Source organism: Achromobacter sp. ACM03, assembly GCF_014851665.1.
Taxonomy (GTDB): Bacteria; Pseudomonadota; Gammaproteobacteria; order Burkholderiales; family Burkholderiaceae_B; genus Achromobacter; species Achromobacter aegrifaciens.
The window spans coordinates 169,548-224,897 of sequence record NZ_JACVAD010000006.1 but is presented as its reverse complement, the minus strand read 5'-3'; the positions used below and the strand labels follow the sequence as shown (position 1 = coordinate 224,897).

At 65.2% G+C, this 55,350-nt stretch carries 56 protein-coding genes and 4 tRNA genes (2 of these 60 running past the window's edge); 22 read left to right on the top strand and 38 right to left on the bottom strand.

All coding sequences use genetic code 11. The features are described from left to right. Positions 1-660, top strand: partial view of an ornithine carbamoyltransferase gene (gene argF / locus IB257_RS24675; protein WP_054451338.1) — the 3' portion only. 282 nt of this gene lie to the left of the window's left edge; the window shows 660 of its 942 coding nt (coding positions 283-942); its start codon lies beyond the left edge, outside the window; the stop codon is at positions 658-660. 134 nt (positions 661-794) lie between these two features. Here the strand turns inward: argF and IB257_RS24670 are convergent, their stop codons facing one another. From IB257_RS24670 to IB257_RS24640, 7 genes are all read right to left on the bottom strand, one after another. Then, a complete protein-coding gene (locus IB257_RS24670; protein ID WP_192492927.1) occupies positions 795-1,517 on the bottom strand; it encodes an amino acid ABC transporter ATP-binding protein in 723 nt (240 codons plus the stop codon). Beyond that, positions 1,514-2,266 carry an amino acid ABC transporter permease gene (locus tag IB257_RS24665; RefSeq protein WP_125473605.1) on the bottom strand — a complete coding sequence of 251 codons (753 nt, stop codon included), beginning with the start codon at positions 2,264-2,266 and terminating at the stop codon, positions 1,514-1,516. Before IB257_RS24665 ends, IB257_RS24670 begins: the two co-directional genes overlap by 4 nt. A 72-nt stretch (positions 2,267-2,338) precedes the next feature. Beyond that, the gene (locus tag IB257_RS24660) at positions 2,339-3,115 is read right to left on the bottom strand and encodes a basic amino acid ABC transporter substrate-binding protein (RefSeq protein WP_125473604.1); all 777 of its coding nucleotides are present in this window, start codon (positions 3,113-3,115) and stop codon (positions 2,339-2,341) included. Between the two features lie 317 nt (positions 3,116-3,432). Beyond that, a complete protein-coding gene (locus IB257_RS24655; protein WP_054451136.1) occupies positions 3,433-3,996 on the bottom strand; it encodes a DUF4286 family protein in 564 nt (187 codons plus the stop codon). An 11-nt stretch (positions 3,997-4,007) separates the two neighbouring features. After that, positions 4,008-4,538: a carboxymuconolactone decarboxylase family protein gene (locus IB257_RS24650; RefSeq protein WP_054451135.1), complete on the bottom strand. Its 531-nt coding sequence runs from the start codon at positions 4,536-4,538 to the stop codon at positions 4,008-4,010. A gap of 2 nt (positions 4,539-4,540) precedes the next feature. After that, the gene (locus tag IB257_RS24645; protein WP_119450511.1) at positions 4,541-5,494 is read right to left on the bottom strand and encodes a tripartite tricarboxylate transporter substrate binding protein; all 954 of its coding nucleotides are present in this window, start codon (positions 5,492-5,494) and stop codon (positions 4,541-4,543) included. 70 nt (positions 5,495-5,564) lie between these two features. Then, entirely contained in the window at positions 5,565-6,431 is an 867-nt protein-coding gene (locus IB257_RS24640) for an amidohydrolase (protein WP_175162637.1), read from the bottom strand. A 97-nt stretch (positions 6,432-6,528) separates the two neighbouring features. Between IB257_RS24640 and IB257_RS24635 the strand changes: the two genes are divergently transcribed. Together IB257_RS24635 and argG are read left to right on the top strand one after the other, a co-directional pair. After that, positions 6,529-7,455: a LysR family transcriptional regulator gene (locus IB257_RS24635; protein WP_175181686.1), complete on the top strand. Its 927-nt coding sequence runs from the start codon at positions 6,529-6,531 to the stop codon at positions 7,453-7,455. Positions 7,456-7,537: 82 nt separating this feature from the next. Then, entirely contained in the window at positions 7,538-8,878 is a 1,341-nt protein-coding gene (gene argG / locus IB257_RS24630) for an argininosuccinate synthase (RefSeq protein ID WP_013392627.1), read from the top strand. 332 nt (positions 8,879-9,210) lie between these two features. On the opposite strand, the gene IB257_RS24625 is transcribed toward argG, so the two are convergent. The 12 genes from IB257_RS24625 to rnr all read right to left on the bottom strand — a co-directional run bounded on the left by IB257_RS24625 (position 9,211) and on the right by rnr (position 21,821). Continuing rightward, complete coding sequence (locus IB257_RS24625; protein ID WP_054451132.1) at positions 9,211-11,139, bottom strand: potassium transporter Kup; 1,929 nt, start codon at positions 11,137-11,139, stop codon at positions 9,211-9,213. Continuing rightward, positions 11,136-12,251, bottom strand: a complete 1,116-nt coding sequence (locus tag IB257_RS24620) for a HAMP domain-containing sensor histidine kinase (RefSeq protein ID WP_225589140.1) — start codon at positions 12,249-12,251, stop codon at positions 11,136-11,138. The genes IB257_RS24625 and IB257_RS24620 overlap by 4 nt, the downstream gene beginning before the upstream one ends. A 66-nt stretch (positions 12,252-12,317) precedes the next feature. Next, on the bottom strand, positions 12,318-12,989 hold the full coding sequence (locus tag IB257_RS24615; protein ID WP_006218435.1) for a response regulator transcription factor: 672 nt from the start codon (positions 12,987-12,989) through the stop codon (positions 12,318-12,320). A 65-nt stretch (positions 12,990-13,054) separates the two neighbouring features. Then, positions 13,055-13,537, bottom strand: a complete 483-nt coding sequence (locus IB257_RS24610) for a biopolymer transporter ExbD (protein WP_054451131.1) — start codon at positions 13,535-13,537, stop codon at positions 13,055-13,057. Beyond that, positions 13,537-14,532 (bottom strand): MotA/TolQ/ExbB proton channel family protein, encoded by a 996-nt coding sequence (locus tag IB257_RS24605; protein WP_054451130.1) that lies wholly within the window; start codon positions 14,530-14,532, stop codon positions 13,537-13,539. Before IB257_RS24605 ends, IB257_RS24610 begins: the two co-directional genes overlap by 1 nt. A gap of 1 nt (position 14,533) precedes the next feature. After that, entirely contained in the window at positions 14,534-15,340 is an 807-nt protein-coding gene (locus IB257_RS24600) for an energy transducer TonB (protein ID WP_054451129.1), read from the bottom strand. Positions 15,341-15,588: 248 nt separating this feature from the next. Next, positions 15,589-15,664, bottom strand: a tRNA-Val gene (locus tag IB257_RS24595). 155 nt (positions 15,665-15,819) lie between these two features. Next, a complete protein-coding gene (locus IB257_RS24590) occupies positions 15,820-16,092 on the bottom strand; it encodes an HU family DNA-binding protein (protein WP_003812968.1) in 273 nt (90 codons plus the stop codon). Positions 16,093-16,442: 350 nt separating this feature from the next. After that, complete coding sequence (locus tag IB257_RS24585) at positions 16,443-17,123, bottom strand: Fe2+-dependent dioxygenase (RefSeq protein ID WP_119450515.1); 681 nt, start codon at positions 17,121-17,123, stop codon at positions 16,443-16,445. Between the two features lie 58 nt (positions 17,124-17,181). After that, positions 17,182-18,426 (bottom strand): cystathionine gamma-synthase family protein, encoded by a 1,245-nt coding sequence (locus IB257_RS24580; protein ID WP_054451127.1) that lies wholly within the window; start codon positions 18,424-18,426, stop codon positions 17,182-17,184. Between the two features lie 52 nt (positions 18,427-18,478). Then, positions 18,479-19,216, bottom strand: coding sequence for a 23S rRNA (guanosine(2251)-2'-O)-methyltransferase RlmB (rlmB, locus tag IB257_RS24575; RefSeq protein WP_013392619.1), 738 nt, complete (start codon positions 19,214-19,216; stop codon positions 18,479-18,481). 130 nt (positions 19,217-19,346) lie between these two features. Then, the gene (gene rnr / locus IB257_RS24570) at positions 19,347-21,821 is read right to left on the bottom strand and encodes a ribonuclease R (RefSeq protein WP_192492926.1); all 2,475 of its coding nucleotides are present in this window, start codon (positions 21,819-21,821) and stop codon (positions 19,347-19,349) included. Positions 21,822-22,064: 243 nt separating this feature from the next. Here rnr and IB257_RS24565 point away from each other — a divergent pair. Further along, a tRNA-Leu gene (locus IB257_RS24565) sits at positions 22,065-22,149 on the top strand. A 109-nt stretch (positions 22,150-22,258) separates the two neighbouring features. Here the strand turns inward: IB257_RS24565 and IB257_RS24560 are convergent. Continuing rightward, on the bottom strand, positions 22,259-22,870 hold the full coding sequence (locus IB257_RS24560; RefSeq protein ID WP_054451125.1) for a tRNA-uridine aminocarboxypropyltransferase: 612 nt from the start codon (positions 22,868-22,870) through the stop codon (positions 22,259-22,261). A 160-nt stretch (positions 22,871-23,030) separates the two neighbouring features. Between IB257_RS24560 and IB257_RS24555 the strand changes: the two genes are divergently transcribed. Further along, positions 23,031-23,115, top strand: a tRNA-Leu gene (locus IB257_RS24555). Positions 23,116-23,280: 165 nt separating this feature from the next. Here the strand turns inward: IB257_RS24555 and IB257_RS24550 are convergent. Beyond that, positions 23,281-23,730 (bottom strand): GNAT family N-acetyltransferase, encoded by a 450-nt coding sequence (locus IB257_RS24550; RefSeq protein ID WP_370126826.1) that lies wholly within the window; start codon positions 23,728-23,730, stop codon positions 23,281-23,283. 113 nt (positions 23,731-23,843) lie between these two features. Between IB257_RS24550 and IB257_RS24545 the strand changes: the two genes are divergently transcribed. From IB257_RS24545 to IB257_RS24525, 5 genes are all read left to right on the top strand, one after another. Continuing rightward, positions 23,844-24,737: a DMT family transporter gene (locus tag IB257_RS24545; protein ID WP_175163411.1), complete on the top strand. Its 894-nt coding sequence runs from the start codon at positions 23,844-23,846 to the stop codon at positions 24,735-24,737. Positions 24,738-24,764: 27 nt separating this feature from the next. Further along, the gene (locus IB257_RS24540) at positions 24,765-25,709 is read left to right on the top strand and encodes an AEC family transporter (protein ID WP_054451124.1); all 945 of its coding nucleotides are present in this window, start codon (positions 24,765-24,767) and stop codon (positions 25,707-25,709) included. 12 nt (positions 25,710-25,721) lie between these two features. Then, positions 25,722-27,002, top strand: a complete 1,281-nt coding sequence (locus IB257_RS24535; protein ID WP_192354494.1) for an arsenic transporter — start codon at positions 25,722-25,724, stop codon at positions 27,000-27,002. Between the two features lie 145 nt (positions 27,003-27,147). After that, positions 27,148-28,374 (top strand): YeeE/YedE family protein, encoded by a 1,227-nt coding sequence (locus IB257_RS24530; protein ID WP_119450519.1) that lies wholly within the window; start codon positions 27,148-27,150, stop codon positions 28,372-28,374. A gap of 84 nt (positions 28,375-28,458) precedes the next feature. Continuing rightward, complete coding sequence (locus IB257_RS24525; protein ID WP_119450520.1) at positions 28,459-30,129, top strand: FMN-binding glutamate synthase family protein; 1,671 nt, start codon at positions 28,459-28,461, stop codon at positions 30,127-30,129. Between the two features lie 18 nt (positions 30,130-30,147). Here the strand turns inward: IB257_RS24525 and IB257_RS24520 are convergent, their stop codons facing one another. Beyond that, on the bottom strand, positions 30,148-31,575 hold the full coding sequence (locus tag IB257_RS24520; RefSeq protein WP_125473629.1) for a phospholipase D-like domain-containing protein: 1,428 nt from the start codon (positions 31,573-31,575) through the stop codon (positions 30,148-30,150). Positions 31,576-31,643: 68 nt separating this feature from the next. Continuing rightward, positions 31,644-31,979 (bottom strand): YqjD family protein, encoded by a 336-nt coding sequence (locus IB257_RS24515; protein WP_054451119.1) that lies wholly within the window; start codon positions 31,977-31,979, stop codon positions 31,644-31,646. A gap of 420 nt (positions 31,980-32,399) precedes the next feature. Between IB257_RS24515 and egtD the strand changes: the two genes are divergently transcribed. From egtD to IB257_RS24500, 3 genes are all read left to right on the top strand, one after another. Then, positions 32,400-33,377: an L-histidine N(alpha)-methyltransferase gene (gene egtD, locus IB257_RS24510; protein WP_054451118.1), complete on the top strand. Its 978-nt coding sequence runs from the start codon at positions 32,400-32,402 to the stop codon at positions 33,375-33,377. A 35-nt stretch (positions 33,378-33,412) separates the two neighbouring features. Next, positions 33,413-34,729, top strand: coding sequence for an ergothioneine biosynthesis protein EgtB (gene egtB, locus IB257_RS24505; RefSeq protein ID WP_192354495.1), 1,317 nt, complete (start codon positions 33,413-33,415; stop codon positions 34,727-34,729). Between the two features lie 125 nt (positions 34,730-34,854). Further along, positions 34,855-34,931: transfer RNA gene (locus IB257_RS24500), tRNA-Met, on the top strand. Positions 34,932-35,015: 84 nt separating this feature from the next. On the opposite strand, the gene IB257_RS24495 is transcribed toward IB257_RS24500, so the two are convergent. The 3 genes from IB257_RS24495 to IB257_RS24485 form a co-directional block, all read right to left on the bottom strand. Then, positions 35,016-35,924, bottom strand: coding sequence for a hypothetical protein (locus IB257_RS24495; RefSeq protein WP_192354496.1), 909 nt, complete (start codon positions 35,922-35,924; stop codon positions 35,016-35,018). 187 nt (positions 35,925-36,111) lie between these two features. Then, the gene (locus IB257_RS24490; RefSeq protein WP_054451115.1) at positions 36,112-36,303 is read right to left on the bottom strand and encodes a hypothetical protein; all 192 of its coding nucleotides are present in this window, start codon (positions 36,301-36,303) and stop codon (positions 36,112-36,114) included. A 129-nt stretch (positions 36,304-36,432) separates the two neighbouring features. Next, the gene (locus IB257_RS24485; protein ID WP_119450523.1) at positions 36,433-36,681 is read right to left on the bottom strand and encodes a hypothetical protein; all 249 of its coding nucleotides are present in this window, start codon (positions 36,679-36,681) and stop codon (positions 36,433-36,435) included. A gap of 277 nt (positions 36,682-36,958) precedes the next feature. On the opposite strand from IB257_RS24485, the gene IB257_RS24480 reads away from it, so the two are divergent. Then, entirely contained in the window at positions 36,959-37,150 is a 192-nt protein-coding gene (locus IB257_RS24480; RefSeq protein WP_054451113.1) for a hypothetical protein, read from the top strand. Positions 37,151-37,179: 29 nt separating this feature from the next. On the opposite strand, the gene yddG is transcribed toward IB257_RS24480, so the two are convergent. Then, positions 37,180-38,088, bottom strand: a complete 909-nt coding sequence (yddG, locus tag IB257_RS24475; RefSeq protein WP_054451112.1) for an aromatic amino acid DMT transporter YddG — start codon at positions 38,086-38,088, stop codon at positions 37,180-37,182. A gap of 154 nt (positions 38,089-38,242) precedes the next feature. On the opposite strand from yddG, the gene IB257_RS24470 reads away from it, so the two are divergent. Then, on the top strand, positions 38,243-38,515 hold the full coding sequence (locus IB257_RS24470) for a hypothetical protein (protein WP_054451111.1): 273 nt from the start codon (positions 38,243-38,245) through the stop codon (positions 38,513-38,515). 11 nt (positions 38,516-38,526) lie between these two features. Here IB257_RS24470 and IB257_RS24465 read toward each other — a convergent pair whose 3' ends face one another. The 5 genes from IB257_RS24465 to IB257_RS24445 all read right to left on the bottom strand — a co-directional run bounded on the left by IB257_RS24465 (position 38,527) and on the right by IB257_RS24445 (position 43,214). Next, entirely contained in the window at positions 38,527-40,101 is a 1,575-nt protein-coding gene (locus IB257_RS24465) for a diguanylate cyclase (RefSeq protein WP_054451110.1), read from the bottom strand. A 243-nt stretch (positions 40,102-40,344) separates the two neighbouring features. Further along, positions 40,345-40,566, bottom strand: coding sequence for a hypothetical protein (locus IB257_RS24460; protein WP_054451109.1), 222 nt, complete (start codon positions 40,564-40,566; stop codon positions 40,345-40,347). Between the two features lie 117 nt (positions 40,567-40,683). Then, positions 40,684-41,775, bottom strand: coding sequence for an AI-2E family transporter (locus IB257_RS24455; protein ID WP_054451108.1), 1,092 nt, complete (start codon positions 41,773-41,775; stop codon positions 40,684-40,686). Between the two features lie 54 nt (positions 41,776-41,829). After that, complete coding sequence (locus IB257_RS24450) at positions 41,830-42,543, bottom strand: DUF3053 family protein (RefSeq protein ID WP_119450575.1); 714 nt, start codon at positions 42,541-42,543, stop codon at positions 41,830-41,832. A gap of 155 nt (positions 42,544-42,698) precedes the next feature. After that, positions 42,699-43,214: a GNAT family N-acetyltransferase gene (locus IB257_RS24445; protein ID WP_125473678.1), complete on the bottom strand. Its 516-nt coding sequence runs from the start codon at positions 43,212-43,214 to the stop codon at positions 42,699-42,701. Positions 43,215-43,304: 90 nt separating this feature from the next. On the opposite strand from IB257_RS24445, the gene IB257_RS24440 reads away from it, so the two are divergent. The 3 genes from IB257_RS24440 to IB257_RS24430 all read left to right on the top strand — a co-directional run bounded on the left by IB257_RS24440 (position 43,305) and on the right by IB257_RS24430 (position 45,382). After that, positions 43,305-43,664, top strand: a complete 360-nt coding sequence (locus IB257_RS24440) for a hypothetical protein (RefSeq protein ID WP_119450525.1) — start codon at positions 43,305-43,307, stop codon at positions 43,662-43,664. 659 nt (positions 43,665-44,323) lie between these two features. Next, positions 44,324-44,605: a hypothetical protein gene (locus tag IB257_RS24435; protein ID WP_054451105.1), complete on the top strand. Its 282-nt coding sequence runs from the start codon at positions 44,324-44,326 to the stop codon at positions 44,603-44,605. 84 nt (positions 44,606-44,689) lie between these two features. Continuing rightward, positions 44,690-45,382: a cytochrome b/b6 domain-containing protein gene (locus IB257_RS24430; RefSeq protein ID WP_175163215.1), complete on the top strand. Its 693-nt coding sequence runs from the start codon at positions 44,690-44,692 to the stop codon at positions 45,380-45,382. A gap of 36 nt (positions 45,383-45,418) precedes the next feature. Here the strand turns inward: IB257_RS24430 and IB257_RS24425 are convergent, their stop codons facing one another. From IB257_RS24425 to purB, 3 genes are all read right to left on the bottom strand, one after another. Then, positions 45,419-46,168, bottom strand: a complete 750-nt coding sequence (locus tag IB257_RS24425) for a class I SAM-dependent methyltransferase (protein ID WP_192492925.1) — start codon at positions 46,166-46,168, stop codon at positions 45,419-45,421. A gap of 127 nt (positions 46,169-46,295) precedes the next feature. Continuing rightward, on the bottom strand, positions 46,296-46,754 hold the full coding sequence (locus tag IB257_RS24420) for a cytochrome c (RefSeq protein ID WP_054451102.1): 459 nt from the start codon (positions 46,752-46,754) through the stop codon (positions 46,296-46,298). A gap of 56 nt (positions 46,755-46,810) precedes the next feature. Next, on the bottom strand, positions 46,811-48,187 hold the full coding sequence (gene purB, locus IB257_RS24415; RefSeq protein WP_054451101.1) for an adenylosuccinate lyase: 1,377 nt from the start codon (positions 48,185-48,187) through the stop codon (positions 46,811-46,813). 161 nt (positions 48,188-48,348) lie between these two features. Between purB and IB257_RS24410 the strand changes: the two genes are divergently transcribed. After that, entirely contained in the window at positions 48,349-48,954 is a 606-nt protein-coding gene (locus IB257_RS24410) for a glutathione S-transferase (RefSeq protein WP_054451100.1), read from the top strand. A 206-nt stretch (positions 48,955-49,160) separates the two neighbouring features. On the opposite strand, the gene IB257_RS24405 is transcribed toward IB257_RS24410, so the two are convergent. From IB257_RS24405 to gcvA, 3 genes are all read right to left on the bottom strand, one after another. Next, entirely contained in the window at positions 49,161-49,979 is an 819-nt protein-coding gene (locus tag IB257_RS24405) for a sulfite exporter TauE/SafE family protein (protein WP_054451099.1), read from the bottom strand. 112 nt (positions 49,980-50,091) lie between these two features. Further along, the gene (gene mnmA / locus IB257_RS24400; protein ID WP_054451098.1) at positions 50,092-51,210 is read right to left on the bottom strand and encodes a tRNA 2-thiouridine(34) synthase MnmA; all 1,119 of its coding nucleotides are present in this window, start codon (positions 51,208-51,210) and stop codon (positions 50,092-50,094) included. A 7-nt stretch (positions 51,211-51,217) separates the two neighbouring features. Then, complete coding sequence (gene gcvA / locus IB257_RS24395; protein WP_054451097.1) at positions 51,218-52,144, bottom strand: transcriptional regulator GcvA; 927 nt, start codon at positions 52,142-52,144, stop codon at positions 51,218-51,220. Between the two features lie 192 nt (positions 52,145-52,336). Here gcvA and IB257_RS24390 point away from each other — a divergent pair, with 192 nt between their 5' ends. From IB257_RS24390 to IB257_RS24380, 3 genes are all read left to right on the top strand, one after another. Beyond that, the gene (locus tag IB257_RS24390; RefSeq protein ID WP_192330057.1) at positions 52,337-53,326 is read left to right on the top strand and encodes a tripartite tricarboxylate transporter substrate binding protein; all 990 of its coding nucleotides are present in this window, start codon (positions 52,337-52,339) and stop codon (positions 53,324-53,326) included. Between the two features lie 68 nt (positions 53,327-53,394). After that, on the top strand, positions 53,395-54,270 hold the full coding sequence (locus IB257_RS24385) for an N-formylglutamate amidohydrolase (RefSeq protein WP_054451095.1): 876 nt from the start codon (positions 53,395-53,397) through the stop codon (positions 54,268-54,270). A 230-nt stretch (positions 54,271-54,500) separates the two neighbouring features. After that, positions 54,501-55,350, top strand: partial view of a Re/Si-specific NAD(P)(+) transhydrogenase subunit alpha gene (locus IB257_RS24380; RefSeq protein ID WP_192492924.1) — the 5' portion only. 269 nt of this gene lie beyond the right edge of the window; the window shows 850 of its 1,119 coding nt (coding positions 1-850); its start codon is at positions 54,501-54,503; its stop codon lies off the right edge, out of view.

Genomic DNA, 55,350 nt, shown 5'->3' with positions numbered 1-55,350 from the left:
ATCGAAGACACCGCGCGCGTCATCTCGCGCATGGTCGACATCGTCATGATCCGCACGTTCGAGCAGACCCGCATCGAGCGCTTCGCCTCGCACTCGCGCGTGCCGGTGATCAACGGCCTGACCAACGAATTCCACCCCTGCCAGATCCTGGCGGACATCTTCACCTACATCGAGCACCGCGGCCCCATCGCCGGCAAGACGGTGGCCTGGGTGGGCGATGCCAACAACATGGCCTACACCTGGCTGCAAGCCGCGGAAATGCTGGGCTTCACGCTGCACGTGTCCACCCCGGCCGGGTACGAGCTCGAAGCCTCGCGCATCGGCACGCCGCCCGCCACGGTGCTGCGCCAGTTCAAGGATCCCATGGAAGCCTGCAAGGGCGCGCACCTGGTCACCACCGACGTCTGGACCAGCATGGGCTATGAAGCCGAAAACGAAGAGCGCCGCGCCGCTTTCGCCGACTGGTGCGTGGACGCCGAAATGATGGCCGCCGCCGATCCCCAGGCCGTGTTCATGCACTGCCTGCCCGCTCACCGCGGCGAGGAAGTCACCGGCGAAGTCATCGACGGCCCGCAAAGCGTGGTCTGGGACGAAGCCGAAAACCGCCTGCACGTGCAGAAGGCGCTGATGGAGTTCCTGCTGCTGGGCCAGATCAAGTAAAAGGCCACCGCATGCAAGAAAGGCCTGCGCACCGACGGATGCGCAGGCCTTTCTTGCGTTCAAGGCAGGCTGGCAGATGGGAAGAGCCCCCCCATCCACCATCGGGACAACGGCAACAATTGGCGCCTGGACAATTAAAGAACCTTGCGCAAGAAGTCCCGAGTACGTTCATGGCGCGGCTCACCCAGCACTTGCTGCGGCGGCCCCTCTTCCATGATTACGCCCTGATCGATGAACAACACTCGATCTGACACTTCCTGCGCAAAGCCCATCTCATGCGTCACCACAACCATGGTCATGCCCTCTTGCGCCAACGCCTTCATCACCGTCAGCACCTCACCGACGAGTTCGGGATCGAGCGCCGAGGTCGGCTCATCAAACAGCATGACTTTCGGCTCCATCGCCAACGCGCGCGCAATGGCCACACGCTGCTGCTGACCGCCCGACAACTGATTTGGAAAAGCGTCGATCTTTTCCAGCAGACCGACTTTCTGCAGCAGCCTTTCGGCCAACAGCACGGCTTCTCGACGGGATGCTCTCTTGACTTCAACCGGCGCCATGATCAGGTTTTCCAGCACTGACATGTGCGGGAACAGATTGAATCGCTGAAACACCATGCCCATGGTGGAACGCAGCGCGTTCAGATCGACCTTGGAGTCATTGACCTTGACGCCGTCGACGATAATCTCGCCATCGTTCGCTTCTTCCAGGCCGTTGAGGCACCGCAGAAACGTGCTCTTGCCGGAACCGGACGGACCGATCATACAGACCACTTCACCCTCTTTGATATCGCAGTCGATACCACGCAGGATATGAGCCTGGCCAAATTGCTTTTGCAGGTTTCTGACGTGTATCACCGTGCATCCCCTTTGCCATAGCGGGTTTCAAGATGCCGGACGAGCGCCGACAACAGCAGCGTAATACCCCAGTAGATCAGCGAAATCGTCAGATACGGTTCCCAGTAGCGGGCATAGGCGCCGGACACCGTGCGTGCCGCATACGCCAGTTCCGCCAGGCCGATCGCCGACGCCAACGAGGAATCCTTGACTATGGCAATGGCGTTATTGCCCAGCGGCGGCAACATGCGGCGGAAAGCCTGCGGCAGCACCACCTTGCGCAACGTCTTCATGTAGCTCATGCCGAGTGAGCGCGACGCTTCACTTTGGCCACGATCGATCGACTGGATGCCGGCGCGAAAAATCTCCGACACATAAGCGCCTGAATTGAGCGTGATCGCCAGCACCGCCGATGTGAACGCGCCGTATTGCGAGCGAACTTCACGCGCGATATCGCCGCTCAGGATCAAACCGTCGCTGGGATTGATAAGCAGCGGCATCAGCGCGAAGTGAATCAGCAGAATCTGCACGAACAGCGGCGTGCCACGCACGAAACTGACGTAGATGCGTACGGGCCACTGCACCATATGACGCAGGAAGTATTTCCAGAAACCGTGGCGCGCTTGCGCCAGGCGGCCTACGCCCAAAGCCAGGCCCCAGCACGTCCCCGTGATCACACAGATCAGCGCGACCTTGATGGTCATCCACGTGCCCTCGACAAACAAGGGCAGATACTCGCCGATGATTTCCCATTGAAAGAGAGAATTCATGAATGGAATCCGGATATGAATTCGCTCACGGTCCGCGGCGAGACCGTGGGCATGAAAAGGTCCGTACGTGGCTTACAGCGGCAGCGCCGGCACGTTGAGGTCGAACCATTCCTTGTAGATCTTGGCGTAGGTGCCGTCGGCAACTATCTTCTTCAAACCGGTATTGATCTTGCCTTGCAGTTCGCTGTTGCCCTTCTTGACGGCGATACCGAAGTACTGGCGCGTGAACTTGGCGTCGTTGACCACCTTGAATTGCTTTTCAGGATGGCTCTTGATGTAGAACTTGATCACGCCGACATCGCCGATCGCGGCATCGATACCGCCTCGATACAGCTCTTCCAGCATCAGCGGCGTATTGTCGAAACGGTGAATGGCCGTATTGGACTTGCCGATCTCTTCAGAGATGACGATGTCGCCTGCTGTTGAGTTGACCACGCCGACTTGCAAGGTCTTCAGGTCAGCCAGTGCGGCAACCTTATTGTCGGCGCCAGTGATGATGACTTGCTCCGCCGGGAAATAGGGCAGCGAAAAGTCGACCATCTTGGCGCGCTTTTCAGTGATGGTAATGCCGGAGATGATGATGTCGCGGTCGCCCTGGCCCAGGGTGGCGAAGATGCCTTCCCATGGCGTGCTGACCAGCTTGATCTTGAAGCCGGATGCGTAGGCGATGGCCTTGATGATATCGATGTCGAAGCCGACCAGTTCCTTGCTCGGCGTTTCGAACTCAAAGGGCCGGTAGGTGCCCCCTGCACCGACGACGTAAGTCTGATCGGCAGCAGTGACATTGGTAACGGACAACGTCACTGCTAGGGCACAGCTCGCGAGCGCGAAAAAATTCTTGAACGACATGGTTTTCTCCCTGGGATGAAGGCGGTGACGAACACCAACCTGCTCTTGACGGCCGACAAGCAAAGGACGCGCGGACTTCGCCGCGCTCAGACCCTGCTTCGTTGCGGGACTCGCATTTGCACGAACCGCCGGGATACTCCCGGCTGCGCGGAACTCGGCATGTTCCGGCGCTCGTTTCTATGCGTCAACTTATAAATTATTGATTTTTATAGAAAAAAAATAGATTTACCAAACAGATTTTGCACCGAATCGACAACCGGCTCGGCGCTCTCGTTACGCGGGCCGGGCAGTGCCTGCCCAGCCATTCTGCATCCGGCCTACAGAATCCGTTTGAACATGGTCCGGCGCGTATTGCGGAACGACGGACGCACACGGCCGCTCCAGTCGCTGGCGCGCACCGCCAGCCAGGGCGGGCTGCCAAAGGTTTCGCGCGTGTGCAGGTCGTAGCAGGCCAGATAGCGCGGCGACTCGTCGCGGCACTCATAGCGCATGGCGCGCACCGTGCCAGGCACCGATGCCAGGCCCGGCAGGTGCTCCTGGTCGTACCAGGCATTCAGGTCGGCGTCGGCCTCGGGCAGCACGTCGGTTTCGACGATGTAATGCCACGGCGCGTCCTGCCCCGCCGAAGCGCCTGCCAGGTCCAGCGTCAGGTGCAGCACGCGGCTGTGCGCGCCCGGGAAGCTCTCGGCCAGGCGCGCCTGCGCTTCGGGCAGAGCCGCCGCCGATCCGCGCAGATAGACGTAGGTTTCGTCCTCTTCCACGGCGGCGTACGCGGCGGCGCACAATCCTTCCAATCCCTGGGTCAAGGTCTGTTCAAGTTCGCGTGCGCGCGGCTCGTCGAAGCGCTCGCCCAGCGACACCAGCAATACGGTTTCCTGCACTCCAGTCTCCTTTAATGTCCTACGCGCAAGGCCACCAGGAAGCGCGACACCATGTTGTACGCGCCCACGGTCGCCGCCAGTTCCACCAACTGCGTGTCATCGTAGCGCGCGCGCAGCGGCGCGAACACGGCGTCCGGCACCTCGATGTCGCGCGTCATGGCGTCCGTCAACGCCAGCACTTCGGCCTCGCCGGCTTCCAGGCCTTGCAGTTCCGACGGCGCCGGACCGCCGCGCAACGCGTCCACCAGCGCCTGCGGCATGCCGGCAGCCAGCGCGTGCGGCACATGCGCCTCGAACTCGTACGGTGCGTTGTTCAAGGTCGCCACGCGCAGGATGATCAGCTCGCGCAGACGCGGCGGCACCGCCGTGTTCAGGCGGATCGCGGTCAGCATGGCTTCCCAGCCCTGGACCACGGCCGGACTGTTCAACAGCACCTGGTACAGCGGCGAGATGCGCCCCCGCGCAGCCGATATCCGCGCCTCGATCGCGGCCAGTTCCGGGCGGCTGCCCGGCGTCACCAGCCCTACTCTGCATGCGTTCATCTTCACTCCGGACGGATGTTCTTGCGCTGGATCAGCGAGGTCCACTTTTCGCGGTCGGACGCGATCAGGGCAGCCAGTTCCTGCGGGCTGCCGGGCGCGGCCTGGGCGCCGAACTTCTCCAGGCGGGCGCGCACGCTCTCCGTGTTCAGCGCGGCGCGCACGGCCTGGTTGAGCTTGTCGATCGTGGCCGGCGGCGTGGCGGCCGGCGCGACGATGCCGTACCAGTTGTTGGACTCCACGCCGGCGATGCCCTGCTCCGCCAGGGTCTTGACCTCGGGCAGCAGCGGATGGCGGGTCGGCGCGGCGATGCCCAGGGGCTTCAACTTGCCGCCCTGGATATGGCCGATCAGGCCCGGCACGTCGCCGAAGAAGCCGGACACCTGGTTGCCCATCACGTCATTGATGACCGGCGCCGCGCCCTTGTATGGCACGTGCATCACGTTCGCCTTGCTGGAATCGGCGAACATTTCCAGGGTCAGGTGGGGAATGCTGCCGATGCCCGACGAGCCGATCGCGACCGATTGCGAGGCGGCCTGCGACTTCTTGACGAAGTCCGCCGCGTCGACCGCCGGATTGGACGGATTGACCACGAACACCGTGGCGTTGTTGACCACCTTGGACACCGGCGCGAAATCGCGCACGGGGTCATACGGCAGATCCTTGTACAGCGCCGGGCTGATCGCGACCGCGCCCACGCTGGTCAGGAATAGCACCGAGCCGTCGGCGGGCGCCTTGGCCACGTAGGCCGCGGCGATGTTGCCGTTGGCGCCGGCCTTGTTCTCCACGATGACCTGCTGCTTGAGCTCCTTGCCCAATTGCTCGGCCAGCACCCGGCCGACCAGATCCACCGGCCCGCCAGGCGGGAAGGCAATGATGAGGCGCACCGGCCCATCGGCATGGGCGGATCCCAGGGCGGCCAGGCTCAGCAGGCCGGCGGACAGTATTTTCTTGAACATGGTGTCTCCTGATTGAATGGAATTTTCTTGTCGTTCGCGCGCCGCCTGATGGCGGTGGCGTTTGCCGCGCCTACTCGAATCCGTACAGCCGCGCCGGGTTGTCCACCAGGATGCGCTGGCGCAAGGCCGCATCGGGACAAGCTTCAAAAAACAGGTCGACCAGCTCGCCGTCGTCGGGCATATCGCCCGCCACGTTCGGATGCGGCCAGTCCGTGCCCCACAGGCAGCGATCGGGCAACGCCTCGGCCAGCGCGCGCACAAAGGGCAGGCCCTCCGCGAACGGCCGCTTGCCCGATGCGATGCGGTCGATGCCCGACACCTTGACCCAGGCCTGCGGCACCTGCGCCAATCCCAGCAGCGCCTGCATCGCAGGCGACGCCAAGCCATCGCCCGCCTTCAACCGCCCCATGTGGTCGACCACGAAGGGCAGCGGCAGCGCGGCCAGGCGCGGCAGCAGCTCCGGCAGCATCGCGCCGTCCAGATGCAGGCACAGATGCCAGCCCAACGGCGCGATCAGCGCCACGACCCGGTCGAAGACCGCCGGATCCGGCGCGCCGCCCAAATGCGGCACGAAGTTGAAACGGGCCGCGCGCACGCCGCCCTCATGCAATTGCCTGACGCCGGCCTCGGTCGCATCCGCTCCCAGCAGCGCCACGCCGCGATAGCGGCCGCCGCTTTGGGCCAGCGCGTCCAGCAAGGCGCGGTGATCCGAGCCATGGCAATTGGCCTGAACCACCACCGCGCGCTCCACACCCAGGCGACTGTGCAGCGCCGCCATGGCTTGGTAAGGCGCATCCGGCGGCGTGTACGAGCGCCCCTCGGCGTACGGAAACACGTCGGCCGGCCCGAACACGTGGCAATGCGCATCGCAGGCGCCCGGCGGCAAGGCGTGGCGGGGACGGGACGGCGCGGCTAGCGGAGGACGGCAATCGGGCACGGGCGGGTTCCTGCGTTGAAAACGCCATGGTCCCGGATTGCCCGCCGCCCAACAATGCTATATCTTTGATTTCAGATATAGATTTTCCAAATATCCGATGGACCTCAAGCAGATCGAATACTTCCTGCGCGTGGCCGAGAGGCGCAGCTTCTCGCGCGCGGCCGAAATGCTGGACGTGGCGCAACCCACGCTCAGCCGCCAGGTCCGCCTGCTGGAACTGGAACTCGGCCAGCATCTGCTCTACCGTAACGGCCGCGGCGCCGAACCCACCGAAGCCGGCCTGCGCTTCCTGGAGCATGCCCGCGCCCTGCTGACCCTGGCCGAACGCGCCAAGGAGGACCTGCAGACCCTGCGCGAGACGCCCACGGGCAAGGTCGTGGTGGGCCTGCCGCCCCGCATCGCGCGCGTGCTCACGCCCCCGCTGGTGCAGGCCTTCCGCCGCAGCTTCCCCGAGGCCTCCATCGCCGTTGCTGAAGGCCTCAGCGCCCAGGTGCGCGAATGGCTGCTGGCCGGCCGCGTCGACCTGGCCCTGCTCTACGACCCCGCGCCCTCGCCCCAGTTGGCCTACGAATCGCTGTTCCGCGAGGACCTGGTGCTGGTGGCCGCGGCCGGCCACCAGCCCGCGCTGCCCCCGCGCGTCACCGTGGCCCAACTGGGCGACTACCCGCTGGTGGTGCCCAGCCTGCCCAACGCCATCCGCACCCTGGTCGAAAGCGTGTGCCGCGCCCAGGGCGTACGTCTGACCATCGCCGTCGAGGTGGACGCCGTCCAGACCATCGTCGAACTGGCCGCCCAGGGCGACGCCTACGCCATCCTGCCGCGCTCGGCCGCACGCGGCCCGGCGGCGGAACATGAGCTGTCGTTGTGCGACATCGTCGACCCGACCATCACCAATGATCTGGTGCTGGCCAGCGCCCGCCACCGCCCCGCCACCCGGCTGGCCGCCGCCACCGCGCTCCTGATCCGCCAGCTGGAGCTGCCGGCCCTGTTCGCCCCGGCGGCCCGACCGCGGCAAAAGAGTTAAAATAGCGTCCGTTTCTCTTGTTTGGCGGCTAGCAGCTGTCAAAGTCTGCTGTCCAAGTCCTGTTGGCGTCTCACTTCAAACAATGACCACTATCCTCCCGAACCTTCCCACCGGCCAGAAGGTCGGCATCGCCTTCTCCGGCGGCCTCGACACCAGCGCAGCGCTCCTCTGGATGCGCAACAACGGCGCCATCCCCTACGCCTACACCGCGAACCTGGGCCAGCCCGACGAGTCCGACTACGACGAGATCCCGCGCAAGGCCATGGCCTACGGCGCTGAAAAGGCCCGCCTCATCGACTGCCGCGCGCAGATGGTGGCCGAAGGCATCGCCGCCCTGCAATCGGGCGCGTTCCACATCTCGACCGCCGGCATCACCTACTTCAACACCACCCCCATCGGCCGCGCAGTGACCGGCACGATGCTGGTGGCCGCCATGAAGGAAGACGACGTCAACATCTGGGGCGACGGCAGCACCTTCAAGGGCAACGACATCGAGCGCTTCTACCGCTACGGCCTGCTGACCAACCCGGACCTGAAGATCTACAAGCCCTGGCTGGACCAGCGCTTCATCGACGAGCTCGGCGGCCGTTCGGAAATGTCCGAGTACATGCGCCAGGCCGGCTTCGACTACAAGATGTCGGCTGAAAAGGCCTACTCCACCGACTCCAACCTGCTGGGTGCCACCCACGAAGCCAAGGACCTGGAGCACCTGAACTCCGGCATCCGCATCGTCAAGCCCATCATGGGCGTCGCCTTCTGGCGCGACGACGTCGCCGTCAAGGCCGAGGAAGTCACCGTCCGCTTCGAGGAAGGCCACCCGGTCGCCCTGAACGGTGTGGAATACAGCGACCCCGTCGAACTGATGCTCGAAGCCAACCGCATCGGCGGCCGCCACGGCCTGGGCATGAGCGACCAGATCGAAAACCGCATCATCGAAGCCAAGAGCCGCGGCATCTACGAAGCCCCGGGCCTGGCCCTGCTGTTCATCGCCTACGAGCGCCTGGTCACCGGCATCCACAACGAAGACACCATCGAGCAGTACCGCGAAAGCGGCCGCAAGCTCGGCCGCCTGCTGTACCAGGGCCGTTGGTTCGACCCGCAAGCCATCATGCTGCGCGAAGCCGCCCAACGCTGGGTCGCCCGCGCCGTCACCGGCGAAGTCACCATCGAACTGCGCCGCGGCAACGACTACTCGCTGCTGAACACGGAATCGCCCAACCTGACCTACGCCCCCGAGCGCCTGTCCATGGAAAAGGTCGAAAACGCCCCGTTCACGCCCGCGGACCGCATTGGCCAGCTCACCATGCGCAACCTCGACATCGTCGACACCCGCGGCAAGCTCTTCACCTACGTGAAGACCGGCCTGCTCGCCTCCTCCGGCAGCTCGCTGCCGCAGCTGAGCGACGAAGGCAAGAAGAAGTAATTCTTCAACGCCATAAACCAGAAAGCCCTTCGGCACGCCGAAGGGCTTTTTGTTTGGCGAAGAGCGATCGGGCGCCAACCTCGATGAGAGCGAGCCCACTAAAGACAGTCACGACCAGCGCGCAGCGTCATCACCTACCGCAAGACACCGCGTAAGCCCCCAAAGGCCGCCTGCGCGGCCGGCCGGGGGCGAGCCCCGCAAGATCGTCCACCACACCCCACCCTAGGCGAGAACGCCAAGCACACCGCCCTCCCCAGCAACGGGACACATTCAGCCCCCGCCGCCCCAGGCGTCAACAGAATGCAAATCACCACCAAGGAGCAAGCAAGAGCCTAAAGCTCCACCTGCATCCCCATCTCCACCACCCGATTAGCCGGAATCTTGAAGAACTTGGTACTCCGAGTAGAGTTCCGCGCCATGAACGAAAACACCGCCCGCCGCCAGCGCCACAGCGCCGGCTTCTTCGCCGCCACCACCGTCTGCCGCGACAGGAAGTAGGAAGTCCGCATCGGCTCCAGATCGATCTCCGGATACGCCTCAGCCACCAGCCGCAGCGCCTCCGGCACATCCGGATCTTCCTTGAAGCCGTAGTTGATCGTCGCCTGCCAACTGGACGCCGACAGCTTGGTCACGGAGAAGCGCTCCTCGGGCGAAACATAGGGCACGTCCGCCACCAGAATGGTCAGGAACAGCACATGGTCATGCAGCACCTTGTTGTGCTTCAGGTTGTGCAGCAGCGCCGGCGGCACATTGCCCGAGTTCATCGTCATGAAGATGGCCGTGCCCGGCACGCGCGACGGCGGGTACTCTTCGAGCTGCGCCATGAATTCCTTGAGCGGCTGGCGGTCCCGCTGCTGCATCTCCGACAGCAGCCGGCGGCCGCGGCGCCACGTCATCATCAGCGTGAACACCACTATCGCCACCAGCAGCGGCAGCCAGCCGCCCTCGTGGATCTTGAACACGTTGGCCGAGAACAGCAGCACATCGAACAACAGCAACAGGCCCAGCGCCACCATCCACAGCACACGCTTGATGCCGGTCGAACCGCGCGGCAACACCGCGAAAGCCAGCACCGACGTCGTGAACATCGTCCCCGTGACCGCGAAGCCATAAGCGGCAGCCAGGTTGTCCGAATTGCGGAACAGCAGGACCAGGATCAGCACCGCGCACAGCAGCAGCGCATTGACCTGCGGCAGATAGATCTGGCCCTTCTCGATGGCCGACGTATGCAGGATCTGCATGCGCGGCCAGAAGCCCAGCTGCACCGCCTGGCGCGTGACCGAATAAGCGCCCGAAATCACCGCCTGCGACGCCACGATGGTCGCAATGGTGGCCAAGGCCACCAGCGGGGCCAGCCCCCATTCCGGCGCCATCATGAAGAACGGATTGCGGATCGCGGTCGGATCGCGCAACAACAGCGCGCCCTGGCCGAAATAGCACAGCGTCAGGGCCGGCAGCACCATGCTGAACCAGGCGCGGCGGATCGCCGGACGGCCGAAGTGGCCCATGTCGGCATACAGCGCCTCGGCGCCGGTCAAGGCCAGCACCACCGCCCCCAGCAGCACGAAACTGATCCACGGAAACTCGACGATGAAACGCAAACCCCACATCGGATTCAAGGCTCGCAGCACTTCCGGCGTCTGCCAGATCTGCCAGCCGCCCAGCGCCGCCAGCGTGCCGAACCACAACAGCATCACCGGACCGAACAGCTTGCCCATGGCGCCCGTGCCGTGCGACTGGATCGCGAACAGCGCAATCAGCACCACCAGGGACAGCGGCACGACCCAGGCATCCAGCTGATGCGACACGATGCCTATCCCTTCGAGCGCCGACAGCACTGAAATGGCTGGCGTGATCATGCTGTCGCCGTAGAACAGCGCCGCGCCGAAAATTCCCAGCACGATCAGCACCCAGCGCAGCTTGCCTTCACGCCCGCGCACCGCCAGTTCCAGCAAGGCCAGCGTGCCGCCCTCGCCGCGGTTGTCGGCGCGCAGCACCAGCGTCACGTACTTGAACGACACCACCACCATCAGCATCCAGAACAGGATGGACAGCACGCCCAGCAGGTGGGCAGGCTCCAGGTCGGTGTGCACGCTCAGTCCCGTCAGACAGGCCCGCAGCGTATACAAGGGACTGGTGCCGATATCGCCGTACACCACGCCCAGCGCCCCCATGATGAGGGCGGCCCGCGACGATGGCGCGTGCCCGCCGAGTGTTTGCCCGTTGGACGACGAAGGAACGCTGGCCGAACCTTGGCTCATGATGTAGGTTCTTGACGAGTAAGTTGGGCGCCCTTGCGGGGGCCGGGAAACACGACGGACAGCCGTGTTCCTGAAAAGTCCGGACGGCTGGTGAGTTTCCACCAGGCACCATGCGCGTGCGCGATTTCCCGCACGATGGCAAGTCCCAGGCCCGACCCGCCCGCGGTCGCGGTGGGAGAACGGTAGAAGGCCTCGAACACCCGTTCGCGCTCATCGGGAGAAATGCCCGGCCCATCGTCCTCCACGGTCAGCGAAGGCGGATTGGCGCCGACGATCAGCGTGATGCGGCCGGTCTTGTTGCCATAGCGCAGCGCGTTGTCGATGAGATTGCCCAGCAGTTCGGCCAGCAGCAAGGGATCGGCGTCGATCCAGATGGGCGCGTCCGGCGCGACCAGATCCAGCTCGTAGTGCGCCTCGCGCACCCGCGGAAACCATTCCGCGCCGTTCGCCCGCACCCATTCGCAAAGGTCGATGCGCACGAAGCTGTCCTGCGGACGGGCGTTAGGATCGGCGCGCGCCAGAACCAGCAACTGCTGCCCCAGGCGGATCATGCGGTCGCTCACCGCCTTGATGCGTTCGGCCCGCGCGCGCACGTCGTCGGGCAAGGGGCGCGCCAGCATCAATTCCGACTCCAGGCGCAACCCCGACAAAGGCGTGCGCAGCTGGTGCGCCGCATGGCCGATGAAGCGGCGCTGCGCCGCCAGCGAGGCATCCAGGCGCAGCAGCAGATCATTGGTGTGCGTGACCAGTGGCTCGATTTCGACCGGCACGCCGGCCACTTCCAGCGGCTGCATGTCGTCGATGGAGCGTTGCCGGATCTCTTCGGACAGGTGGTTGACCGACCGCAGCCCCGAACGCACGCCCTGCATCACCACCCAGGTGAACAGCGCGATCAACGCGACCTGCCCCACCACCATCAGCCAGAAGAAATCTTCCAGCATCCAGAGCGACATGTCGATCTTGTGCGTGATGACCCAGGTGGCCGCCAGGTCCAACAGGACCAGCAGGAGGATCGGCGGCATCAGGCGGATGACCAGATGCCGCGCCAGCGAACGGGAGGGAAGCAAGGGGCGGGAAACCGGAGTAGCGGTAGGAGTGCGTTCCTGCATCATGACGCAATGCCCTCGCCTAGGCGTATGGATGCGCGCGGCCGGTGCGACGCGGCCGCAGCCGGCCCGTCAGGCCGTTTCCACATCCAGCATGTAGCCAAAGCCGCGCACCGTTTGAATGCTGGCACCAGTGCCTTCCAGGCGCTTGCGCAGGCGGTACACGTAGACTTCGACGGCGTTTTCGCTGAAATCGGCATCCCAGGCCGACAGCGAGTTCACGATCTGGCGCTTGGTCACGACGCGACCGACACGGGCCATCAGCATTTCCAGCACGGAAAGCTCGCGCACCGACAGCGACAGGCGCTGGCCATTGGCGCGGACTTCGCGGCCAACGGTGTCGAACACCAGCGGGCCGACTTCAATCAGGGGCTGCGCCTGGCCGGCGCGGCGCCGGCCGAAGGCGCGCACGCGCGCCGCCAGCTCGGGCAGTTCGAAAGGTTTGGTGACGTAGTCATCCGCCCCGGCGTCCAGGCCGGCGACGCGGTCCTCGATGCCATCGCGGGCGGTGAGGATCAACACGGGAACTTGGTTGCCGTCCTGGCGCAATTGCCGCAGCACGTCCAGCCCGCTCATGCCCGGAAGGTTGAGGTCGAGCAGCATGAGGTCGTAAGGCTGCCCCGCCAAGGCGCCCAGAACCCGGTCGCCCTCGGTCAGCCAGTCGACCGCATAGCCTTGGTCGGCCAGAAATTCCTGGAGCGCGTGGCCCAGGGTGGTGTCGTCTTCGATTACCAGAACTCGCATGCGGCGATTCTAGCGCGATCCCGGCCGGAACGGGGCGCGAAATGCGCCCCGGGGCCGGGAAGCGTTCAAGGTGCGGACGGAGCCGGGGCGGCCCCGGCCGCAGCGGGCGCTGCTGAGCCGGCGACGCCGCCGGACGGAGGCGTGGTCACGAACCCGATGCGCGTCATGCCCGAACGGCGGGCCGAAGCCATGACCTTGGCCAGGGTCTCGTAACGCGTGTTCTGGTCCGCGCGGATGCGGATCTCGGGTTGCGGCTTGGTGCCGGCGATCGACTTGAAGCGGTTGGGCAGGTCATCGATATTGACCGGCTTCTCGTCCCAGAACAGCGCCCCGCTGGCATCGATGGCCAGGTCGACGGTCTTGGGTTCTTCCTCGATCTGCTCGGCGGCCACCTGGGGCATGTTGATCTTGATCGAATGCGCCAGCAGCGGCGCGGTGATGATGAAGATCACCAGCAGCACCAGCATCACGTCGATCAGGGGCACCATATTGATCTCGGAAACCGTATGGCTTCCGGATCCCTTGCCCTCGAAGCTGCCAAAGGCCATTATTCGCTCCCGCGTTGAGCCGCAGCGCCGTTGCCGTTCTGGCGGCGCAGGGCGCGCACCTTGCCGTCGGACAGAGCGACCTGCTGGCCGGTGGTCAGGAACGCGAACAAGTCATGCGCAAAGGCATCCAGGCGCGACAGGAACACGCGGTTGTTGCGCACGAAGGTGTTGTAGGCCAGCACCGCGGGAATGGCGACCGCCAGGCCCAGGCCCGTCATGATCAGCGCTTCGCCCACCGGACCGGCGATGCGGTTGATGGTCACGCCGTCGGACAGGCCGATGCCGACCAGAGCATGGTACACGCCCCACACCGTGCCGAACAGGCCCACGAACGGCGCCGTCGAACCCACCGAAGCCAGCACGGTCAGGCCGTTTTCCAGCTTCGCGGTTTCTTCATCGATGACCTTGCGCATGGTGCGCGTGACGAAATCGGAGTTGCTGCCCGACTCTTCAAGCTTGGTCGCGCCGAACTTGTTGTGATGCGCCTGCGCATGCATGGCGTGACTGGCCAGGTGCGAGAACGGATCGCGCGCGCCATGCGTGACGATTTCGTTTTCGACCTGTTCGAGCGAGCTGGCGTTCCAGAACTTGTTCAGGAAGTCCGCGGAGCGCTTGCGCATGCTGACGTTGCTCGCGACCTTGACCAGGATCAGGTACCAGGTCACAAGCGACATCAGGATCAGGATGATGAACAGGCCTTTGCCGACGAAGTCGCTTTGCGCGATGAAGTGCATGAAGCCCATGTCGGGGACCGCGGCGGGGGCCGGCGCGGCAGGCAGCGCCGAGGGCAGCGCGGCGGCGGCGCCGTGCAGCGCGTCGGCCGATTGCTGGACAGCGCCGGCGGCTTGCTGAGCCGTGGCACCGACCGCCGAGGCGGCTTGTTGAGCTGCGGGCGCGGCCGCAGCCGCGGCAGGCGCAGCGGCGGCGGCAGCCGGCGCTGCCGGGCTGGTGGTCGCCTGCGCCACCAGGGTGGCGCTATGCAGTGCGTTGGACATCTCAGTTCCTCATTACGAAATCGAACGGAATTTTGGCTTTGGCGGGATAGGCCACGCCGTTACGGGTATACGGTTTGAAACGACCCTTGCGGGCGGCTGCCAGCGCCGATTCGTCCAGGCGCGGAAAGCCCGAGGACGCATCGATGGTTGCCCGCTCGACCAGCCCCTGGGTGTTGATCTCGACCAGCACCACCACGCGGCCCTCTTCCCGCATGCGGCGCGATGCCATCGGGTAATTGGGCATGGGGCGCGCCCCCTGGAATTCGATGCTGGATACCAGCACCGGCTGATCCGGCGGCGGCCCTTGCTGCGGCCCTTGCGGCGCCTGCGTGCCTTCGGGCGCGCCACTGGGCGGCGCCTTTGGCGCTTCCGGCTTGGGCTCGACCTTGACGTCCTGCTTGGGCTCGGGTTTGGGTTTAGGCTTGGGTGGCGGCTTGGGCTTGGGTTTGGGCGCCGGCATCGGCGGCTTTTCAACCACCGGTTCCGGTTCGGGTTCAGGTTCCGGCTCGGGCTTGAGTTCAGGCTCCGGTTCGGGCTCGACCTCGGGCTGCGGCGGCTCGGGCGGCGTTTCCGTCACCGGCTGCGGCTCCTCGGGAGTGGGCTCGGCCTTGGCGATCTGGGGAATGGGCGCATCCACCACGCTCACCATGATGGCTTCGGGTTCTTCGAGTTCAGGACGATTCTCGGGTGCCATGAAGATGGCGCCTACCACTGCCGCATGCAGCGCCAGGACCGTCAGGCCAGCGCCTGCGCGTATACCGAATGAAGAGCGCGAAGAAGAATTCCAACCGCGTTGAAAACTAGGCATGAATCAGCCAGGGTGCATTGACTTATCCGGCCAGCCAGGAAAGACGCACACGCGATGGCGACGCCGGCTGACCGGTACAAGCCCACAATAATATCTTAAATGCGAATGATTCGCACGTCCTATTTCATCTGATCCCGTCCTACATTTCTGAGCGAGATCAACTGGCACGAGCGATGCGGCGCGCGCAAAACAAAAAACCCGCCACCATGACGTGTGCGGGTTTTGTGTGGAGCGCATATCGGAGCTTTTGGTGGGTGCTACAGGGGTCGAACCTGTGACCTACGCCTTGTAAGGGCGCCGCTCTACCAACTGAGCTAAGCACCCATTTTGATGCAGCCTCAAGACGAAATTCGCGAAAAATCCGTACAAGCAACTGCCAACCGGGGCACTCAAAAGCAATACGCGGGCCGGAGTATACCGGACCGCGCAGTTGTGGGCAAATCGCCAGGCCTGAATGCCTGCGACCCGCCCGCCGTCCATTAGTTGACGGCGTCCTTCAGGGCCTTGCCCGGACGGAACTTCGGCACCTTGGCCTTCTTGATCTTGATGGTTTCGCCAGTGCGCGGATTACGGCCGGTGCGCGCGGCGCGAGCCGACACAGCGAACGTGCCAAAGCCAACCAACGTAACCGTACCGCCCTTCTTCAGGGTGGTCTTGACGGCACCGATCAGGGCGTCGAGCGAGCGACCAGCGGCGGCCTTGGAGATGTCGGCCTTGCTGGCGATGTGATCGATGAGTTCGGTTTTGTTCATTCAGGTGTACCCCTCACAAGGTATGGAGTCTGCCGGAGTGCAGTTCATGGCCGTCATGATGGACGCCGCAGAAGACGCAAAACCGACAAACGACGAACAGACAGTGGATAAACTTTTTTCTTGCGCTGCGAAGCACAACTTTTAAACTGCTGCGCCGCCTGGATTCAATGGCAAATTGCCTTCAAATCACCAGCGACGCAGACGTGTATTAGGCCTTGGCGTGGCGCGGCTGTCAAGCGAAAACCTCACCACAACCCGCGTCAATACTAGCTTTTAGACCGTTTCGCAATAAACAGAAACACGCATTTCGGGGTTTGCGCGACACCCTCGAACGCGATCGTTAACTTGCGTCAGACATCGGCCCATCGACGCAGCAAATTGTGATAAATGCCGGTGAGTTGCACGATGGAGGGATGCCCCGCGGCATCCTGATTCAAGCGCTGTATGGCCACATCCATGTCCAGCAGCAGTGCGCGCTGGCTGTCTTCGCGCACCAGGCTCTGCATCCAGAAAAACGACGATACGCGCGCGCCCCGCGTCACCGGATTGACCTTATGCAGGCTGGTGCCCGGGTACAGCACCATATGCCCTGCGGGCAGCTTCACTGCGCGCGGACCATAGGTGTCGTCGATGACCAGCTCGCCGCCATCGTAGGAATCGGGCTCGGAAAAGAACAGCGTGGCCGAGAGGTCCGTGCGCACGCGCTCAGCCGTGCCGGCGATGCCGCGCACCGCATTGTCCACGTGATAGCCGAACGCTTCCCCGCCCTCATAGCGATTGAACAAGGGCGGAAAGATCTTGCGCGGCAGCGCGGCCGACATGAACAGGTTGTTGGCCGCCAGGCGCTGCAGGATCAGGTTGCCCAGCTCCTGCGCCAGGGGATGCTGCTCCGGCAGCTGGCGGTTGCGCTTGACCTCGGCCGACTGATAGCCGGCGGTGACCTTGCCGTCGACCCAATCGGCGGCGTCCAGGCGGCGCCGGATCTCGGCCGCCTCTTCTGGCGTGAAGACTTCTGCGATCTGTATGAGCATGGGCGCTATCCCGATTGCGTTGCAGGCGCGCCCGGCCACCGGTCGCGCGCGTGCCGCATTATCCCTGCAGGCAGCCGTTGAGCGCCTGATCGAAATCAAACAGCAGATCGGCCTCGTCTTCGATGCCCACGGACACGCGGATGAGACTGTCCGCGATGCCCATCTGCTTGCGGCGCTCGGCGCCCATCTCGTAATAGATGGTGTGGGCGGCAGGCAGCGCCAGGCTGCGCGTATCGCCCAGGTGAGTCGCCATCAGCACGATGCGCAGGCGGTTCAGGAAATCAAAGCAGTCCACCCCGTCCGCCAGTTCGACGCCCAACAGGCCGCCGAAGCGCGAGCCGAACAACGCCGCCGCGCGCGCATGCTGCGGGTGGCTGGCCAGCCCGGGGTAATGCACCTTGGCCACGCCCGGATGATCCTCAAGGAAGCGCGCCAGCGCCAACGCGTTGGCGCAGTGCTTGGCCATGCGCAGGGCCAGGGTCTCGGCGCCTACCGCGATGCGGTGCGCAGGCTCGGCAGCCAGGGTGCCGCCCATGTCGCGCAGGCCCTTCTTCTTGACCTGCGTGAGCCCCCAACTGGTGGACGGTCCCTTGCGATAGGCCTCGTAGATGTTCGCGTAATTCGACCAGTCATACAGCCCCGTGTCCGTGACGGCGCCGCCCAACGCATTGCCATGGCCGCCGATGTACTTGGACAGCGAGTTCATCACCAGGGACGCCCCGACCGAGACAGGCCGGAACATCCAGGGCGAGGTCAGCGTATTGTCGACCACGTAGACCAGGCCCTTCTCGCGGCAGATTTCTCCAATCACGGCCAGGTCAGCAACCTGCGTGCCCGGATTGGCGATGGTCTCGGTGAAAACCATGCGGGTGTTGGGCTGGATCGCCGCACGCACCTGCGCCGAATCCGTCGCGTCCACGAAGGTGATTTCCACCCCCAGTTCCAGCAGCGTGCCCAGCAGGCTGTTGGTGTTGCCAAACACGAACTGGCTGGACACCAGATGGTCGCCTCGGCGCAGCAGCGTGGTGAAGATGGCGGCCAGCGCCGCCATGCCGGTCGCGAAGCTGACCGTGCCCTTGCCGCCTTCCATCTGGTTGACCTTGGCCTCCAGCGCGGTGGTGGTGGGCGTGCCTTGGCGGGCGTAGGTAAAGCCGGCCTTGCCCTGAAAGACCGCGGCCAGCTCACGGGCGTCTTCGTAGGCGAACTCCGAGGACGGATGCATGGGCTTGTGCACCGCTCCGTGCTCGACGGATTGCTTGCGGTCGGAATGGAGGATCGTGGTGGTAAAGCCGTTCTGGTGCATGATGGGCTGACGCGAAGAGGATATGGTCTACAAGATAGGTAAGACGGATGAATCAGGAACGGCGCTGGCGCACGGTTTCATAGAGGCAGACGGCGCTGGCCACGCTGACGTTCAGGCTTTCCACCGAACCCAGCATGGGGATGTTCACCAGTTGATCGCAGGTTTCCCGCGTCAGGCGGCGCATGCCCTCGCCTTCCGCCCCCATGACCCAGGCCATGGGCTGGCGCGCATCGATCTGATGCATGCTGTCGGTGGCCTGGTCGTCGGTGCCCACCAGCCACACGCCACGGTCCTTCAGGCTGCGCATGGTGCGCGCCAGGTTGGTCACCATCAGATAGGGCACGGTATCGGCCGCGCCGCAAGCCACGCGCTGCACGGTTGCGTTCAGGCCGACGGCCCGGTCGCGCGGCGCGATGACGGCGTGCACGCCGGCGGCATCCGCGGTACGCAGGCAGGCGCCCAGGTTGTGGGGATCGGTCACGCCATCCAGGATCAACAGCAGCGGCGGGCCTTCGATGACATCGAGTACCTCATCCACGTCCACCGCCAGTTGGCGCTCTTCGGCCAGCGCCACCACGCCCTGATGGCGGGTGCCGCGGGACAGGCCGTCCAGGCGCTCCATGGGGACCGGATGCAGGCGGCAGCCCGCTTTTTCGGCCTGCTCGATGAACGTCTGCATCCGCTTGTCGCGGCGCGACGCCTCTACATAGATTTCCTTGATCGAGTCGGGCGCGTGGCGCAGCCGCGCAACAACCGCGTGAAACCCGGCCAGGACTTGGGTCGACGCCATAAATGCAATACCTTTAGATAAACGAATACCCGCCCCAGAGCGGGGCGGGCCACCGGACCAAGCCGGCCATAGATGCAATGTTACCCCTTATGGCGCAGCCGCCATACGACGGCCTCGCCATAAGGAAGTGTCAGTGGCGCTTGTGCGCGGCCTTCTTGGCCGGCGCTGCGCGCTTGGATGCCTTGGGCGCCCGCGGCGGCTTGCTGGCCTTCTTGGCCTCGGCGCGGCGCTCCTTGGCGGTCTGGCCCTTCAGGGCGGCGGGCTTGGGCGACGCGGCCTTCTTGACACGGCGCGAGGGCTCGTCCGGGCTGCGGGCCGACGCCTTGCGCAAGGCGTCGAAGCTCGTGCCCTGCACCAGGCGGAACTCGATACGGCGGGCTTCGAGGTCCACGCGCGACACCTGCACCTGCACCTTGTCGGTCAGGCGGTAGCGCATGCCCGTGCGTTCGCCGCGCAACTCGTGCAGGGCGTCGTTGAACTGGAAATACTCGCCGCCCAGTTCGGAAACATGCACCAGCCCTTCGACGTGCAGGGTGTCCAGCGTGACGAAGATGCCGAAGCTGGCGACGCCGGTAACGGTGCCGCTGAAGTCCTCGCCCACGCGCTCCTTGACGAACCAGCACTTGAGCCAGGCTTCGACGTCGCGCGACGCCTCGTCGGCGCGGCGCTCGCTGGCGGACAGCACCAGGCCCATCTTTTCCCAGATGGCATGTTCGTGCTCGCGCTGCGTGCGGCCGATCACCACAGGCTGGTCTTCCAGGCTGGGCACATAGCGCTGACCGGCCAGCAACGCCTTGATGACACGATGCGTCAGCAGGTCGGGATAGCGGCGGATGGGCGAGGTGAAGTGGCTGTAGCCGGGATAGGACAAGCCAAAGTGGCCCATATTGTCGGGGCTGTAGACCGCCTGCTGCATGGAGCGCAGGCACATCGTCTGCAACAGCTGGTAGTCGGGGCGTCCGCGCACCGAATCCAGGAAGTCGCCGTAATCCTTGGCCGTGGGCGTCTCGCCGCCGCCCAGCGACAGGCCCATGGTGCGCAGGAATTCGCGCAGCGACTGCAGGCGTTCGGGCGTGGGGCCTTCGTGGATGCGGTACAGGCCGGGATGCTTGCTGCGGGTCATGAAGTCGGCCGCGCAGGTATTGGCGGCCAGCATGCACTCTTCAATCAGCTTGTGGGCATCGTTGCGCACCGACGGCACGATTTGCTCGATACGGCCGAGCTCATTGCAGACGATCTTGGTCTCGACCGTGTCGAAGTCGATGGCGCCGCGCTTCTTGCGCCCTTGCGCCAGCAGCTGAAAGAGTTCATACAGGTGCTGGACCTGGGGCATGACGCTGCGCATGGCGTGCGCGGCAGGACCGCCGGGCTGTTGCAGGGCGGCCCAGATGTTCGTATAGGTGGTGCGCGCATGCGAGTGCATGACCGCGTTATAGAACTGGTAGGCCGTGACCGTACCAGCCTTGGCGCCGCTGGCCGGAATGACCATGTCGCAAACCAGCACCAGGCGGTCGACGTCCGGGTTCAGCGAACACAAGCCGTTGGACAACGACTCCGGCAGCATCGGGATGACCCGGCGCGGAAAGTACACGCTGGTGCCGCGTTCGATCGCGTCGTCGTCCAGGGCGTCACCCGGACGCACATAGTGGCTGACGTCGGCGATGGCCACCAGCAGGCGCCAGCCCGGGCGCTTGCGCTGGCCCGCGCCCAGCTCCACGGGCTCACAGTACACCGCGTCGTCGAAGTCGCGCGCGTCCTCGCCGTCGATGGTGATGAGCGGCACGTCGCGCAGGTCGACGCGGTCCTTGAGATCGGTCTTCCTGACCACGTCCGGCAGGCGTGCGGCCTGCTTGAGCGCGGCTTCCGAGAAATCGACCGGCACGTCGAACTTGCGCACCGCGATCTCGATTTCCATGCCGGGATCGTCGATCTCGCCCAGCACCTCGGCCACACGGCCCAGCGGCTGCGTGTGGCGAGTGGGCTGCTCCATGATTTCAACCGCGACCACCTGCCCATGCTGGGCGCCGTTGGTGTCGCTGGGCGGAATCAGGATGTCATGCTTGATGCGCTGGTCCTCGGGCACGACGATGGACAGGCCATGCTCGTGCAGGAAGCGCCCCACCAGCTTGTTGGTGCGGCGCTCGATGACTTCGACGATGGTGCCTTCCGGCTTGCCGCGGTATTCGCCAGTGGGTTTGACCAGCACACGGTCGCCATGCAGCACCTTGAGCATTTCGCGCGGCGACAGAAACAGGTCCGGGCCACCGTCGTCACGCAACAGGAAGCCGAAGCCGTCGCGATGCCCCAGCACCTTGCCGGCGACGAAGTCCAGTTTGGTGGCCAGCAGCAACACGCCCTTGCGGTTGGGCATCAATTGGCCGTCGCGCTCCATGGCGCCCAGGCGGCGCTCAAATCCCACCATCGTCGCGGCGCGCTCGACGCCCATGCGTTCGGCCAGTTCCACCGGAGACAGCGGCGAGCCTGCGGCGCGCAGCGCTTTCAGGACGGCTTCACGGGACGGGACATCAGGATCGAAGTCCGGCGGCGCTTCGGGCAAGGGTGTTGATCTGTTGTTATTCGATTCGTTATTCGATCGTTTTGCCAAAGCTAAAATTTCCGTATATAATGCGCAGCTTCTGTGGTTCGCCCAAGGCTGAACACTGAAGCAGAAAATGGTCAGAAGGGCCGGGAAGTTTAAAACCCAGCCGGGGTTTGAAAAGCAAGTTGCTTAAAAACCTTATTGTAGAACCAACTGCACTTTGGACGCATGTTTTAGTTAATCTGTTTTAACTGAAGCGATGCGACTAGAGCGGCAGCGTATCACATACTTCTGACAGTATCTCTCAGTGCCCAGGTGGCGGAATTGGTAGACGCGCATGGTTCAGGTCCATGTGCCGCAAGGTGTGGAGGTTCGAGTCCTCTCCTGGGCACCACGGAATTTCAATCAAGACCATGCAAGGCGGTCTTGATGGCAACGGCTAAAAGGCCCCGGAAATCGCAAGATTCCCGGGGCTTTTGCTTTGCGCCCCGCCACTGCCTGTTTCAACGCCACGGCACCTTGCGATTCAAATGATGCCGCGCGTACAGATCCGCGCCCATGCCTTCGATCTGGCCATCGATCAACGCTTCGAAAGGCCGCAGCAGCGCATCGAAATTCGTCGGCGCTTCAATCGCATTCAAGGCATGCGCCACGGCCTCTATCGTGGACAGCGCGCCCGGCACGTCGGCGTGACGAACCCGGTAGCGCGTGGAAAGCCCCGCGGGCAACATCACGCGCGGCAAGGCGGCCAGCGCCGGGTTGATATGCAGCAATTTGCGCGCATGTCCCCAGGTGCCGTCAGGCACGATCAATCTGATGGGCGCGCCCAGGTCCTGCCCGTAGCCCGGCGCCAACACCTCGGCGCCCTCGCCCGGAAACAGCAGGCGAGGCAGATGGCCTGGCAGCGCCCAATCCTCTTCCGAAAAATATTCGCCCACCACGCGTTGCGCGCCCGCCAGCCCCAGCACCGCCAGCCTTGCGGTGTTCAAGGCATGGCGCGCCTCGCTCGGATGCTGCAACACCACGACGCGAGTGCGGCAGGAAAGCGAGGGAATCAGCGCGCACAGACAGTGCGACAGAGGACGCAGACAACGCGTGCAGAGGGTACGGGACATGGGGCGACACTATATCGAAAGTTCGAAAGCGCCCGGCAGCAAAAAAATATGAAAAAAAAGCCACACGACTTGCACACTTCAAAAAAAGTGTGCATAATCTCATTCCTCTGCTGCTGAACAAGAAACAACGCGAAAGCGAAGCGACAAGTAAAGCATCAGCGCCCAGGTGGCGGAATTGGTAGACGCGCATGGTTCAGGTCCATGTGCCGCAAGGTGTGGAGGTTCGAGTCCTCTCCTGGGCACCAATTATTACATCACGAGGTACCTGCGTGATGCGCCAAAAAAACCCCGAACGCGTAAGCGTCCGGGGTTTTTTCTTTGTGTGGCCCTTTTCTTGCGGCCCTTTTCTTTATCCCGCCTATTTGATTTGCCCGGCCCGCAGGCAGACGCTCTGAGCCGGGCGGCCCGCCCTACTTCAGCACGCGGGTCATGACCACGTGCGGAATACCGGCCTCGACGAATTCCTCGCCTTCCACATTGAAGCCATGGGCCTGGTAGAAACCTGCCGCATGCGTCTGCGCGTGCAGCACCAGCATGCGGTGGCCGTCGCCATGGCCCTGTTCGATCAGCGCGTCCAGCAACTGGCTGCCGACGCCCATGCCGCGGGCCTTCTTGTGGACCGCCATGCGGCCGATGTGGCCGTCGGGCAGAAGCCGGCCCGTGCCCATGGGCGTGCCGTCCGGGCCGTAGGCCACGGCGTGCACCGACACCGCGTCATCGTCGTCCAGCTCGACCTCGGGCGGCACTTTCTGTTCGACGACGAACACTTCATGGCGCACCGAATACGCGTCGTCGCGCAAGCGGTCCCAGGTGCCCAGGGCGATACGCACCGTAGATTGTTTGTTGGTCGACATGTCCATCCCTCGCGTGCAGCAAATGAATAAAAGAATCCTAAACCTCATTTTGGCAGGGATGAACAATGGCCAAAAGGGGGTACGATCGCGGCTTGCCCATGTCGTCCATGTTCCGCCACATGCCGCCTGCCGCTCCCCCCGCCTGGTTGAAAGCCGCGCCCGCGCTCTTCCTGCTTCTCTGGTCCAGCGGTTTCGTCGTGCTCAAAGTGGGCCTGGCCTATGCCGACCCCATGACCTTCCTGGCGCTGCGCTACGCCTGCGTGGTGCTGATACTTGCGCCCTTCATGCTGTTCCTGCGCCCGCCGCTGCCGCGCGGCGCCAGCGCCTGGGGCCATCTGGCGATGGTCGGACTGCTGTTGCAGGCAGGCTACTTCTGTTTCACCTACTTGTCTCTCAAGCAAGGCATGTCGGCGGGCGGCGTGGCGCTGATCACCTCGTTGCAACCTATCCTGATCGGCCTGCTGGCGCCGGCGATCGCGCACGAGAAAGTCGACGCCCGCCGCTGGGCAGGCCTGGGCCTGGGGGTGTCAGGCGCCGCGCTGGTGATCATCGCCAAGGCTTCGATCGATGTGCTCTCGCCGCTGGGCCTGGCGTTCGCCATCAGCGCCCTGCTCTGCATCACCGGCGGCACGCTGTATGAAAAACGCTATGGCGTGCAAACGCATCCCGTCACGTCCAACATGGTGCAGTACGCGGTCGGCCTGATCGCCACCGCGCCGCTGGCGTACTGGCTGGAGCCGATGCACATCGAATGGACCGGGCCCCTGCTGGCTTCGCTGGCTTATCTGGTCGTGGGCAATTCGCTGGTGGCGATCACCTTGCTGCTGACCATGATCCGCTATGGCGAGGCCTCCCGCGTGTCGGCGCTGTTCTTCCTGGTGCCGCCCTGCACCGCCGTCATTGCGCTGATCATCCTGGGCGAAGCCATTCCCGCGCTGGCCTGGCCGGGCATGGCCCTGGCGGCGCTCGGCATCCTGCTGGTGACGCGCACGGCGCATACCGCCGCCAAGTAGAATGAGCGCCCCTCCAGGTCCCTGTCCATGAACGCTGTCGTTACCTCCGCCCTGCCGGTCTTCGCGCTGATCCTGACTGGCTGGCTCGCCGCCCGCTGGCGCATCCTGGGTTCCGGCGCCACCGACGCGCTGAACCGCTACGTCGTGTATCTGTCGCTGCCCGCGCTGCTGTTCCGCGCCATGACGCAGGTCGATCTGACGCATATGGCGCACTGGGGTTTCGTGGGCGCCTTCGCGGGCGGCATCGCCGTCACGTTCCTCGCCTCGTTTATCGGCGCGCGCCGCTCGCAGCGCGCGCTGACCGACCGCGGCATCCAGGGGCTGGCCGCGTCATACGCCAACGCCGGCTACATGGGCATTCCGCTGTGCCTGGCGTTACTCGGCCCTGACAGCATGGCGCCGGCCACCTTCACCACCCTGCTCACCGCAAGCGTGCTGTTCGGCTTTGCCATCGCCTTGATCGAGTTCGACCGCCAACAGACGCCCAATCTGTCCTTGACCCTGCTCAAGGTCGGCCGCGCGCTGCTGCGCAACCCCCTGCTGGCGGCTCCGCTGCTGGGCCTGGCCTGGGCCTTCACCGGCCTGGCGCTGCCGGAAGGCGTGGACCGCTACGTGGCCTTGCTGGGCGCGTCCGCCAGTCCCTGCGCGCTGGTCACGATCGGCCTGTTCCTGGCGCAGACGGAAACGTCCAGTTCGGGACCCGGCGTCATGCGCCTGGTCGCCGGCAAGCTGCTGCTGCAGCCCGCCGTCACGGCGGTGCTGGCGTTCTACGTCTTCGCCATGCCGCCTGTATGGGCCTGGACCGCCGTGCTGATGAGCGCGCTGCCCATCGGCACCGGCCCCTTCATGCTGGCGCAGATGTACGGGCGCGACGCCCGCGTAACCTCGCGCGCCATCCTGGTTTCCACCGTCGCATCGGTGCTGACCGTCAGCCTGCTGGTCGCCTGGATCAGCGCGCACCCGATTTCCTGATCGTTCTTCATCATGCTGCTCGCCGTCGCCATCTTCGTACTCACCATCACGCTGGTCATCTGGCAGCCCAGGGGCCTGTCGATAGGCTGGAGCGCCGTGCTGGGCGCGGCGCTTGCCCTGGCCACGGGCGTGGTTCACCTGGCCGACATCGCGGACGTCTGGCGCATCGTCTGGAACGCCACCGCCACCTTCATCGCCATCATCGTCACCAGCCTGATCCTGGATGAGGCCGGCTTTTTCGAATGGTCGGCGCTGCACGTGGCGCGCTGGGGCGGCGGCCGCGGCCGGCTGCTTTTCGTGTTGATCGTGCTGCTGGGCGCCGCGGTTTCGGCGCTGTTCGCCAACGACGGCGCGGCGCTGATCCTTACGCCCATCGTCATGGAAATGCTGGTGGCGCTGGGCTTCGGCCCCGGCGCTTCGCTGGCCTTCGTGATGGCCGCGGGCTTCATCGCGGACACGGGCAGCATCGCATTGATCGTATCCAATCTGGTCAACATCGTGTCGGCCGACTTCTTCAATATCGGCTTCGGCGAGTACGCATCGGTGATGCTGCCGGTAAACCTGATGGCCGTGGCGTCCACGCTGGCGGTACTGCTGCTGTTCTTCCATCGCAGCATTCCGCCGCGCTACGACGTGAGCCAACTGCCCGCGCCCGCTTCCGCGATCCGCGACCTGACCACGTTCCGCGCCGGCTGGGTCGTGCTGACCCTGCTGCTGGCGGGCTTTTTCATCCTGGAACCCATGGGCATCCCGGTCAGCGCCATCGCCGCCGTCGGCGCGCTGGGCCTGCTGCTGATCGCGGGACGACAGCACATCGTCGGCACGCGCCGCATCATGCGCGAGGCGCCCTGGCACATCGTGGTGTTCTCGCTGGGCATGTACCTGGTGGTGTATGGCCTGCGCAACGCCGGGCTGACCTCGCACCTGGCGCAAGTGCTGGACCGGTGCGCCGAGTATGGCGTCTGGGGCGCGGCGATGGGTACGGGCCTGATCACCGCCTTCCTGTCGTCCATCATGAACAACCTGCCCACCGTGCTGGTGGGCGCGTTGTCGATTGCGGACACCAGCGCCACCGGCGCGGTGAAGGACGCGATGATCTACGCCAATATCATCGGCAGCGATCTGGGCCCCAAGATCACGCCGATCGGCAGCCTGGCCACGCTGCTGTGGCTGCACGTGCTGGCGCGCAAGGGCCTGCGCATCACCTGGGGCTACTACTTCAAGGTAGGCATCGTCCTGACCCTGCCGGTGCTGCTGCTGACGCTGGCCGCCTTGGCTTGGCGCCTGCAATAAGCGCCTATATAGCATTTAGTTATATAAAAGGCATTAATTGGTGGTTTGATCCAAGCGTCTACCGCTTTAGACTTTCAAACATCACACGGGTGCCTGCGCGCGCCCGTTTTTGCTTTCTTACGTATCAAGATCCCGGGACTCGCCCATGAGCACCAACGCCTCGACTCTCCCCCTGCCTACCTCGGCCCTGCCGCCCATCCAGATCAACCGCAAGCCGCTGTGGATCGCCGTGCTGCTGGTGCTGGCAGGCGCCCTGTACCTGCATGAGACCGTCAGTTGGCGCCAGGGCGCGCTGTGGGTCGTCGGCGCGCTGCTGGGCGTGACCCTGTACCACGCCTCCTTCGGCTTCACGCAGGCCTGGCGCGTGTTCGTGTCCGATCGCCGCGGCGCGGGGCTGCGCGCGCAGATGCTGATGCTGGCCGCAGGCGTGCTGCTGTTCTTCCCCTTCCTGGCAGCCGGCACGTTGTTCGGCCAACCCGTCAGCGGCTTCGTGTCGCCCCCGGGAGTCTCTGTCCTGCTGGGCGCCTTCCTGTTCGGCATCGGCATGCAGCTGGGCGGCGGTTGCGCCTCGGGCACGCTGTTCGCAGTCGGCGGCGGCAACACGCGCATGGTGGTCACGCTGCTGTTCTTCATCATCGGCTCGGTCATTGCGACCGCCAACTTCGGCTGGTGGTCGAACCTGCCGGCGCTGGCGCCGACCTCGCTGATCAAGACCTGGGGACTGGCGCCCGCGCTGGCCATCAACCTGGCCGTGTTCGCGCTGATCGCGTGGGCAGCCACGGCGTTGGAGAAGCGCCGCCACGGCCATGTGATTTCGTTCGCCTCGCGTACCGCGCGCCCGGCGTCCCTGCTGCAAGGCCCCTGGCCGCTGATCTGGGGCGGCGTGGCGCTGGTAGTGCTGAACTTCGCCACGCTGGCGCTGGCTGGCCGCCCCTGGGGCATCACCTCCGCCTTTGCGCTGTGGGGCGCCAAGACCCTGGACGCCTTCGGCGGCGACGTGGCCACCTGGGCCTACTGGGCCAAGCAGCCCTCGCTGGCCGCGCCGCTGCGCCAGGACGTCACCACCGTCATGGACATCGGCCTGATGCTGGGCGCGCTTGCCGCCGCCAGCGCCGCCGGCAAGTTCGCCCCCATCTGGAAGGTGCCGGCCCGCTCGCTGGCCGGCGCCGTCATCGGCGGCCTGCTGCTGGGCTATGGTTCGCGCCTGGCCTTCGGCTGCAATATCGGCGCCTATTTCAGCGGCATCCTGTCGGGCAGCCTGCACGCCTGGCTGTGGCTGCCGGCCGCCTTCGCCGGCAGCGCCCTGGGCGTGCGCCTGCGCCCGGCCTTCGGCCTCGCCGTCGAAAAGACCCCGGCGGCGTCCAGCTGCTGAGAAACAGTATTCCAGGACTGTCCGCCGGCACAGGGGGACAGCTCCTGGTGTATGGTTGCTCCATCCCGAAATACGGAGATGGACATGAGCTGGATTTTCGGCCGCTACACGGCTTTTTTACTGACCCTGATCGGCGCCGCAATCACCGCCGCCCTGGCCGCGACCAGCTCGCCTTGGTGGCTTTGGCTGGCCGTGCCGCTGACGCTGCTGGCCGCGCTGGGCGTCTATGACCTGGCACAGACACGCCACGCCATCCGCCGCAACTATCCGGTCCTGGGCAATCTGCGGTTCCTGTTCGAATTCATCCGGCCCGAGATCCGCCAGTACTTCCTGGAAGACGACACTCAGGCCGCGCCGTTCTCGCGCGCGCAGCGCTCCATCGTCTACCAGCGCGCCAAGCGCGAGATCGACAAGCGCCCCTTCGGCACCCAGGAAGACGTCTACGGCGATCGCTACGAATGGATCAACCATTCGATGTCGCCGTCGCAAATCCCCGACATCGACTTCCGCGTCACGGTGGGCGGCCCCGAATGCAAGCAGCCCTACTCCATGTCCGCGTTCAACGTGTCGGCCATGAGCTTCGGCGCCTTGTCGGCCAACGCCGTCCTGGCCCTGAACGAAGGTGCGCGCCAGGGCAACTTCGCGCACGACACCGGCGAAGGCGGCATCAGCCGTTATCACCGCCAGCCGGGCGGCGGCCTGGTCTGGAACATCGGCTCTGGCTACTTCGGCTGCCGCGACGAACACGGCGCTTTCTCCGAAGAGGCCTTCGTCAAGAATGCCTGTACGCCGCAGGTCAAGATGATCGAGATCAAGCTGTCGCAAGGCGCCAAACCGGGCCATGGCGGCATCCTGCCCGCGGGCAAGGTGACGCCGGAGATCGCCGAAGCGCGCGGCGTCGTGGCCTGGCAGGACTGTAATTCGCCGGCCACCCATTCCGCCTTCGATTCGCCCATCGGCCTGATGAAGTTCGTGGCGCGCCTGCGCGAACTGTCCGGCGGCAAGCCGGTGGGCTTCAAGTTCTGCGTGGGCCACCCTTGGGAGTGGTTCGCCATCGTCAAGGCCATGCTGGAAACCGGCATCACGCCGGATTTCATCGTGGTGGACGGGGCCGAGGGCGGCACCGGCGCCGCGCCCGTGGAGTTCGTCGACCACGTCGGCACGCCGCTGCGCGAGGCTCTGCGCCTGGTCCACAACACGCTGATCGGCGTGAACCTGCGCGACCGCATCAAGCTGGGCGCGTCCGGCAAGATCATCACCGCTTTCGACATGGCCCGCGTCATGGCCATGGGCGCGGACTGGTGCAACGCCGCGCGCGGCTTCATGTTCGCCATCGGCTGCATCCAGGCCCAGGCCTGCCACACCGGCAAATGCCCCACCGGCGTCACGACCCAAGACCCGCTGCGCCAGCGCGCGCTGGTGGTGCCGGACAAGGCGCAGCGCGTGGCGAACTTCCACCGCAACACGCTGCATGCACTGGCGGAACTGCTTGCCGCGGCCGGCCTGACCCACCCCGGCCAGCTGCGCCCGCACCATATCGCGCGCCGCATCTCCTCCAGCGAAATCCGGCTGCTGTCGGCCCTGTTCCCGGAACTCGCGCCCGGCGAACTGCTGCGCGGAGAATTCCGCCACCAGGTGTTCCGCGCGGGCTGGGCCATGGCCCAGGCCAGTTCGTTCCAGCCTACCCACGACATCACAACCGCATTGGCGCAAGAACATGCCGCCCATGCCACGCCGGCCGCCGCACAGGTCTGATCCGGCTGGCGCCGGGCGCTACAGCCAGCGCTCGAACATGCGCGAGAAGAACTCCATCGAACGGTCACCCACGCCCCTGGCCTGCCAGGCCTCGGGCGTGATCCGCACCGACTCGGCGAGATCGCGCTGGAACAGCGCCTCCATTTCGGCCGCGAATTCAGGCCCCAGCACTACGGCATTGATTTCGTAGTTCAGCGCAAAGCTGCGCCAATCCAGGTTGCTGGACCCCACCGTGGACCACACGCCGTCCACCACCGCAGTCTTGGCATGCAAGAGCGCATCGCGCCGCTCGTAGATTTTCACGCCGGCCCGCAGCAGGTCCGTATAGTGCGAACGTCCCGCATGGAACACCAGCGACGAGTCGCTGAAGCCAGGCAACACCAGCGCCACGTCGACGCCGCGCCGGGCCGCGTCCGTCAGGACTTCGATGAAGGCGGGATCCGGCACGAAGTACGCCATGGTGATATGGATGTATTCCTGCGCGCTTTCAAACGCCGACATCAGCGTCAGGTAGACGGTGTAGCCATCGCTGCGGTCCGGCTGATTGGCCAGTATCCGCACCGTCGTTGCACCCACGGGCGGCGCCACCTGTGAATCGCCCCCCTTGATCGGCTCCTTGGACTGGGATTCCCAACCCGCGCGGATGACCTGCTCCAGCTGGGCCACTGCGGGCCCTTCGATGCGCAGATGCGTGTCGCGCCAGGGCGCCGCCTTGGCATCTGTGGCTGCCGGTGAATCGGCTTTGCCGGCGCCCTTTCCCGACCCCGACCCCGAGCCCGAACCCGAACCTGATCCAGATCCTGGCGAGGACTCGTAGACGCTGCTCACGTTGATGCCGCCCAGATAGCCGACCTTGCCGTCCACGACCAGCACCTTGCGATGGTTGCGTTGGTTCGGCGACCAGCCCGCACGGCCGCTCGCCGGGTTTACCGGATTGAAGATCGCGACTTGTACGCCCGCATCGCGCAGGCGCTGGAACAAGGCATCGGGCGTCTTGATCGTGCCGACCGCGTCGACCATCAAGGACACTTCGGCGCCGCGGTTGCGCGCCGCAATCAGGGCTTCGGCAAAGCGCGAACCCTCGGCATCGTCATCGAAGATATAGGTTTCCATGTGCACGTACCGGCGGGCCTGCGCGATGGACTGCAGCATGGCGCGGTAGGTGCTGGGGCCGTCCGCCAGCAGCCGGACACGGTTGCCGGCCACCAATGGCGCGCCGCTGACTGCCTGCTCGACAGCAAGGTGACGCGCGAGAAAATCGCTCTTGGGAGTCCGCGGATCGGCGGCGATGCCCTGCCCGCGGCGATAGCTGTCTGACGCCGCGTCGGCCGACAGACTGGCCTGCGATGCGCGCGCGCGGCGCTCCTGCGAGTCAGGAACGCTGGCGCAGGCCGCAAGCAAGACCGCGCACACCAGCGGCAACAGGAGCCGGCGTGCGCGGGCCATCCACGGCCACCAATCCCGCCTCAATCCCGACCGGCGCGCAGCCCCGGGCGGCTTCATGGCGTCAGGCCTTAGCGGCGGCCGCCCGAGGCCAGAAGGCAGCCTAGCAAGGCGCCCACCAGCGCCGCTACGCCCACCGACTTCCAGGCATGTTCATGCACGTACTCGTCAGCATAGGCGGTTGCGCGGCGCGCGCGTTCCCGCGCCGCGCCCTCCCAATCGCCGGCGGACTCGCGCGCGTCGGCCAATTGGCGCTTCAGGCGAGCTCGCGCCGACTCGATCTCGGAGCCCGTATACGACGCCGTCGACCGCAGCAGGTCTTCCGTACCCGCCAGCAATTCGTGGAAGCTGTCGCTCACCCGTTCACGGTGCAGGGCCATTTCGGCGCGTTGATGCTTTCGGTTCATGGTCGCTCCTTGTAATTGTCGGGCCTCGCGGAGTCGGGCCGCCTGATGCGATGCAACACGCCGCATTCACGTGCCTGTGCAACGCAAGATGCCATTGTGACCGCCATCGCCCGACCCCGCCCGAGCTTTGGCAACCAGCCGTAAACCGATATTTCAACGCAAGCAAAAGTATCGCGTGTATCCGCTGCGACGCCCGGTGGCCGGTCTCCTCGCAAGCCTCTTCCAAATTCGTAAAAGTCCATTGCATTCAGCGGCTTGGCGCTTGACACCGGCCCCGCCCTGACGGCCACAATAGACTTTTGCAATGCGCCAGAACCGCCTGGTCTGAGCCTCCCAACGCCGCGCCTCCCGACCGCCAGCCGCCCCATCCGAGGCGCCCCGGCGACGGGCCGTCCCGACGACAGAAAAGGAACAGGACGCATGGTTTCGCCTTCCGCACTGTTTGCCCCCGCCGCGCCGAAATTCATCGCGCAAGAGTCGCAGCCTCCCAGCGCCGAGCAGCTTGAACTGCACGAAGGCTTGGTGGCGCGCCACGCGCACATCGATCCCAAGTTCCTCTATGACGCGCTGGGTTCGGCGCTCTTCACCGCCATCACGCAGCTCCCTGAGTACTACCCGACGCGCTGCGAGTCCGAGATCTTCCAGCGCCACGGCGCCGATATTGCGCGCCACGTCGGACCGGTGCTCTCGATGATCGACCTGGGCGCGGGCGATTGCGTCAAGGCTGAACGCCTGTTCCCCAGCCTGCGTCCGCGTCATTACGTGCCCATCGACATCTCGGCCGACTACCTGCAAGCGGCAGTGCGCCGCCTGCAGCTGTCCTACCCCGACCTGCAAATCACCGCCATCGGCCAGGACTTCACGCACGCGTTGGCTCTGCCGGCCAGCATTCCCGCCGAACAGCGGCTGTTCTTCTATCCCGGCTCCAGCATCGGCAACCTCAGCCCCGCGGACGCGCACGCCATGCTTCGGCGAATCCGCGGACAGTGCGCGGGCGGCGGCTTGCTGGTGGGCGTGGACCGCGTCAAGCCCAAACAAGTGCTGGAGCCCGCCTACGACGATGCGCTGCACCTGACCGCGGCCTTCAACCTGAACCTGCTGCGGCACGTGAACAGCGTGCTGGACGCCGATTTCGACGTGGACGATTGGCGCCATGTGGCGCTGTTCAACAGCGCCGACTCGCGCATCGAAATGCATCTGGAAGCGTTGCGCGCAGTGCGCGTAGCCTGGCCAGGCGGCGCGCGCGCGTTCGGCGCCGGCGAACGCATCCACACTGAAAACTCCTACAAGTTCACTCCCCAAGCCTTCGCCGACCTGCTGCAAAGCGCCGGCTACCGCGACGTCGCGCACTGGTCGGATTCCCGCGGCTGGTTCTCGATTTTCAGCGCCCGCGCATAACGCGGACCTGCCCTCAACGCCACTGGAGGATCGCCATGGAACCTGCGTGCCTGCTGACTCACCCTGCCACCGGACCTTACGCTGCCGGCCAGGCGGGCCAGCACGACCGCTACGACGCGGTGCGCTCGACCAGCACGGCCCTGGCCGCCCCGCTGAGTCCCGAGGATTGCCAGGTGCAATCCATGCCGGACTGCAGCCCGGTCAAATGGCATCTGGCCCACACCACCTGGTTCTTCGAGACCTTTCTGCTGACGCGCTTTCACCCGTCCTATGCGGTCTTCCATCCGCAGTACCGCATGCTGTTCAACTCCTACTACAACGCCGTCGGCGCCAAGCATCCGCGTCCGCGCCGCGGCCTGCTGTCGCGTCCCGCGCTGACGGAAGTGCAGCACTACCGCCGGCATGTGGACGGCGCGATGCATGAACTGATCTCGCGGCTGGGCGGCAACGATCCTGCCTTCGACGCCTTGTTGGAACTGGGCCTGAATCATGAGCAGCAGCACCAGGAGCTGATCCTGACCGACCTGAAGCACATGCTGTCGGCCAACCCGCTCAAACCGGCCTACGTCGCACCCGGCCCGCCTGCACTGCCGCCCTCCACACCCGCCGGCTGGACGCGCTATGCCGGCGGCATCACCCGCATCGGCCATGACGGCAATGGCTTCGGATTCGACAACGAAGGTCCGGCCCATGACGTGCTGCTGGCCCCGTTTCACCTGGCCGACCGGTTGGTGACCCAGCATGAGTACCTGGCCTTCATCCGGGACGGCGGCTACAAGCGGCCCGAACTCTGGCTGTCGCTGGGCTGGGACATGGTCTGCGCTGAAGGCTGGCGCGCGCCGCTCTACTGGGAAGGACAGCGCGACGATTGGCGCATCTTCACGCTGCGCGGCATGCAGGAACTCGAACTGCAGGCGCCGGTCACGCACGTCAGCTATTTCGAGGCCGATGCCTACGCCCGCTGGGCGCGCGTGCGGCTGCCGCGCGAAGCCGAATGGGAACATGCCGCCCGCCAGCTGCCCGAAGGCGCGCTGGCCGGGCGCGCCAACATGCTGGAGAACGGCCACCTGGACACGCGCCCGGCCCCTGCGCGCAACGGCACGGGCGGCCCCGTGCAACTATTCGGCGACGCCTGGGAATGGACCTCCAGCGCCTACGACGCGTACCCCGGCTTCAAACCCGACAGCGGCGCGGTGGGCGAATACAACGGCAAGTTCATGTGCAACCAGTACGTCCTGCGAGGCGGCTCCTGCGCCACGCCCAGGGACCACATCCGCCCCAGCTACCGCAATTTTTTCCCGCCCGAGGCCCGCTGGCAGTTCTCGGGCATCCGGCTGGCGCGAGACGCCTGAAGCGTTTCTTTGAAATTCGATCGCTGATCGCTTGCACGCATCAAAAATTTCGTGCTAGAATTTCGTTCTTCGTTGATCACTGATTGCGGCACAGATGTGACGCAAATCCAGGGATTAATCGAAATGGCGCATTAGCTCAGCCGGTTAGAGCGACGGAATCATAATCCGCAGGTCCCCTGTTCGAATCAGGGATGCGCCACCAAGATTCAAAGCCCGGAACCACTTTGGTGGCTCCGGGCTTTTTCGTTGTGGCGCCCGATCTCGGCGCATTCGAAGCCCCCTATCTTCAGGGCAACCGCACCGCGTCGCGCCGCCTCCCGCCCCAGGTCGCCGCCAGACTGGCCACGAAGGCGCCGATCAGCATCGAGGCGAAGCCCCACAGCGCGAATGCTGCCGCGACCTTGCGGGCCTGGTCTGCGGCCTCCTTGGCCTTTTGCCGGGCGTCGTCGGCAGCCTGTTTCATGTTCTGCACGGCCTGCTCGACGCGGCGCTGCGCCGCCGCCGGCTCCATGCCGGTCTGCGCAGCCACGACCTTCACGACATAGTCGCGGTCCTCGCCCGTCATCGAGCCGCGCGCCGCGCTCATCGCCATGATGCGGCCCACCTCTACTCTCGCGCCGTTGCGGTCGGCGCTGGCGTCGGGCCGTTCGGAGCGCAGCAAGGCGTCTGAAAAATAGCCCTGCATCTGCGACACTCCCTCGCTCCCGCCCGCGGCAGCGGCGGCCGTCGCAGCGGTGCCGGCGCCGGCCGCAACGGCTGCGCCCGCCTTGGCGACGCCCGAAGCCAAGGCCGCGATGGAAGCGCCCAGCAGCACGGCGCTGACGACCGCGCTCAACGCCCACACCAGAAAGCCGTGCGCTGTGTCGCGGAAGTAAACCTCGTCAGAGTGCACGTCGACCCATTTGGTGCGCAGCCGCCCCGCGACGTAGCCGCCGATGCCATAGGCAACGATCTGCGTGGCCAGCATCCACACGATGAGGCCGATGCCTATTGCAGGCGCAGTCGCGCCCTCGCCGCTCCAGGGTGAAACAGAAAGAAAGCCCAGCCCGGTGCCGCCTGCGAACAATGCCAGGGAAAGGGCTGCGGCGATGACCGCCCCGGCGATCACCGCGGCCCAGGATACGGCGGAGATGGCGGACTCCCTCGGCGGCACGCCGCCGGGATAGGGCTGGCTCAATGAAGTTGCGTTTTCCATGGATCTGTTCCTTGTTCACGGTTCATCGCGGCTGCTCGAATACGTGCCGCCGCGGCGGAAAACCTCTCGGTTCAATGCCAAAAAAGCGCCAGCAGAATGATGATGGGAATGGGCACGCCCAACAGCCACAGCAAGATGGAACGCATAAAGCCTCCTTGGATGATGTCCTGCGCGTTGCGCGCAGCGCTCAGGCCAGGTCGATCGTGCCGGGCGCGCGCGGATTCGGCGGCGGCTGCACGGGATCGATGACGTCGGGATCTCTGCGCGGCCGCGTCGGATCCAGCGGCGGGTCGTCCGGCGGCGGATTGTTGGGAAAGGCGGGATCGTCGGGTTCGGGCGGGTCGCCCCCGCCGGGTTCGCGATGCATGGACTGGGACATGGCTTGCTCCTGAAAGCGGCGCCAGGCGCGCCGCCCAGTCCCATCAGCAAACCGCATTCCCGGCCCGTTGCGCGTGAATGCAAAAAAGCCCTCTGTGCGAGGGCTTTCAGGCGTGCGCAGCCGGCGGGGTCAGGATTTGCTCTTGCCTTCCCTGGCCGGTTCGGCGGCTTTCTGCCCGCCGCTGCCCAGGAACTCAACGACGGCGGCCTTGCCCGCGGCGGAGGCTTCGTCCTGGCTGGCATAACGCCTGGGCGAATAATTGGTGCTGCGCACATTGCCGGATTCGGGATCAAACAAGGTGATGATCCAGGCGAATTCTCCCGGCATCAATTGCCTGACTTGCAACGTGGCGCGCGTGCCTGGGCGCAGTTGCGGCATGGGGCGGCCTTTAACGTGACTCGACGCCGCCATCGTAGCGCAAGACGCGCCGGCGCAAGACGCGCCGGCGCAAACCCGGCGCTGGCGACACGGCCATGAATGCTGCGACCGCACATGAATTCATGCTGCACACCCCGCAGCAAAAACACCACAAACCGCGCATTGCGTCAGGAAAACCCTAGGGCCGGTTGCGCCAATACAGGCGCACAATCAATACAAACATCTAGACCGCTCAGCGGCAGCCGCATCCCTTTAATCAGGCGAGGACGGAGACAACATGACTTATGTAGCAGTGGTTATCAGCTGTTTGATGGTTGTGGGTATCGTCGCGTTGGTGATTCAAACGGTTCAAAGCGCAGGGTCCGAACCCTGGCTGAGAATCTCGGCGGCGATTACCAGTTCCTTGTTTGCTTCACTCTTGTTGATTCCGCTCGGATACGCGGTCGCGCAGACCGTGCTGATCGAATAATTCCATCATTGCAACGCATGCGCCTGGGGCTACGCGCCCCGGGCGGCTTTGCCGCGCGTTGCGGCCCAGCACAGCAGCGACCCGGCGGTCACCATGGCCACGCCCTGCCAGAACGACGCGGTCAGGCGGGTCGACAGCCACACGGCGGCAAAGAATGTTGAAAACACCGGGGTGAAGTAGGAAGCCGTGGCCAGCAAGGTCAGGTTGCCTTTGAGTATCCCTACGTTCCACAGCGCATAGCCCGCTGCCATGGCGCCGCCGGTCACCAGCAGCTCCAGCGTGGCGGGCCACGTGAAGGCCAACGCAGGCTCGGCGCCCGACAGGTACTTGATCCACAGGGCAAGCGCGGTCAGCATGAAGAACAAGGCAACGCCGTTCTTGCCATCGGCGAATCGCGTCGTGACGTTGCAATAGACGGCCCAGATCACGGCGCCGCTGAAGGCCAGCCCATAACTGAGGGGATTGCTGGACACGTTGGCGAGGGTGCGCTCCCAGGATAGCCCGCCGGATCCGCCCAGGACCCAGACGATGCCGGCAAGCGACAGCAGTATGCCGGGCACTACCCACGCATTGGCGCGCTGGCCATTGATGAGCATGGCCAGAATCACGGTAAAGCAGGGCCAGAGATAGTTGACGATACCCAGCTCGATCGCCTGCCCCCGATTGGCGGCGAATCCCAGGGAGAGCGAGAGGCAGATCTCGTAGGCAACGAACAGCAGGCTGCCGACGATGAGATAGGAACGCGGAAAGGTCCGCAGCTTCGGAAAGCCCAGCAGCAGCACCAGGAACGCCGAACCCGCCGTGTAAATGAGCGCGGCGCCGCCGACCGGCCCAAAGCTTTCGCTGACGCTGCGGATCAGGCCGACCACGGTGCCCCATAGCAGCACCGCCAGCAAGCCCAGTGAAGTCGCCGTGTTCCGGCTCAGGGAGAGTTGCATTACCGATTCCGATTGCCCGCCTTGGGGCGTCAAGCCGGGCAGTTTAGCGAAAAGCCGCACGTCCCGCGGCGGCGCTCCGCCTTGCAATGAAGCCAGCACCCCCCCGTATTCAGAATGCCCGCCGGAACAATGCAGAAAAAGGAGCAAGCGCCGCATGACCATATCCACACGCAGATTGAGCGACGTGCTGGCCAGCACGGAATCGGGCCGGCTCTACCGGATTGAGGTGTTCTTGCGGGCGGAAATGCCGGGAACAGCCGCGGCCCGGCCTAGCGCGGCCCGGCCTGACGCGGCCCGGCCTGACGCGGCCCGCTACATACACCGCACCACCGAGGGGGAGCTGGTGTTGCCGCTGGATCGGAACCGGTACAGGCTGAAATCGGGCGAAGTCCTGACCGCCCTGGCGCCGCCGCTCTCCGAGTCCTGAGGCGCGCGGAGCTACTGATCCGCCTCCACCCTGCGCTTGCCCTGTCCCTTGGCCTTGTACAGCGCCCGGTCCGCGCGCTCCAGCAATTCGCGCACGGTGACGCCGGATTGCGGATACACGGCAATGCCCACGCTGGCTGACACGGCGACAGTGACGTCGGGATACGGCAGGGACAGGTTTTCGACCAGCGCCTGCGCGACATGCCCGGCGTTTTCCTTGTCCGCGCCCAGCAGCAGGACCGCGAATTCATCGCCCCCAAGCCGCGCCGCCACGTCGGACACGCGGATCGCGTCAGCCATGCGCTCCGCCGCTTCCTGCAGCACGGCATCGCCGGCGGCGTGGCCATGCAGGTCGTTGACCGCCTTGAAGCCGTCCAGATCGATCGCCAGGATGGCGAAGGATTCGCCGCTGCGCTGCGCCACCGCCAGCTCGCGCAGCACCAATTCGTTGAACAGCACGCGGTTGCACAGGCCGGTCAGCGGATCGTAGTGCGCCAGGTGCTGGGCATGCGTCAGCATGCGCGAGGCCTGTACCAGGGCGCCGCCCACTTCCGCAACCTCTTTGACGCGCGTGCCCGGCACCGTCACCGCATGCCCCTTGCCCAGCGCCAGCGCCGGCGCGACCAGGCTCTGCACGGACGAGGTCAGGCGGCTGGCCAACCGCAAGGCCAGCAGCAAGCCCAGGCCGAAGGCCAGCAAGGTGCCCAGGGCAATCCAGGCGATGGAGCGGTAAAGATCCGTGGTCAGCAGACTCATCGGCGCGCCGGCGGCAACCGTCCAGCCGGATAACGACGAGCGGCTGAAGGCGGTGTAGACGGGCGTGCCTTCCTTGGTAATGGTTTCCAGCGAGCCCTCGCTTTCCTGCTGCACCGCCCGCGCCAGTTCGGGAACGGCCTTCTGGCCCACGAATTTCGAGGTGTCTCGTGTGCGCGCGAGGATCGTGCCGCTGTCGTCCAGCACGGCTGCCACCCAGCCGTCCGGCAGGGCGCGCCTGCCCAGCAGATTGCCGATGCGTTCAGGCAGGATGCCAACGTTCAAGCTGTATGCGACCTCGCCGTTGCGCAGCACCGGCACGCCCAGCGCAATCAGGGGGCCTTGATTGACCCTGCTGGTGAACAGCCCCGTCAGCACCGCCGTGCGCGTCTGGAAAACGTGGGCCAGCTCGGCGGACGCGCCGGTCGGCGGCAAGGCGTTGCCGAACGGCACGGACGTATTGATCAACTGGCGGCCATCCTTGTCGGTCAGGACATAGCTGTCGATGATCTGGAAACGCACGGATTCACGCGCCCGCCGATGAAAACCGGCCAGATCGCCGGCGACGAGATCTGGCGACGACGCCAGCATTTGCAGGCCGGCCTCCACGCCGGTGAGCTCGCGGTCGAGAATCGCGGTGAGATTGCGCGCCAGGAATATCGTGTCGCGGAAGATCCGCTCTTTCTGGATGACGTAGCTTTCGTAGACCGCCACGGACGCCATGACCAGCGCGGGCGTGATACACGCGAACACGAGTGTGAGCAGGCCCGTGCGCATGGAATAGCGGCGCGGCCGACGCGTCCGCGCGACGGCCAGGCTCTCGGCGTCAGCCACGGGGGCCTCGCCTTGCGACGTCCGCAAACGTCGGCCTGCCGATCGAAACCACACCTCTGGACCCATGCGCCTCCCGATACGCTCCGCTCGGCCCACGGCCAGAGGACGAACGAACGTCAGAAATTATTGCAGAAGTTCGCAATCGCACAATCCGCGCCATGGGAATCCCCTCGCCGCGTCAAGACGGATGTGGCGTAACTGGCGCGTCCCCAATTTACTACAGAGGCGCGCCGCCGGGTACGTCTACCGGTCTTCCAGATCCGGGGTGCCGGTGAACTGGGTCTTGAGCAGCGTCAGCGCCCCTTTTTCAGCCAGCGCCTCATTGGGAAACACATGCTTGGTGTCTTCCAGCACCGGGAATCCGAAGACCCGCACCCGGGCGTGGTAGCCGTCGGGCGTCTCGGCGAATTCGATGTCGAAGTTGCGTTCTTCGATCCAGCCCGATCGATGCAGTTTCCATTCCATGTCCGACGCGCTCCCGAAAAGTCGAGGTTGATACGACAGGCCGGCTCCGATGGAAGCCGGCCTGCTACACCATACACCCGTCTTGCAACGGACGGACTGGCGGGCGATCCGCCGCGCCTACTTTCGGGCGCGCGACTTGTCTGCGGCGTCGTCCGCGAATCCTTCCACCGGCGGGGCAAACAAATCCCAGCTTGCCATGAACAGCGCGGCAATCAAGGGGCCGATCACGAAGCCGTTCAGGCCGAACAAAGCCATGCCGCCCAGCGTGGATATCAGCACCACATAGTCCGGCATCTTGGTGTCCTTGCCGACCAGAATGGGGCGCAGCACGTTGTCCACCATGCCGATGACCAGCACGCCGAAGAGGATCAGCACGACGCCTTTGATCGTGGCCCCGGTCAACAGGAAGTAGATCGCGACCGGAGCCCAGATCAACCCCGCGCCGATCGCCGGCAGCAAGGACAGAAAGCCCATGATCACGCCCCACAGCAGCGCACCCTGGATCGACAGGATCGAGAAGATGATGCCGCCCAGCGCGCCCTGCGCCGCGGCCACCGCGACGTTGCCCTTGACGGTGGCGCGCACCACGGTGGTGAACTTGCGCAGCAGATGCTGCTTGTGCGTGTCGCTCAGCGGCATGGCGCGCTTGAGCCGCGCCGATAGCTGCGGGCCGTCGCGCAACAGGAAGAACAGCAGGTACAGCATGATGCCGAAGCTGATCACGAACTGGAACGTGTCCTGCCCTATGTTCAAGGCCTGGGTCGCCAGGAACTGGCTGGCCTGCATGGCGCCCGCGCTGAGTTTTTCCTGCAGGCTCGGTATGTCGGCCAGGTCGAAGCGCGACAGCAGATCATGCACCGACGGCGGCAAAGCCGCCATGGCCTGCTGGAAATAGTCGCCGAAGTTGATCTGCCCGGACTTGACGCTCTGATAGAGGTTCGCCCCTTCGCGCACCAGCGATCCGCTGATGACGATGAGCGGCAGGATCACCAGCAGCAGCACCAGCAGCAAGGTGATCAGCGCGGCCAGGTTGCGCCGTCCGCCGATGCGCGCCACCAGCCGGCGCTGCAGCGGCGCAAAGATGATGGCAAGGACAGCGCCCCAGAAAACAGCGCCGTAGAAAGGCCACAACAACCAGCCGAATGCGATGGTGACCACCACCAGCAGGAGCAGAAAGGTTCTGTAGTGCATGCTGGAAGATTCGCTCATATTACGTCCCAGGCTCGGCTGACGCCGCGAGACCCGCATTGTACAAAGCGCCGTTCAGCGGGCGTCCTGCGGCTGCCCGGCAGCCTGGCGCAAGGCGGCGCGCGCGTGCTCCAGAACATCCGACTGCGCGTTCAATCCCTGCAGGCGTAGGTTCAGCTCCTGCTGCAGCGTGGGCGTGGCGACACGCGCCTGCCCGTCCGTCAGCAGGATGTCCTGCGCATGGGCGGCGACGAAATCCGCCACGCCCAGCGCATCGCGCGCCACCGCGTCCATGGCGGCCGCGGCATCCAACACCTCGGCCGCGGGCGCCGTCACGGCTTCGTCATAAACACCGTCGTAGACGGGCGCCAGATCGGCCGGGAGCGCCAGCGCCGCACGCGCCTTATCCGCCTTGGCCTGGGCCCGCTGCACCTCGGCTGCCTGCTCGGCCAGCGTCTTGCGCGCGGCCTCCAGGCGGTCCCGCCGTTCCACGATATCGGCCACGGAACGCAGGGTCTCGGCTTCCGACGCGTCACGCATGGACGCCGCTGCCTGCGTCAGGATTTCCTGAAAATCGGCGATGACCTCATAGGCATCGGCATAGCCGCCGATGGCCTCCTTTTCAGGTTCGCTCAGGCTGCCGATGGGCAGCAGCGACGCGCTGTTCATCCGGCTTTGCAGCAACTGGATGAAGGCGGCCCGCTCCTGGGGTTCCTTGTTGACGCAGGCCGACAGAAACAGCATCGATGCCATCGCCAGGCCCAGCAGGCAAGCTCGCAGCAATGCCATGCCCATCCTCCTTGCATGCGGGTTCGCGAAACCGGCGCCGCCCGCGAACCGGGCGGCCGCCCTCCGGCAGATTATCCCGAAGGCGCTTTCCGACGCTGCCAGCGGGCGGATTTTGTTGCTATCGAAGCGTGTTGACACAGGGTGCGCCGCCCGCATCATGGCTCCAGGGGATACGCCATGGCGCAGCGGCGGGCAGGATCAAAACCCATGGCCGCCTCATGGCTCAGGCGCGTCCGCAACCCGGGCGAGAGTTCCTCTGTCGCGACGTCGACGAAACCTTGCCGCAGATAAAACGGCCTGTTCCAGGATAGTTCGCGGTCGGTGGTCAGCACCACGAACCGGTAGCAGCCGGCATTGCGGGCATGCGCACACACGGCGGCCAGAAGCGCCCGGCCCAGGCCGCGCCCCTGCCACGGCAGCGCTACCGCCATTTCGGCCAGGTAGAGATCGCCATCCATGGACCGGGTCAGCGCAAAGCCTGCGGCTTGGCCCTCGCCTTCTGCGATCCAAAGCAATCCGGCCGCCTGCGCCTGCGCCAGCTCGGCGTGCGGCGCCGTATCGTCGCCAGCGGCCCACGCCATGTGCGTGCCCAGGAAGCGCCGCGCGGCGGAGCGTTCGATATCGGCCAGGCTGGCCAGGTCTGAAGGTCGTGCGAGTCTGATCATAGGCATGGCAGTATGCCTGATGCGGGCCTGTAGTCCGATCCCATAAAATGGCGTTTTCCGCCATTACGGCCCTGCAACACAGCTCAGCCCCAAGACATGACTCAAAACGCCACCTCCGATACCTGGGGCTTTGCCCATCCCGATTGCCGCGGCGCGGCCGCCCTGCTGTTCTTCATGACCGATCTGGCGCGGGTGGTCAACCAGTACCTGAGCCCTGGGCAATTGTCCGACGAGGCGCTGGCCGACGCGCAAAAGGCGGTCGACGCCTTGCTGGCCCGCTATGTGGAGATCCAGGCCGCCCCCGAAGCCTTCGACAACGAGCGCATCGAACTCGCCCTGGAAACCGAAAACCAGCCGGACGGCCAGACCAGCGCGCAAGTGGCGCTGCGCATGTCGCCGCGCCTGGAAGGCCTCATCATCGAAGCCCAGCGCCAGGCTCGCCCGGCAACCCATTAAAGGCCAAGGACGGGGGAGGAGTCTCCTCCCTACCACAAAACACTTGCCAAAAGCATCAACTGCCTGTAATATTACCGGTTGAGTTCTGCCGTTTTCGCCAAATTCCATACGAAAAAACGCGGTGATAAACGACGGCGCTGGCACTGTACATCAGCCCCTCCCCAGACGCCGAAGCAGACCCTCGAAAACATCCAAGCCCAAGCATCCCGTCCCATTTGCGAAAACCGCAAATCCGGATTGCGGCCTGGAACAAGACGCCTTCACCAAACCGCCAGTCCGGCTTGGCAAGAAGCAACAAGACAATCAGCGGCGCTTACAACACGCGCAAGCGACGATTACCGATAACCGCGCCGCAATCAGCAGGGCCTGCCTGTCCTGCACGAACCCTCGGGCCGCGCACGTCCGCACGCATGCTTTGCGCATGTTTGCGCATCGCGCAGCCCGAAACGATGCTGTCCCGGACTGATGGACAGCATTGCGCCGCCTGGCCGTGCGCGCAAAACATGAGAATGCGCAAAAGGACGGCGGCAAATATGCGTTAGTGTCACGACACGCCTGTCCGATTCGATACGGCTGGCAGCGGCACGCGGCAGGAATGCTGCACGCCACGCGACCAGACGCGGCTTTTCCCATAACTAGAAACCAAGAGAACAAACACCATGAATACTCGTTTCACGACTTCGGACCTGATCCGACGCCCGGCCCATACCACGCTGGACAACATGCCGATCCATATCGGCGACATCGTTTACCTGAAGCCCGCAAATGGCCCGGAAATCCGCGCCACGGTCATCTACAACGCGCCCATCGATGGCACGACCACCTACACGACGGAAGTCGTGCCCTGCGGCGCACCCGCGCAAAAGGCCCCCGGCCAGCGCATCCGCTTCCGCCATGAGCACGTGCATCGCATCGAACCGGTGCGCAGCGCCACTCACTGAAGCGGTACCCCGCCCCGTTGCGCCAGCAACGGGGCAATTTGTGCGTGATAAAGTCCCCGGCAATACAGCCCTGGCGATCCCACCATGCAGAACAACCGTCTCGCGGTCCACATCTGGGACCTTCCCACCCGCCTCTTCCATTGGGCGCTCGTCGTCTGCATCGTCGGCGCGTTCGTCAGCGTGAAGCTGGGCGGCCTGTACATGGACTGGCACGTGCGCTTCGGCTGTACGGCGCTGGGCCTGATCCTGTTTCGCCTGCTGTGGGGATTCGTCGGCCCGCGCTACGCCCGCTTCTCGCACTTCGTGCGCGGCCCGGCGGCCGTGGCCCGCTATCTGAAGGGCGCCGCGGCGCCCGCAGGCCACAACCCGCTGGGCGCGCTATCGGTGCTGGCGCTGCTGCTGGTCATCGGCTTCCAGGCGCTCAGCGGCCTGTTCACCACCGACGACATCATGACGCAGGGCCCCTTGTTCGGCCACGTCAGCGAATCCATTTCCGCCGCCATGACGTCCTGGCACAAGCTGAACGAGTGGGTCATCCTGGCCCTGGTCGCCCTTCATATTGCAGCTGTGCTCTGGTACGCGCTGGTGCGCCGCAAGCGCCTGGTGCGCGCCATCATCACCGGCAAGGTCGATGCCAAGGACGTGCCCGCCGGCACGCCCCCCACGCAGGACGGTTTCGCCGTCTGGCTGCGCGCGCTGGTGCTGGGCGCCTGTGTCACGGGCCTGGTGCTGTGGATCCGGTCGCTGGAAGTGGCGGCCGACATGTCTTTTTCCTGACGGTTCACGCAGCGTGAAAACAGCGCTGCGGCCCACTCAACGCCGCGCCTCGATCAAGTGCCGCGTCGAATGGGCCACGAACGGCTCTCCCCGGCGCATCCGCTGATCCAGCGCCAGCAGGGCATCGCGATACCTCGCCACCGAAAAATCGGGCACCCACCACACGCATTTGCGCAGGACCCAGATCACGGCGCCGACGTCATGGAACACCATCTGGCAACGGGTCGTGTGCAAGTCCGTCACGGCAAGTCCCGCGGCCCCTGCGGCGGCCGCCTCATCCTGCGGATCCCGCAGGCGCCGCTCTGCCGGCAAAGGCCCCAGGAAATGCTCGATCAGTTCAAAGGCCGAAGCCGGCCCCACGTGCTGGGCGAAGTAACACCCGCCCGGCTTGAGAACCCGGCGGACTTCTGCCCAGGCCGGGCTCACGGGATGCCTGGACGTCACGAGCTCAAACGACGCATCGGCAAACGGCAGGCCAGCGCCCGGCGCAGTCAGCACTAGCCGCACGCCACGAGCGGCCAGGCGTTCATGCGCTTTCCTGGCATTGGGCGGCCAGGCTTCGGTCGCGCACATCGTCGGTGGAAAGTACGGAGCCTCGTCCAGCACTTCGCCGCCGCCCGTATCCAGGTCCAGCGCCGACCGCACTGTGGCCAGGCGCTGCGCAAGCAGCCTGGCGTAGCCCCACGGCGGACGCTCCTCGGAAGCGCGCCCCGTCAGCCAGCCGAAGCCCCACCCGCTGACATCGGCGGCGTCGGCCTCTGCCACCAGTTCATCAAAGGATTTCATCCCCTCTCCCCTGCGCGGGACCGACGCGCAATCCCAGGGACTCACGCTCGGCAACGCCATAAAAAAAAGCGCCAACGGTTACGCTGGCGCCTCTTTGTCCATATGCCGTCCGCGGACGGCAGGCGCTTTATTTCTTCTTGCGATACGCGTCGTGACAGGCCTTGCAGCTTGCGCCGACGTCGCCGAATGCAGCGCGCAGCTTGTCCAGGTCGCCGGCATCGGCAGCGGCCGACAGCTTGACGATATTGTCCTGGAAGGCCTGCTGCTTCTGCTTGAAGCCCGCGGCGTCGCTCCAGACTTCAGGACGCGCGTCACCGCCTTCGGTTCCGGCGCCAAAAGCCGTCCACGGCAAGGCCGACAAGGTCTTCAGCACTTCCACATTGGCCTTGATCTGCGCGGCGTCATAGGGCTGCTGGCCCTTGACCACCGGCGCCATGCGGCCGAAGTGGGAAGCCATCAGCGTCAGCGCCGACTGGCGGTACTTGATGGCGTCCTCGGGCTTGGCGAACTGCGCGGACGCGCTCGTCGCCAGCAGGGGCCCAACCGTCATACAGGCCAACGCGGCGAGCGTGGACAACTTCTTCATTGCAATCTCCCGTAAGGTCAACAGAAGCCGCGCACCCCGGGCGCGCGGCAAGGCGACTATACCGCCCGGGCCAAGTCAGCGGCCAGCCCGATGTAGGAGCGCGGGGTCATCGCCAACAGGCGCGCCTTGGGCTCTTCGGGCAGGGCCAGGCCCTGGATGAATTCTCGCAGGCCTTCCTCGGTGATGCCCTTGCCGCGCGTCAAGGCCTTGAGCTGTTCGTACGGCTGCGGCAGGCCATAGCGGCGCATGACGGTCTGCACCGGCTCGGCCAGCACTTCCCAGCAGGCGTCGATGTCGGCGTCGATGGCGACGGTGTTGACTTCAAGCTTGCCCAGGCCGCGCATGCAGGCATCCCAAGCCACCAGGCAGTAGCCCAGGCCCACGCCCAGGTTGCGCAGGACGGTGGAGTCCGTCAGGTCGCGCTGCCAGCGGGAGATCGGCAGCTTGTCCGCGAGGTGGCGCAGCACGGCGTTGGCCAGGCCAAGGTTGCCTTCGGAGTTTTCGAAGTCGATCGGGTTGACCTTGTGCGGCATGGTGGAGGAGCCGACCTCGCCTTCCTTCAGGCGCTGCTTGAAATAGCCCAGCGCCACGTAACCCCAGACGTCGCGATCCAGGTCCAGCACGATGATGTTGGCGCGCGTGATGGCGTCGAACAGGGCCGACATCCAGTCATGCGGTTCGATCTGGATGGTGTGGCGGTTCTGGGTCAGGCCCAGGCCGGCCAGCACGCGCTGGCTGAAGGCGGGCCAGTCGATTTCGGGGTAGGCCGACAGGTGCGCGTTGTAGTTGCCGGTGGCGCCGTTCAGCTTGGCCAGCGGTTCGACGGCCTCGACCGCGGCGATGGCGCGGTTCAGGCGCGCGGCCACGTTGGCGAATTCCTTGCCCAGCGTCGTCGGGCTGGCGGGCTGGCCGTGGGTACGCGACAGCATGGGCTGATCGGCCTGGGCCACCGCCATGTCGTTCAGCTTGGCGGCGAGTTCGCGCAGGCGCGGCACCACGACCTCGTTGCGGGCGCGCGTCAGCATCAGCGCGTGCGAGGTGTTGTTGATGTCCTCGGAGGTGCAGGCGAAGTGGATGAACTCGGCGGCGCGGGCCAGCTCGGCGTCATCGGCCACTTTTTCCTTCAGCCAGTACTCGACGGCTTTGACGTCATGGTTGGTGACGCGTTCGATGTCCTTGATGCGGGCGGCGTCGGCCTCGGAGAAGTCGCGCACCAATTGTTGCAGGCGGGCGCGGGCGGCTTCGGAGAAGGCGGGCAGCTCCGGCAGGCCGGCGTCGGACAGCGCGACCAGCCAGGCCACCTCGACCTCGACGCGGTGCGCCATGAAACCGGCTTCGGAGAGCAGGCCGCGCAGCGCGTCGCCCCGGGAAGCGTACCGGCCATCCAGTGGCGAAAGGGCGTTGAGTTGGCTGAGCTGATCGGCGATTTGCATGGTCTGGAAGAGAAAAAGCGGGGAATGAGCGAATCGGGCGATTTTATCATCCGGAAGCGCGCAACATTGTGGCAAACTGACGAAGATTCCGGCCTTTTGGCCGTCTTGCCGTCATGCGGCCTGCTATACTTCGGCCGCTTTCCGACTCCGCTTGTGACTCCATGAAACTGATCGGCTCGCTTACCAGTCCTTACGTGCGCAAAGTGCGTATCGTCATGGCCGAGAAAAAGCTGGACTACCGGCTTGAACTCGAAAACGTCTGGTCCGCCGACACGCAGATCCAAACGTACAACCCGCTGGGCAAGGTACCTTGCCTGGTCATGGAAGATGGCGGCGCCCTCTTCGATTCGCGCGTCATCGTCGAATACGTCGACACCCTGTCCCCTGTTGCCCGCCTGATTCCTCAGCCGGGGCGCGATCGCGCCGCGGTCAAGTGCTGGGAAGCCATCGCCGATGGCCTCCTGGACGCCTGCGTGACCATCGTCAAGGAAAACCAGCGTCCCGAGGCTCAGCGCAGCCCCGAATGGATCGAGCGCCAGTATTCCAAGATCCATGCCAGCCTTGACGCGATGAACAAGAGCCTGGGCGACAACGCCCACTGCATGGGCATCAACTACAGCCTGGCCGACATCGCCGTCGGCTGCGCGCTGGGCTATCTGGACCTGCGCTTCGCCGCGCTCGACTGGCGCACCAACCACCAGAACCTGGCCCGCCTGTACGACAAGCTGTCGCAGCGCCAGTCCTTCATCGATACCGTTCCAGGATAAGCCCCCCCCGAGGCGCTGCGCGCCTCCCCCCAGGGGGCGCCGCTACGGACCGGCGGAGCCGGATCCGTGCGGCCCGGCTTCTACTTGGCCTCGCCCCTGCTCCGCCCGCGCTTCCGTTCTGCCTTTGCCTCTGCGCCGCCTGTGCTTCTGCATCGGCGGCGCTTTTGCGTGAGCTGCGCCTTTCTATCGGCGCAGCCCTACCTGGCTCAGGCGTTGAACGTCTGCCAGGCCTTGAACAGCATGTACGCGGCCAGCGCGAACAGCAGGCAGGCGAACACGCGCTTCAGGGTCTGCACCGGCAGGCGGTGGGCCATGCGCGCGCCCAGCGGGGCCGTCAGCACGCTGGTGCAGACTAGCGCGATCAAGGCGGGCCAGTAGATATAGCCCAGCATGCCCGGACGCGTTTCGCCCGAGTTCAGGCCCGACACCACGTAACCGACGCTATTGGCCAGCGCGATGGGAAAGCCCAGCGCGGCCGAAGTCGACACCGCGTTGTGCAGGGCCACGTTGCACCAGACCATGAAAGGCACCGACAGGAAACCGCCGCCCGCGCCCACCAGGCCAGACAGAAAGCCGATGCCCGCGCCAGCCGCGCTGGTGCCCACCACGCCCGGCATCTGGCGGCTGGGCTTGGGCTTCTTGTTCTGCAGCATGCTCCAGCCGGAATAGCCGACGAACAGCGCGAAGAACAGCGACAGCCACAGCGTGCTGAGCGCGGCAAAGACCGCGCCGCCCGAAAGGAGGCCGCCGATGATGATGCCCGGCGCCATCGCCCAGACGATGTTCCATTTGATCGTGCCGCGCTGCTGGTGCGCCCGCACGCTGGAAATGGAAGTGAACAGGATCGAGGTCATCGACGTGGCGATGGCGGCATGAACAACCAGGTCGGCGGGCATGCCCTTCCACGCGAACAGCATCGTCAGGAAAGGCACCAGCAACATGCCTCCGCCTATGCCCAGCAGGCCCGCGGCGAAACCCACCACGCCGCCCAGCACCAGCAGGCAAATCACCATCGTTACATCCACAACTGTCTCCTCTTTCTTCTTGGTAATGAACAAAGCCCCAAGGGCCGCGCCCGAGGGGCTTTGATTGAAATCCGTGCACGTCACGCGGCGAATGCCGGCGCGGCGCCCATACCTACAGGATGATGCCGCCGCCCAGGCAAACCTCGCCATCGTAAAGCACGGCGGACTGCCCGGGCGTGACCGCCCACTGCGGTTCGGTAAAGCTCAGGCTGAAGGTGCCGTCGGCAGCGCCAGCCAGACTGCACGCGGCATCGGCCTGGCGGTAGCGCGTCTTGGCGCCATAGGCGCCCGGGGCTGGCGCGTGGCCGGCGACCCAGCTCGCGTCCTGCGCCCGCAGCTCGCCCGACAGCAGCCAGGGATGGTCATGCCCCTGCACCACGTAGAGCACATTGCGCTCCAGGTCCTTGCGCGCCACGTACCAGGCTTCGGCCGTGCCGTCCTCGCGCTGGCGCCCCTTCACCCCGCCCACGCCCAGGCCCTTGCGCTGGCCTAGCGTATAGAACGACAGCCCTTCGTGACGGCCTACCTTCTGACCTTCCGGCGTCATGATCGGACCCGGCTCGGTCGGCAGGTAGCGATTCAGGAACTCGCGGAACGGCCGCTCGCCGATGAAGCAGATACCCGTGGAATCCTTCTTGGCGGCGTTATGCAGGCCGATCTCGTGCGCGATACGCCGCACCTCGGTCTTGTGGATCTCGCCCAGCGGGAACATGGTGCGCGACAACTGCGCCTGATTCAGGCGGTGCAGGAAGTAGCTCTGGTCCTTGGACGCATCCAGCGCCTTGAGCAGCTGGAACTGCGTGCCGCCGCCTTCGGCCGGCACCTCGCGCACCCGCGCGTAGTGGCCGGTGGCGATATGCTCGGCGCCCAGCGCCATGGCATGGTCGAGGAAGGCCTTGAACTTGATCTCGGCATTGCACAGCACGTCCGGGTTGGGCGTGCGGCCCGCGGAGTACTCGCGCAGGAACTCCGCGAACACGCGGTCCTTGTATTCGGCGGCGAAATTGACGAACTCGAACTCGACCCCGACCAGATCCGCGACGCTGGCGGCGTCCAGCAGGTCCTGGCGGGTGGAACAGTATTCGGAATCGTCGTCGTCTTCCCAGTTCTTCATGAACAGGCCGACGACCTCGTAGCCTTGCTGCTTGAGCAGCCAGGCGGTGACCGAAGAATCGACCCCGCCGGACATGCCGACGACAACGCGGCCTTTCTTGGTAAGTTTTTGACTCATGATGGGTCTATTTTAGATCGGTCCGCACATCTTCCTGCGGCTGCGGCTCGGCCGCCCGCGACACTTCCATCAGCCAGGTACGGAAAGCCTGCAGGGTGGGCAGGTTGGCCTTCTGCTCCGGATAGCACAGGTAGTACCCCATGCGCGCCCGTATCGGCAGCTGGATGGCGACGGCCAGCTTGCCGTCGCGCAGCTCGTCCTCGATCAGGCAGCGCGGAATCAGCGCCACGCCGAAGCCGGCCGCGGCCGCCTGCGACAGCAGCGCGTACTGGTCGAAGCGCGCGCCTTCCAGGCTGCGCCGGGTATCGCATCCAGCCTGCTCGAACCAGTCGCGCCAGCCTTCCAGCGCCGAGGTATGGTGCAGCAGCGGATAGGCCAGCAGGTCCGCGGGCGCCGCACAGCCGCCCGGGATCAGGCGCGGGCTGCAGACCGGCAGGATTTCGCGGCCGACGATGTAGTCCGCCCCACTGCCCGGCCAGATGCCTTCGCCGAAGCGCACGGCAGCGTCCAGTTCAGGGGTGGAGAAATCATAGCCCTGGCGGTGAGGCAGGAATTCGACGTGGATGTCCGGCCGCAGGCGCATGAAGGCGGTCAGGCGCGGGATCAGCCAGCGCGCCCCGAAAGTCGGCATACAGGTCAGGTTGAGCGTGCCGCCCTGCCCCTGGTGCGCGATCAGTTCCACGGTGGCGGCTTCGATCTGGCCCAGCCCGGCCTGGATCTTGGTCAGGTAACTGCGTCCGGCCTCGGTCAGGACCAGGCCTTGCCTGATACGCAGGAATAGTTCGATGCCGACGAACTCCTCCAGATGTTTCACCTGCTTACTGACCGCGCCCTGCGTGACACACAATTCCTGCGCCGCGCGCGTGAAACTGCTATGTCTCGCGGCGACTTCGAACGCCTGGAGATCCGTGAGTGAGGGACAGAATCGCCGCATGGATAAGGTACGCAAATTGTTTCAGGCCGCGCAACGAAAACGGCCCTGTTGCGGGCCGCCGCAAAAAGAGGCATGAAAAAAAGTCATAGCTTACGGAGAAACTTTCGTTTGCGCAAACCGGACCGCCAGGAAAGAATCGTTGCGTTTGCGTCTGCCTTTGCGCATCCGCTTTCCAATTCATTAGGGGAATCCATGCAACGCCGTAACGTAGTACTGGGCCTGTGCGTCGCCGCCGCGACCCTCGCCGCGCCGCTGACCTCGGGTATCGCGCACGCTGAAGACGCGTATCCGACCAAGCCCATCCGCCTGATCGTTCCCTTCCCGCCCGGCGGCACCACCGACATCGTCGGTCGCCTGTTCGCCGACAAGCTGGGCAAGGAGCTGGGCCAGACCGTCGTGGTGGAAAACCGCGGCGGCGCCGGCGGTTCGATCGGCAGCGCCTTCGTCGCCAGCAGCGCGCCGGACGGCTACACCCTGGGCATCGCCACCGTGAGCACGCACGGCATCAACCCGGCCATCTACCCGAACCTGCCGTTCGATGGCGAGAAGGACTTCACGCCCATCTCGAACCTGGCGGCCGTGCCCAACATCATGACCATCAACCCGAAGGTCCAGGCCAAGAACATCGCCGACTTCATCAAGCTGGCCAAGAGCGAGCCGGGCAAGCTGACCTACGCGTCGGCCGGCAACGGTTCGGTCTCGCACATGATGGGCGAACTGTTCAAGATGGCTTCGGGCACCAACCTGATGCACGTGCCGTACCGCGGCGTGGGCCCGGCGCTGAACGACGCGCTGGCCGGCCAGGTCGACGTCATGTATGACAACCTGCCCTCCTCGCTGCCGCACGTGCAATCCGGCCGCCTGGTCGCCATGGCCGTGGCCTCGCCCAAGCGCGTGGCCGCCCTGCCCGACGTGCCCACGTTCGCCGAAGCCGGCCTGCCGGCCGTGAACGACGCGTCCTGGTTCGGCCTGGTGGCTCCCGCCAAGCTGCCCCAGCCCGTGCTGGACAAGCTGAACGCAGCCGTGCAGAAGGTCAGCGCCGAAGCCGACGTCAAGACCCGCCTGGAAGCCCTGGGCGCCGCGCCGGCCGCCAACACTCCGGCCGAATTCGCGGCGCAGATCTCGGCTGAAATCGCCAAGAACAAGCGCATCGCCAAAGAAGCCAACGTGAAGATCGACTAAGCGATCTTCGGTCCTCGCGCGCCCGCCGGTGCGCGAGGACCTCCGATTAACGAACGCAACACCCCCTTATGCGAATTACCCAACCCCTGTCTTACCGGCTCGACCTCCCGCAGCAATATCCTGATTCGGACTCCTCGGCTCCCCTCGTGCTGGACTCCCCGCACAGCGGCACCGCCTACCCCCCCGATTTCGCGGCTGCGGTGGACTTTGGCGCATTGCGCACCGCCGAGGACACCTGGGTTGACGACCTGTGGGGCGACGCCATCGAAATGGGCGTGCCGATGATTGCCGCCGCGTTCCCGCGCGCCTACATCGACGCCAACCGCTCGCCCGACGAAATCGACGAATTGCTGCTGGACGCCGCCTGGCCCGACGCCATCAACGCCTCGCCCAAGGTCAAGCTGGGCAAGGGCCTGATCTGGCGCATGCTGGACGACGGCACGCCGCTCTACAACCGCAAGCTCACGGTCGCGGAAGTGCGCCACCGCATCGACGCCTGCTGGAAGCCCTACCACGCCGCGCTGGGCCAGGTGCTGGACGCAGCCCACAAGAAGTTCGGCAAGGTCTGGCACATCAACTGCCACTCCATGCCCAGCGTCGCCGGCGCCTACGCCACCGACCGCCCGGGCCTGGTCCACCCCGACTTCGTGCTGGGCGACCGCGACGGCAGCACCAGCGACCCGGCCTTCCGTGAATTCATCGCCGCCTGGCTGCGCGAACGCGGCTACAACGTGACCGTCAACGATCCCTACAAGGGCGTGGAGCTGGTGCGCGCCTTCGGCCGCCCCGAAGAAGGCCGCCACAGTCTGCAGATCGAGATCAACCGCAAACTCTACATGGACGAAGTTTCGCTGCGTCCTTCCGAAAACTACGGCCGCCTGAAGGCCGATCTGCGCGAACTCACCGCCGCGCTGATCACCTGGACTCGCGCGCAAACGGCTTGACGCCGGACGTTTGCGCGCAGGTGCCGGCCAGCGCAAAAGTCAGACTGGCCGGAGCAGTTGGGTTGCAAGACCCCAGCCCCATGGTTCGCCATGGGGTTTTTTTTGGTCTGCCGCCGGGCATCGGCTGGCCGATGCAACCTTGGTTCTTCTCCCTCACTTCCCAGGGGCGCGACACCTTTCCTTTCATTTTCCCGTGTATAACTGATGCCAACTAATGAGGAGAGGCGTAGATGCACATCGGGATACCAAAAGAAACCCGAGACGGGGAAACTCGTGTCGCAGCAACACCGGAGACCGTCAAGAAGTACGTAGGCGGAAAACACACCGTCATCGTGGAGCGCGGGGCAGGCACTGCCGCCCGCTATCTCGACGAAGCCTATGAGGCAGCGGGCGCAACGCTCGGCAGCGCCCAGGACGCGTTGGGGGCAGAACTCGTCATGAAGGTGCGCGCGCCTTCTGCCGCGGAACTGCCCCAGATGAAATCCGGCGCCGTCGTGGTCGGCATGCTGGACCCCTTCGACGCCGAAGGCATCCAGCAGATCGCGGCCGCCGGACTCACCGGATTCGCGCTGGAAGCCGCGCCCCGCATCACGCGGGCCCAAAGCCTGGACGTGCTGTCCTCGCAGGCCAACCTGGCCGGCTACAAGGCCGTGCTGCTGGCGGCGCACCACTACGGCCGCCTGATACCCATGATGATGACCGCCGCGGGCACGCTGAAGGCCGCCCGCGCCGTCGTGCTGGGCACCGGCGTGGCCGGGCTGCAGGCCATCGCCACCGCCAAGCGGCTGGGCGCGGTGGTCGAAGCCTCGGACGTGCGTCCCGCCGCGCGCGAACAGGTGGAATCGCTGGGCGCCAAGTTCATCGACGTCCCTTTCGAAACGGACGAAGAACGCGAGATCGCGCAAGGCACGGGCGGCTACGCCCGGCCCATGCCGCCCGCCTGGATGGCTCGGCAGGCCGCGCTCGTGTCCGAACGCTGCAAGCAGGCCGACATCGTCATCACCACCGCGCTGATTCCCGGCCGCCCCGCCCCCACACTGGTGTCCGCGGAAACCGTCGCGGCCATGAAGCCGGGCTCGG

Excerpts from the sequence above, each read along its gene's own strand:
- IB257_RS24665 (WP_125473605.1), bottom strand. The coding sequence starts at position 2,266 with ATGAATTCTCTCTTTCAATGGGAAATCATCGGCGAGTATCTGCCCTTG.
- IB257_RS24660 (WP_125473604.1), bottom strand. The coding sequence starts at position 3,115 with ATGTCGTTCAAGAATTTTTTCGCGCTCGCGAGCTGTGCCCTAGCAGTG.
- IB257_RS24650 (WP_054451135.1), bottom strand. The coding sequence starts at position 4,538 with ATGAACGCATGCAGAGTAGGGCTGGTGACGCCGGGCAGCCGCCCGGAA.
- IB257_RS24645 (WP_119450511.1), bottom strand. The coding sequence starts at position 5,494 with ATGTTCAAGAAAATACTGTCCGCCGGCCTGCTGAGCCTGGCCGCCCTG.
- IB257_RS24635 (WP_175181686.1), top strand. The coding sequence starts at position 6,529 with ATGGACCTCAAGCAGATCGAATACTTCCTGCGCGTGGCCGAGAGGCGC.
- argG (WP_013392627.1), top strand. The coding sequence starts at position 7,538 with ATGACCACTATCCTCCCGAACCTTCCCACCGGCCAGAAGGTCGGCATC.
- IB257_RS24625 (WP_054451132.1), bottom strand. The coding sequence starts at position 11,139 with ATGAGCCAAGGTTCGGCCAGCGTTCCTTCGTCGTCCAACGGGCAAACA.
- IB257_RS24620 (WP_225589140.1), bottom strand. The coding sequence starts at position 12,251 with ATGATGCAGGAACGCACTCCTACCGCTACTCCGGTTTCCCGCCCCTTG.
- IB257_RS24615 (WP_006218435.1), bottom strand. The coding sequence starts at position 12,989 with ATGCGAGTTCTGGTAATCGAAGACGACACCACCCTGGGCCACGCGCTC.
- IB257_RS24610 (WP_054451131.1), bottom strand. The coding sequence starts at position 13,537 with ATGGCCTTTGGCAGCTTCGAGGGCAAGGGATCCGGAAGCCATACGGTT.
- IB257_RS24605 (WP_054451130.1), bottom strand. The coding sequence starts at position 14,532 with ATGTCCAACGCACTGCATAGCGCCACCCTGGTGGCGCAGGCGACCACC.
- IB257_RS24600 (WP_054451129.1), bottom strand. The coding sequence starts at position 15,340 with ATGCCTAGTTTTCAACGCGGTTGGAATTCTTCTTCGCGCTCTTCATTC.
- IB257_RS24590 (WP_003812968.1), bottom strand. The coding sequence starts at position 16,092 with ATGAACAAAACCGAACTCATCGATCACATCGCCAGCAAGGCCGACATC.
- IB257_RS24585 (WP_119450515.1), bottom strand. The coding sequence starts at position 17,123 with ATGCTCATACAGATCGCAGAAGTCTTCACGCCAGAAGAGGCGGCCGAG.
- IB257_RS24580 (WP_054451127.1), bottom strand. The coding sequence starts at position 18,426 with ATGCACCAGAACGGCTTTACCACCACGATCCTCCATTCCGACCGCAAG.
- rlmB (WP_013392619.1), bottom strand. The coding sequence starts at position 19,216 with ATGGCGTCGACCCAAGTCCTGGCCGGGTTTCACGCGGTTGTTGCGCGG.
- IB257_RS24560 (WP_054451125.1), bottom strand. The coding sequence starts at position 22,870 with ATGTCCCGTACCCTCTGCACGCGTTGTCTGCGTCCTCTGTCGCACTGT.
- IB257_RS24550 (WP_370126826.1), bottom strand. The coding sequence starts at position 23,730 with ATGGACATGTCGACCAACAAACAATCTACGGTGCGTATCGCCCTGGGC.
- IB257_RS24545 (WP_175163411.1), top strand. The coding sequence starts at position 23,844 with ATGCCGCCTGCCGCTCCCCCCGCCTGGTTGAAAGCCGCGCCCGCGCTC.
- IB257_RS24540 (WP_054451124.1), top strand. The coding sequence starts at position 24,765 with ATGAACGCTGTCGTTACCTCCGCCCTGCCGGTCTTCGCGCTGATCCTG.
- IB257_RS24535 (WP_192354494.1), top strand. The coding sequence starts at position 25,722 with ATGCTGCTCGCCGTCGCCATCTTCGTACTCACCATCACGCTGGTCATC.
- IB257_RS24530 (WP_119450519.1), top strand. The coding sequence starts at position 27,148 with ATGAGCACCAACGCCTCGACTCTCCCCCTGCCTACCTCGGCCCTGCCG.
- IB257_RS24525 (WP_119450520.1), top strand. The coding sequence starts at position 28,459 with ATGAGCTGGATTTTCGGCCGCTACACGGCTTTTTTACTGACCCTGATC.
- IB257_RS24520 (WP_125473629.1), bottom strand. The coding sequence starts at position 31,575 with ATGGCCCGCGCACGCCGGCTCCTGTTGCCGCTGGTGTGCGCGGTCTTG.
- IB257_RS24515 (WP_054451119.1), bottom strand. The coding sequence starts at position 31,979 with ATGAACCGAAAGCATCAACGCGCCGAAATGGCCCTGCACCGTGAACGG.
- egtD (WP_054451118.1), top strand. The coding sequence starts at position 32,400 with ATGGTTTCGCCTTCCGCACTGTTTGCCCCCGCCGCGCCGAAATTCATC.
- egtB (WP_192354495.1), top strand. The coding sequence starts at position 33,413 with ATGGAACCTGCGTGCCTGCTGACTCACCCTGCCACCGGACCTTACGCT.
- IB257_RS24495 (WP_192354496.1), bottom strand. The coding sequence starts at position 35,924 with ATGGAAAACGCAACTTCATTGAGCCAGCCCTATCCCGGCGGCGTGCCG.
- IB257_RS24490 (WP_054451115.1), bottom strand. The coding sequence starts at position 36,303 with ATGTCCCAGTCCATGCATCGCGAACCCGGCGGGGGCGACCCGCCCGAA.
- IB257_RS24485 (WP_119450523.1), bottom strand. The coding sequence starts at position 36,681 with ATGCCGCAACTGCGCCCAGGCACGCGCGCCACGTTGCAAGTCAGGCAA.
- IB257_RS24480 (WP_054451113.1), top strand. The coding sequence starts at position 36,959 with ATGACTTATGTAGCAGTGGTTATCAGCTGTTTGATGGTTGTGGGTATC.
- yddG (WP_054451112.1), bottom strand. The coding sequence starts at position 38,088 with ATGCAACTCTCCCTGAGCCGGAACACGGCGACTTCACTGGGCTTGCTG.
- IB257_RS24470 (WP_054451111.1), top strand. The coding sequence starts at position 38,243 with ATGACCATATCCACACGCAGATTGAGCGACGTGCTGGCCAGCACGGAA.
- IB257_RS24460 (WP_054451109.1), bottom strand. The coding sequence starts at position 40,566 with ATGGAATGGAAACTGCATCGATCGGGCTGGATCGAAGAACGCAACTTC.
- IB257_RS24455 (WP_054451108.1), bottom strand. The coding sequence starts at position 41,775 with ATGAGCGAATCTTCCAGCATGCACTACAGAACCTTTCTGCTCCTGCTG.
- IB257_RS24450 (WP_119450575.1), bottom strand. The coding sequence starts at position 42,543 with ATGGCATTGCTGCGAGCTTGCCTGCTGGGCCTGGCGATGGCATCGATG.
- IB257_RS24445 (WP_125473678.1), bottom strand. The coding sequence starts at position 43,214 with ATGCCTATGATCAGACTCGCACGACCTTCAGACCTGGCCAGCCTGGCC.
- IB257_RS24440 (WP_119450525.1), top strand. The coding sequence starts at position 43,305 with ATGACTCAAAACGCCACCTCCGATACCTGGGGCTTTGCCCATCCCGAT.
- IB257_RS24435 (WP_054451105.1), top strand. The coding sequence starts at position 44,324 with ATGAATACTCGTTTCACGACTTCGGACCTGATCCGACGCCCGGCCCAT.
- IB257_RS24430 (WP_175163215.1), top strand. The coding sequence starts at position 44,690 with ATGCAGAACAACCGTCTCGCGGTCCACATCTGGGACCTTCCCACCCGC.
- IB257_RS24425 (WP_192492925.1), bottom strand. The coding sequence starts at position 46,168 with ATGAAATCCTTTGATGAACTGGTGGCAGAGGCCGACGCCGCCGATGTC.
- IB257_RS24420 (WP_054451102.1), bottom strand. The coding sequence starts at position 46,754 with ATGAAGAAGTTGTCCACGCTCGCCGCGTTGGCCTGTATGACGGTTGGG.
- purB (WP_054451101.1), bottom strand. The coding sequence starts at position 48,187 with ATGCAAATCGCCGATCAGCTCAGCCAACTCAACGCCCTTTCGCCACTG.
- IB257_RS24410 (WP_054451100.1), top strand. The coding sequence starts at position 48,349 with ATGAAACTGATCGGCTCGCTTACCAGTCCTTACGTGCGCAAAGTGCGT.
- mnmA (WP_054451098.1), bottom strand. The coding sequence starts at position 51,210 with ATGAGTCAAAAACTTACCAAGAAAGGCCGCGTTGTCGTCGGCATGTCC.
- gcvA (WP_054451097.1), bottom strand. The coding sequence starts at position 52,144 with ATGCGGCGATTCTGTCCCTCACTCACGGATCTCCAGGCGTTCGAAGTC.
- IB257_RS24390 (WP_192330057.1), top strand. The coding sequence starts at position 52,337 with ATGCAACGCCGTAACGTAGTACTGGGCCTGTGCGTCGCCGCCGCGACC.
- IB257_RS24385 (WP_054451095.1), top strand. The coding sequence starts at position 53,395 with ATGCGAATTACCCAACCCCTGTCTTACCGGCTCGACCTCCCGCAGCAA.